58 protein-coding genes and 1 pseudogene (1 of these 59 only partly in view) are annotated in these 57,327 nt (G+C 42.9%); 11 read left to right on the top strand and 48 right to left on the bottom strand.

What is annotated here, in order from left to right:
* The 5 genes from HUS26_RS19290 to HUS26_RS19270 all read right to left on the bottom strand — a co-directional run.
* Nucleotides 1-1,417, bottom strand: partial view of a PTS mannitol transporter subunit IICB gene (locus HUS26_RS19290; RefSeq protein ID WP_173918654.1) — the 5' portion only. Its footprint begins 20 nt before the window's first position; only the first 1,417 of its 1,437 coding nucleotides appear in the window; it begins with the start codon at nucleotides 1,415-1,417; its stop codon lies beyond the left edge, outside the window.
* Nucleotides 1,418-1,517: 100 nt separating this feature from the next.
* Nucleotides 1,518-1,955, bottom strand: a complete 438-nt coding sequence (locus HUS26_RS19285) for a PTS sugar transporter subunit IIA (protein ID WP_173918653.1) — start codon at nucleotides 1,953-1,955, stop codon at nucleotides 1,518-1,520.
* An 18-nt stretch (nucleotides 1,956-1,973) separates the two neighbouring features.
* Nucleotides 1,974-3,137, bottom strand: coding sequence for a mannitol-1-phosphate 5-dehydrogenase (locus tag HUS26_RS19280; RefSeq protein WP_173918652.1), 1,164 nt, complete (start codon nucleotides 3,135-3,137; stop codon nucleotides 1,974-1,976).
* A gap of 45 nt (nucleotides 3,138-3,182) precedes the next feature.
* Nucleotides 3,183-3,743 carry a 6-phospho-3-hexuloisomerase gene (hxlB, locus tag HUS26_RS19275; RefSeq protein ID WP_173918651.1) on the bottom strand — a complete coding sequence of 187 codons (561 nt, stop codon included), beginning with the start codon at nucleotides 3,741-3,743 and terminating at the stop codon, nucleotides 3,183-3,185.
* A complete protein-coding gene (locus HUS26_RS19270) occupies nucleotides 3,730-4,446 on the bottom strand; it encodes a ribulose-phosphate 3-epimerase (RefSeq protein ID WP_173918650.1) in 717 nt (238 codons plus the stop codon). The genes hxlB and HUS26_RS19270 overlap by 14 nt, the downstream gene beginning before the upstream one ends.
* 170 nt (nucleotides 4,447-4,616) lie before the next feature.
* Between HUS26_RS19270 and HUS26_RS19265 the strand changes: the two genes are divergently transcribed.
* A complete protein-coding gene (locus HUS26_RS19265; RefSeq protein ID WP_173918649.1) occupies nucleotides 4,617-5,366 on the top strand; it encodes a DeoR/GlpR family DNA-binding transcription regulator in 750 nt (249 codons plus the stop codon).
* Nucleotides 5,367-5,619: 253 nt separating this feature from the next.
* Here the strand turns inward: HUS26_RS19265 and HUS26_RS19260 are convergent, their stop codons facing one another.
* A complete protein-coding gene (locus tag HUS26_RS19260) occupies nucleotides 5,620-5,997 on the bottom strand; it encodes a DUF2200 domain-containing protein (protein WP_173918648.1) in 378 nt (125 codons plus the stop codon).
* Between the two features lie 270 nt (nucleotides 5,998-6,267).
* Here HUS26_RS19260 and HUS26_RS19255 point away from each other — a divergent pair, with 270 nt between their 5' ends.
* A complete protein-coding gene (locus HUS26_RS19255) occupies nucleotides 6,268-6,636 on the top strand; it encodes a VOC family protein (RefSeq protein WP_173918647.1) in 369 nt (122 codons plus the stop codon).
* 360 nt (nucleotides 6,637-6,996) lie between these two features.
* Here HUS26_RS19255 and HUS26_RS20180 read toward each other — a convergent pair whose 3' ends face one another.
* From HUS26_RS20180 to HUS26_RS19210, 9 genes are all read right to left on the bottom strand, one after another.
* Nucleotides 6,997-7,743: a L,D-transpeptidase family protein gene (locus HUS26_RS20180; protein ID WP_173918646.1), complete on the bottom strand. Its 747-nt coding sequence runs from the start codon at nucleotides 7,741-7,743 to the stop codon at nucleotides 6,997-6,999.
* A gap of 492 nt (nucleotides 7,744-8,235) precedes the next feature.
* Nucleotides 8,236-8,580, bottom strand: coding sequence for a DUF1048 domain-containing protein (locus HUS26_RS19245; protein ID WP_173918645.1), 345 nt, complete (start codon nucleotides 8,578-8,580; stop codon nucleotides 8,236-8,238).
* Between the two features lies 1 nt (nucleotide 8,581).
* Nucleotides 8,582-8,911, bottom strand: a complete 330-nt coding sequence (locus HUS26_RS19240; protein WP_173918644.1) for a PadR family transcriptional regulator — start codon at nucleotides 8,909-8,911, stop codon at nucleotides 8,582-8,584.
* 348 nt (nucleotides 8,912-9,259) lie between these two features.
* Nucleotides 9,260-9,736 (bottom strand): AAA family ATPase, encoded by a 477-nt coding sequence (locus tag HUS26_RS19235; protein ID WP_217424739.1) that lies wholly within the window; start codon nucleotides 9,734-9,736, stop codon nucleotides 9,260-9,262.
* Nucleotides 9,737-10,009: 273 nt separating this feature from the next.
* A complete protein-coding gene (locus tag HUS26_RS19230; protein ID WP_173918643.1) occupies nucleotides 10,010-11,455 on the bottom strand; it encodes a sodium:solute symporter in 1,446 nt (481 codons plus the stop codon).
* A gap of 19 nt (nucleotides 11,456-11,474) precedes the next feature.
* The gene (locus HUS26_RS19225; protein WP_173918642.1) at nucleotides 11,475-13,082 is read right to left on the bottom strand and encodes an amidohydrolase; all 1,608 of its coding nucleotides are present in this window, start codon (nucleotides 13,080-13,082) and stop codon (nucleotides 11,475-11,477) included.
* Nucleotides 13,083-13,104: 22 nt separating this feature from the next.
* Nucleotides 13,105-14,451 (bottom strand): aspartate aminotransferase family protein, encoded by a 1,347-nt coding sequence (locus tag HUS26_RS19220; RefSeq protein ID WP_173918641.1) that lies wholly within the window; start codon nucleotides 14,449-14,451, stop codon nucleotides 13,105-13,107.
* A 724-nt stretch (nucleotides 14,452-15,175) separates the two neighbouring features.
* Nucleotides 15,176-15,967, bottom strand: coding sequence for a DUF2935 domain-containing protein (locus HUS26_RS19215; protein ID WP_173918640.1), 792 nt, complete (start codon nucleotides 15,965-15,967; stop codon nucleotides 15,176-15,178).
* 338 nt (nucleotides 15,968-16,305) lie between these two features.
* Complete coding sequence (locus HUS26_RS19210; RefSeq protein WP_173918639.1) at nucleotides 16,306-16,863, bottom strand: hypothetical protein; 558 nt, start codon at nucleotides 16,861-16,863, stop codon at nucleotides 16,306-16,308.
* Between the two features lie 351 nt (nucleotides 16,864-17,214).
* On the opposite strand from HUS26_RS19210, the gene HUS26_RS19205 reads away from it, so the two are divergent.
* Complete coding sequence (locus HUS26_RS19205) at nucleotides 17,215-18,639, top strand: sorbosone dehydrogenase family protein (protein WP_173918638.1); 1,425 nt, start codon at nucleotides 17,215-17,217, stop codon at nucleotides 18,637-18,639.
* A gap of 98 nt (nucleotides 18,640-18,737) precedes the next feature.
* Here the strand turns inward: HUS26_RS19205 and HUS26_RS19200 are convergent, their stop codons facing one another.
* Complete coding sequence (locus tag HUS26_RS19200; RefSeq protein ID WP_173918637.1) at nucleotides 18,738-19,397, bottom strand: peroxiredoxin; 660 nt, start codon at nucleotides 19,395-19,397, stop codon at nucleotides 18,738-18,740.
* 237 nt (nucleotides 19,398-19,634) lie between these two features.
* A complete protein-coding gene (locus HUS26_RS19195) occupies nucleotides 19,635-21,107 on the bottom strand; it encodes a flavin monoamine oxidase family protein (RefSeq protein WP_173918636.1) in 1,473 nt (490 codons plus the stop codon).
* A 424-nt stretch (nucleotides 21,108-21,531) separates the two neighbouring features.
* On the opposite strand from HUS26_RS19195, the gene HUS26_RS19190 reads away from it, so the two are divergent.
* Nucleotides 21,532-22,887 (top strand): D-serine ammonia-lyase, encoded by a 1,356-nt coding sequence (locus HUS26_RS19190; RefSeq protein ID WP_173918635.1) that lies wholly within the window; start codon nucleotides 21,532-21,534, stop codon nucleotides 22,885-22,887.
* A gap of 150 nt (nucleotides 22,888-23,037) precedes the next feature.
* On the opposite strand, the pseudogene HUS26_RS19185 reads toward HUS26_RS19190, so the two are convergent.
* From HUS26_RS19185 to HUS26_RS19135, 11 genes and pseudogenes are all read right to left on the bottom strand, one after another.
* A pseudogene (locus HUS26_RS19185) lies at nucleotides 23,038-23,651 on the bottom strand (FMN-binding negative transcriptional regulator).
* Between the two features lie 24 nt (nucleotides 23,652-23,675).
* Nucleotides 23,676-24,194, bottom strand: a complete 519-nt coding sequence (locus HUS26_RS19180; RefSeq protein WP_173918634.1) for a GNAT family N-acetyltransferase — start codon at nucleotides 24,192-24,194, stop codon at nucleotides 23,676-23,678.
* 19 nt (nucleotides 24,195-24,213) lie between these two features.
* Entirely contained in the window at nucleotides 24,214-24,666 is a 453-nt protein-coding gene (locus tag HUS26_RS19175; RefSeq protein ID WP_173918633.1) for a MarR family winged helix-turn-helix transcriptional regulator, read from the bottom strand.
* Between the two features lie 209 nt (nucleotides 24,667-24,875).
* Nucleotides 24,876-25,253, bottom strand: coding sequence for an enoyl-CoA hydratase (locus HUS26_RS19170; protein ID WP_173918632.1), 378 nt, complete (start codon nucleotides 25,251-25,253; stop codon nucleotides 24,876-24,878).
* 126 nt (nucleotides 25,254-25,379) lie between these two features.
* The gene (locus HUS26_RS19165; protein ID WP_173918631.1) at nucleotides 25,380-25,823 is read right to left on the bottom strand and encodes an N-acetyltransferase; all 444 of its coding nucleotides are present in this window, start codon (nucleotides 25,821-25,823) and stop codon (nucleotides 25,380-25,382) included.
* Between the two features lie 166 nt (nucleotides 25,824-25,989).
* Entirely contained in the window at nucleotides 25,990-26,637 is a 648-nt protein-coding gene (bluB, locus tag HUS26_RS19160; RefSeq protein WP_173918630.1) for a 5,6-dimethylbenzimidazole synthase, read from the bottom strand.
* A gap of 114 nt (nucleotides 26,638-26,751) precedes the next feature.
* Nucleotides 26,752-27,552: a DUF817 domain-containing protein gene (locus tag HUS26_RS19155; RefSeq protein WP_173918629.1), complete on the bottom strand. Its 801-nt coding sequence runs from the start codon at nucleotides 27,550-27,552 to the stop codon at nucleotides 26,752-26,754.
* 85 nt (nucleotides 27,553-27,637) lie between these two features.
* On the bottom strand, nucleotides 27,638-27,859 hold the full coding sequence (locus tag HUS26_RS19150; RefSeq protein ID WP_173918628.1) for a helix-turn-helix transcriptional regulator: 222 nt from the start codon (nucleotides 27,857-27,859) through the stop codon (nucleotides 27,638-27,640).
* Between the two features lie 10 nt (nucleotides 27,860-27,869).
* Nucleotides 27,870-28,349 carry a DUF2975 domain-containing protein gene (locus HUS26_RS19145; RefSeq protein ID WP_173918627.1) on the bottom strand — a complete coding sequence of 160 codons (480 nt, stop codon included), beginning with the start codon at nucleotides 28,347-28,349 and terminating at the stop codon, nucleotides 27,870-27,872.
* A 368-nt stretch (nucleotides 28,350-28,717) separates the two neighbouring features.
* On the bottom strand, nucleotides 28,718-29,758 hold the full coding sequence (locus HUS26_RS19140; protein ID WP_173918626.1) for a zinc-binding dehydrogenase: 1,041 nt from the start codon (nucleotides 29,756-29,758) through the stop codon (nucleotides 28,718-28,720).
* A 312-nt stretch (nucleotides 29,759-30,070) separates the two neighbouring features.
* A complete protein-coding gene (locus tag HUS26_RS19135) occupies nucleotides 30,071-30,514 on the bottom strand; it encodes a cell wall hydrolase (RefSeq protein ID WP_173918625.1) in 444 nt (147 codons plus the stop codon).
* 343 nt (nucleotides 30,515-30,857) lie between these two features.
* On the opposite strand from HUS26_RS19135, the gene HUS26_RS19130 reads away from it, so the two are divergent.
* The 3 genes from HUS26_RS19130 to HUS26_RS19120 all read left to right on the top strand — a co-directional run bounded on the left by HUS26_RS19130 (nucleotide 30,858) and on the right by HUS26_RS19120 (nucleotide 32,392).
* Nucleotides 30,858-31,319 (top strand): hypothetical protein, encoded by a 462-nt coding sequence (locus HUS26_RS19130; RefSeq protein WP_173918624.1) that lies wholly within the window; start codon nucleotides 30,858-30,860, stop codon nucleotides 31,317-31,319.
* Between the two features lie 378 nt (nucleotides 31,320-31,697).
* A complete protein-coding gene (locus HUS26_RS19125; RefSeq protein WP_173918623.1) occupies nucleotides 31,698-32,018 on the top strand; it encodes a multidrug efflux SMR transporter in 321 nt (106 codons plus the stop codon).
* Nucleotides 32,019-32,035: 17 nt separating this feature from the next.
* The gene (locus HUS26_RS19120) at nucleotides 32,036-32,392 is read left to right on the top strand and encodes a multidrug efflux SMR transporter (RefSeq protein ID WP_173918622.1); all 357 of its coding nucleotides are present in this window, start codon (nucleotides 32,036-32,038) and stop codon (nucleotides 32,390-32,392) included.
* 102 nt (nucleotides 32,393-32,494) lie between these two features.
* On the opposite strand, the gene HUS26_RS19115 is transcribed toward HUS26_RS19120, so the two are convergent.
* The 4 genes from HUS26_RS19115 to HUS26_RS19100 all read right to left on the bottom strand — a co-directional run bounded on the left by HUS26_RS19115 (nucleotide 32,495) and on the right by HUS26_RS19100 (nucleotide 35,221).
* Nucleotides 32,495-32,929: a hypothetical protein gene (locus tag HUS26_RS19115; RefSeq protein ID WP_173918621.1), complete on the bottom strand. Its 435-nt coding sequence runs from the start codon at nucleotides 32,927-32,929 to the stop codon at nucleotides 32,495-32,497.
* Between the two features lie 116 nt (nucleotides 32,930-33,045).
* Entirely contained in the window at nucleotides 33,046-33,516 is a 471-nt protein-coding gene (locus tag HUS26_RS19110) for a thioesterase family protein (protein WP_173918620.1), read from the bottom strand.
* Nucleotides 33,517-33,554: 38 nt separating this feature from the next.
* A complete protein-coding gene (locus HUS26_RS19105; protein ID WP_173918619.1) occupies nucleotides 33,555-34,109 on the bottom strand; it encodes a GNAT family N-acetyltransferase in 555 nt (184 codons plus the stop codon).
* 14 nt (nucleotides 34,110-34,123) lie between these two features.
* On the bottom strand, nucleotides 34,124-35,221 hold the full coding sequence (locus tag HUS26_RS19100; RefSeq protein ID WP_173918618.1) for a threonine synthase: 1,098 nt from the start codon (nucleotides 35,219-35,221) through the stop codon (nucleotides 34,124-34,126).
* Nucleotides 35,222-35,544: 323 nt separating this feature from the next.
* Here HUS26_RS19100 and HUS26_RS19095 point away from each other — a divergent pair, with 323 nt between their 5' ends.
* Both HUS26_RS19095 and HUS26_RS19090 read left to right on the top strand, forming a co-directional pair.
* Nucleotides 35,545-36,309, top strand: a complete 765-nt coding sequence (locus tag HUS26_RS19095; protein ID WP_254434250.1) for a CBS domain-containing protein — start codon at nucleotides 35,545-35,547, stop codon at nucleotides 36,307-36,309.
* Nucleotides 36,299-38,023 (top strand): ABC transporter ATP-binding protein, encoded by a 1,725-nt coding sequence (locus tag HUS26_RS19090; RefSeq protein ID WP_173918617.1) that lies wholly within the window; start codon nucleotides 36,299-36,301, stop codon nucleotides 38,021-38,023. The genes HUS26_RS19095 and HUS26_RS19090 overlap by 11 nt, the downstream gene beginning before the upstream one ends.
* Nucleotides 38,024-38,118: 95 nt before the next feature.
* Here HUS26_RS19090 and HUS26_RS19085 read toward each other — a convergent pair whose 3' ends face one another.
* The 7 genes from HUS26_RS19085 to pgsB (HUS26_RS19055) all read right to left on the bottom strand — a co-directional run bounded on the left by HUS26_RS19085 (nucleotide 38,119) and on the right by pgsB (HUS26_RS19055) (nucleotide 45,452).
* Entirely contained in the window at nucleotides 38,119-39,093 is a 975-nt protein-coding gene (locus tag HUS26_RS19085; RefSeq protein ID WP_173918616.1) for a class F sortase, read from the bottom strand.
* Nucleotides 39,094-39,107: 14 nt separating this feature from the next.
* Entirely contained in the window at nucleotides 39,108-40,439 is a 1,332-nt protein-coding gene (locus tag HUS26_RS19080) for a copper amine oxidase (RefSeq protein ID WP_173918615.1), read from the bottom strand.
* Nucleotides 40,440-40,770: 331 nt separating this feature from the next.
* Complete coding sequence (locus HUS26_RS19075) at nucleotides 40,771-40,950, bottom strand: hypothetical protein (RefSeq protein ID WP_173918614.1); 180 nt, start codon at nucleotides 40,948-40,950, stop codon at nucleotides 40,771-40,773.
* A 17-nt stretch (nucleotides 40,951-40,967) separates the two neighbouring features.
* Entirely contained in the window at nucleotides 40,968-42,638 is a 1,671-nt protein-coding gene (locus HUS26_RS19070; protein ID WP_173918613.1) for a gamma-glutamyltransferase family protein, read from the bottom strand.
* Nucleotides 42,628-43,788 (bottom strand): CapA family protein, encoded by a 1,161-nt coding sequence (locus tag HUS26_RS19065; RefSeq protein ID WP_173918612.1) that lies wholly within the window; start codon nucleotides 43,786-43,788, stop codon nucleotides 42,628-42,630. Before HUS26_RS19065 ends, HUS26_RS19070 begins: the two co-directional genes overlap by 11 nt.
* Nucleotides 43,789-43,798: 10 nt before the next feature.
* Entirely contained in the window at nucleotides 43,799-44,248 is a 450-nt protein-coding gene (gene pgsC, locus HUS26_RS19060) for a poly-gamma-glutamate biosynthesis protein PgsC (protein ID WP_173918611.1), read from the bottom strand.
* A gap of 13 nt (nucleotides 44,249-44,261) precedes the next feature.
* Complete coding sequence (gene pgsB, locus HUS26_RS19055) at nucleotides 44,262-45,452, bottom strand: poly-gamma-glutamate synthase PgsB (protein ID WP_173918610.1); 1,191 nt, start codon at nucleotides 45,450-45,452, stop codon at nucleotides 44,262-44,264.
* 291 nt (nucleotides 45,453-45,743) lie between these two features.
* On the opposite strand from pgsB (HUS26_RS19055), the gene HUS26_RS19050 reads away from it, so the two are divergent.
* A complete protein-coding gene (locus HUS26_RS19050; RefSeq protein ID WP_173918609.1) occupies nucleotides 45,744-46,352 on the top strand; it encodes a poly-gamma-glutamate hydrolase family protein in 609 nt (202 codons plus the stop codon).
* 116 nt (nucleotides 46,353-46,468) lie between these two features.
* Here HUS26_RS19050 and ggt read toward each other — a convergent pair whose 3' ends face one another.
* From ggt to HUS26_RS19010, 8 genes are all read right to left on the bottom strand, one after another.
* Nucleotides 46,469-48,112 carry a gamma-glutamyltransferase gene (gene ggt / locus HUS26_RS19045; RefSeq protein ID WP_254434249.1) on the bottom strand — a complete coding sequence of 548 codons (1,644 nt, stop codon included), beginning with the start codon at nucleotides 48,110-48,112 and terminating at the stop codon, nucleotides 46,469-46,471.
* Between the two features lie 4 nt (nucleotides 48,113-48,116).
* Nucleotides 48,117-48,281, bottom strand: a complete 165-nt coding sequence (locus HUS26_RS19040; RefSeq protein ID WP_173918608.1) for a hypothetical protein — start codon at nucleotides 48,279-48,281, stop codon at nucleotides 48,117-48,119.
* The gene (gene pgsC / locus HUS26_RS19035) at nucleotides 48,282-48,758 is read right to left on the bottom strand and encodes a poly-gamma-glutamate biosynthesis protein PgsC (RefSeq protein ID WP_173918607.1); all 477 of its coding nucleotides are present in this window, start codon (nucleotides 48,756-48,758) and stop codon (nucleotides 48,282-48,284) included. It lies immediately after the preceding gene.
* 14 nt (nucleotides 48,759-48,772) lie between these two features.
* Entirely contained in the window at nucleotides 48,773-49,951 is a 1,179-nt protein-coding gene (pgsB, locus tag HUS26_RS19030) for a poly-gamma-glutamate synthase PgsB (RefSeq protein ID WP_254434313.1), read from the bottom strand.
* A gap of 571 nt (nucleotides 49,952-50,522) precedes the next feature.
* Nucleotides 50,523-53,600, bottom strand: coding sequence for an efflux RND transporter permease subunit (locus HUS26_RS19025; RefSeq protein WP_173918605.1), 3,078 nt, complete (start codon nucleotides 53,598-53,600; stop codon nucleotides 50,523-50,525).
* The gene (locus HUS26_RS19020) at nucleotides 53,601-54,944 is read right to left on the bottom strand and encodes an efflux RND transporter periplasmic adaptor subunit (RefSeq protein WP_173918604.1); all 1,344 of its coding nucleotides are present in this window, start codon (nucleotides 54,942-54,944) and stop codon (nucleotides 53,601-53,603) included.
* A 311-nt stretch (nucleotides 54,945-55,255) separates the two neighbouring features.
* Entirely contained in the window at nucleotides 55,256-55,798 is a 543-nt protein-coding gene (locus HUS26_RS19015) for a transposase (RefSeq protein WP_173918603.1), read from the bottom strand.
* Nucleotides 55,799-56,015: 217 nt separating this feature from the next.
* Nucleotides 56,016-56,639, bottom strand: coding sequence for a hypothetical protein (locus HUS26_RS19010; RefSeq protein WP_173918602.1), 624 nt, complete (start codon nucleotides 56,637-56,639; stop codon nucleotides 56,016-56,018).
* A 209-nt stretch (nucleotides 56,640-56,848) separates the two neighbouring features.
* Here HUS26_RS19010 and HUS26_RS19005 point away from each other — a divergent pair, with 209 nt between their 5' ends.
* On the top strand, nucleotides 56,849-57,022 hold the full coding sequence (locus HUS26_RS19005; RefSeq protein ID WP_173918601.1) for a hypothetical protein: 174 nt from the start codon (nucleotides 56,849-56,851) through the stop codon (nucleotides 57,020-57,022).
* A gap of 25 nt (nucleotides 57,023-57,047) precedes the next feature.
* On the opposite strand, the gene HUS26_RS19000 is transcribed toward HUS26_RS19005, so the two are convergent.
* Nucleotides 57,048-57,320, bottom strand: coding sequence for a hypothetical protein (locus HUS26_RS19000; RefSeq protein WP_173918600.1), 273 nt, complete (start codon nucleotides 57,318-57,320; stop codon nucleotides 57,048-57,050).
* Nucleotides 57,321-57,327: the final 7 nt, after the last annotated feature.

The following is a 57,327-nucleotide window of genomic DNA, read 5'->3' as shown; positions in this document are numbered from 1 at the left end:
CCATTAACTGTGCAAGAGCGGGATCATTTAAATAGTTCTCTATCGTGATAATTTCCTTATCAGGATGAGCTCTTCTCGCTCTTTCCTGTAAATCTTCATGGACTACAATGATGTCCGAATGTTGTGGAACATCTTCTATTCTGTAATGTTTGACTTCGATGCCTTCGATATTATTCTTTTGCAATTTCTTTCTGAAGGTGGTTGCGCCCATTGCGCTGCTTCCCGCCCCCGCATTACATGCAAAAGAAATTTTATTGATTTCTTCTTGATTTTCTTGACTATTTGCAGAAACCATTTTCCCTTCTTGCTTCATAGCTTTCGACTTCTCTACAGAAGCAGAAATATCTTCATCTTCGGAACTTCTGTCAAGTTTCAGAATGAAAGCTGTCACCAGGAATGTGACAACGGCAGCTACCAGTACACCAGCGATGATTCCGATAAAGTTTCCTTTAGGGGTTAATCCAAGGTAGGCGAATATAGAGCCAGGGCTTGGGCCGGCAACAAGGCCCGCGTCAAACAAACTGAAAACAGCGATACCTGACATACCCCCGGCGATCATCCCAATTATTGTAAGGGGTTTCATCAATACGTAAGGGAAATAGAGTTCATGAATTCCGCCTAAGAAGTGGATGACTATTGCACCCGGGGCGGTTCGTCTAGCCGTCTTTTTGCCGAATAAAGTGAATGCCAGCAACAATCCAAGACCTGGACCGGGGTTAGAAGCTACTGTGAAGTAAATGGACTTCCCTGTTTCGGCAGCAGCTTGCATTCCCAAGGGATAATAGATGCCTTGGTCAATGACGTTGTTTAAGAATAATACCTTAGCCGGCTCATTAATGAGAGAAAGCAAAGGCAGTAAACCAGTGGCGACTAACGCCTCAATAGCTGCTGTTACAAGGTTATTCGCTGATTCTATTGTAGGTCCTATAAAGAAAAAGGATAGAATCATCAATAAGAATCCTAAAATCCCCAGCGAGAAATTGTTAACAATCATTTCAAATCCTGCAGGAATTTTATTTTCAATGAGGCTGTCAAATTTTTTGATGATCCAGCCCCCTAAAGGACCGATAACCATTGCACCCAGGAACATCGGAATATCTGATCCAACGATTAATCCAATCGCCCCGATAGCCCCCATTACAGCTCCTCTTTGTCCTCCAACCATTCGTCCACCCGTAATGGCTAAAAGTAAAGGAAGCAGGTATTTAATAGCTGGATCGACAATCTGGGCAAGCTCTTCATTCGGAATCCAACCAGTTGGTATAAACAAAGCAGTCAATAGTCCCCAGGCAATAAATGCTCCAATATTCGGTAGAACCATATTTGTTAAAAAGCCGCCAAATGCTTGAACCCTCGCGCGCGTAGAAGGAGTGTTTGTCTCTACAACATTATCCGTTGGATGTACTGCATCAGCCATATTTGTCATTCCTTTCTGATAATTCAGTAATTTTAAAAGCTACGTCAAGAAGTAAAGGAAAAGAAAAGGTGCTGCCTTTCACCGTTTAACAAGGACAGATCTATTCAACCATTTTTAACACTTCTAATATTTCCTGCTCACTTTTGGATTCTTCGAGTTTATTCTTAATCTCGTCCTCCATCAGAACAGAAGACAAGTCAGATATTAGATCCAGGTGTCCAGTGCTATCCTCAGCAGCTAAAACGAAAAAGGTATTTACTTCTTTATTTTTTGGAAACTGTACAGGTTCTTCCAGCTTTAAATAGGATACACTTGTTTTGACTACGCTGTCATCATTTTTGGCATGTGGCATCGCAATTCCTGGGACAATGACAATATAAGGACCATTCGTATTTACATTTTGGATCATATCGTCAATATACTTAGGAGTGATCGACCCATTATCTAATAATGGAGCCGCAGCTTCTTGTATTCCAGCTTCCCAAGAATCAACGGATGGTAAGAAACGGATATTTCCTTCTAAATACTCGGCTAACATATCAACATCACCTTTCGTTTATGATTTTAATGAGTACTTTTCTTTTAAGCTGATATAGTTATCTTTGATCTTACTCTTTAAGGTCGTATCCTCGATTTCCGTGAAATGGGTAATAGATTGTTCGATTCCATGTTCACGAATATAGGATTGGATAGTGACGGACTCTTCATCGTGAGGGTTATGAAATAAGAAGGCTGCGGCCACGGCAGTTGTGAGTCTCTCGATCGGTAAGCCTGTTTCGAAAAGGACTCTGGTTGGTTTGACCAATCTCTCCTCAAAGCCCAGCTTTCTGATTGGCGCCCTGCCGACTCGTACTATATCATCACTTATATTATCATTTTTAAAACGCTTAACCGTCTTATCAATAAACCCGCTCATTTCCCCAGCCTCAAAATCATAGGTTTGAATAAAGTAACGAGCCGATTCCTGAAGTGCTTCCCTTAAGAATTTTTCAATTTCCGGGTTCTTCAAGGCGCTCTGAATCGTGGTATAACCCTCTAGAAACGCGGTATAAGCTGTGGCCGCATGGCCCATATTGACGATATACAGCTTTCGTTCAATATAGGGCTTTAACTCGTCTACATAAGTGGCGTTATTTATGGGTGGTAAATCTGAATGGAGCATTCCCGGCTTTTCGATCATCCATTCGTAGTAAGGTTCCACAAGGGTAACTTCACCTTCACTCCTCTTCTCGGACAGTGAAAGTCGATCGATAGCTGAATTCGGAAATCCAACATGGGAACGGATAGCTTCCCTATCACTCTCAGAGGTATTTCTATGGACCTCATCTTTCAATTTAGAGGAAGCATTTATCATGTTCTCATTTGCAATGATGTCAATGCTGCCTTTATCCAACTGAATTCTTTTTAACAGACCTTTGGATATCACAGGAGCAATTTTCGATAAATTACCTGCTCCTACAGATGTGGTGATAAGGTCAGCTTCAACTATTGCATCGATCACCTCTTCTTGTGAACTACTATGCAATGCACGTACAGGGGAAATGCTTTCTCCTGTACGATCTTCATCTAATATTTCCAAAAAATATTGGTTGCTTCGATTCATACTATTGACCGTAGATTCGTTAACATCAACAAAGCATAAGTCGAATCCGCTTTTGTTCAACAAATATCCGATTAAACCCTTACCGATATTTCCTGCACCAAAATGCAGCGCTTTCATAATTAACCCTCCTTTACAGGCCAAGGGGCCTCATTTGTGAACACTTTATTCTAAATTCGCGTGGTATTCCCAAAGTGATTGCAGCTCAATATTTTTTTCATTCACCATCATCAATGCAATAGTGTCTCCCAATAACAGTAAACTTTGCTCAAATAAGCTTTTCATCGGCTGCTCAGATTGGACTTCTTCAGGAGTATCAGCATTTGAGCTTATTGGAATTCTGATAAATAGATCTGAATATTGGCTCATGGAGCTGTTCGGATTTGCACCGATATGGGCAACTCTGGCATTAAACTGTTTAGCTTTGTTTGCGATAATCAAAGGGAATTGTGTTTCTCCGCTCCCAGATCCCACAATAAGTAAATCCTTATCCGTAATGGCTGGTTCAGTGATTTGCCCGACCACGTACGTGTTAATGCCGATATGAGCTAATCTTTTGGCTATGGCTTTTAAGGATAAGAGAACCCTGCCCACACCTACGAAAAATACTTTTTCTGCTTTATTTATCTCATTTATTAATTGATCTACATCATCGCTTTTGATATTGGTTAAACTCGCTGTAATTTCATCTGTTATTTTTTTAGTTGCATTATTATAATTGCTCATATTGTTCAGCCTCCTCATGTAATCCTTCAACAATAAGTTCTTCTATCAACTTTTTATTGTCTGCCAGGCTATTTTCAGAATGGAATAAACTTGTGCTGCCAGCCACTAATGTATCTGCACCAGCGTTTACCAACCCTGCTATAGTATTTAAGGAGACTCGTCCATCCACTTCAATTTTGGTATCTAGCCCTTTAGATTTTATCAAGTCAGATAAATTTTCCACTTTCTTTTTAGCATAGGAGACTTGCTCTTCGTTCTTATCCGTTGCAAAGCCTGGATTGATCAACATCAGTAAAACTGTGTCACATTGCGGTAACACATAATCCAGAACAGATAGTGGAGTTGCCGGGTTAAGCGCAATGCCGACCTTGGTGTCATGCTTTTTAATTAAATTGATATAACGATCGATATGTGTACTGGTTTCAATATGGAAGGTTATTTGATCGACACCTATTTTGAGCATCTCCTGAATAAAGAACTCATTGTCATTTGACATAATGTGGACGTCAAATTTCATATCCGTTATTTTTCTTAATTGTTCAATGGTTGAGATACCGAGCGGCATGCTTGGGCTGAACGATCCATCGATGACATCAATGTGTAACGTATCCAGTCCCTCTCTCTCAATTTCTTTCACGCTTTTTTCTAAATTACAGAGATCCGCACACATTATGGATGGAGCTATAGTAATCTTTTTTTGCATGTTTGTGCCTCCTTGTATTTTTCTTTATGCCTTTTTATTCATGTTAATGCATGTTTCTTAAAATGTAAAGCATGTTTTTGCGATTTTCTGCATCTTTTTGCATGTTTACCTTTTTTTCAAAGGATAAGATGTGATATAATTTAAGAAATGATAAGAGGAGTCATACGTTTATGCTTAAACAAGAACGCCAGGAAAGAATTGTTGATATTCTAAATGAGGAACACAAAGTGATTGCAAGCGATTTAAGCAAACGACTATCCGTTTCAGAAGATACGATTAGAAGAGACTTAAAAGAGTTAGATAACCAAGGTGTTATTAAAAGAGTACATAGCGGGGCGCTGCGAAAAGGACCTCCAGTCGAAGACTTTTCAACGAGGCAGGGAATTTATAATGAAACTAAATTGAATCTGGCTACCAAGGCCTTAGATCTTATTAAAGACGATATGGTCCTATTAATCGATGGGGGGACGACTAACTTACAATTGGTACATCAGCTGCCCTTGTCTCTAAAGGGCACTGTGATAACGAACAGTCCTCCTATTGCGATGGCACTTACTAATCATAAAGATGTTGAAGTCATTATGATTGGAGGAACCTTATTTAAGCAGTCCATGGTGAATTTGGGGATTGATACCTTTGAAGCATTAACTACAATGAGGGCAGATTTATATATAATGGGTATTTATAAAATTGATCCTCAAATAGGAATAAGTGTTCCGAGTTTGTCGGAAGCCTTAGTAAAACGAAAAATGGCATCTATTTCTACTGAAATTCTGGGAATGGTAACTAAAGATAAGTTAGATACGATTTCTAACCATATCGTTTGTCCAACAGATCATTTGACTTACTTAATAACAGAACAACTAAAACCGGATATTAAAGAGTTGTACGAGAAACAAAGAATCCATATTATCGATTAACATAATCCCGAGGTTTTTCCAACTTTGGCATGGGTATACGGAAAAGCTTAAACCGTTATATGGATGTAGATCAATAGAAAGAACAAAGGCTTAAAGCGCCCTGGTTGACACGAAGCGCATAAGGAAGGCGCGGCCTTTTTCGCAGGGCGGATTGCTTATGACGGGAGTGTCTGGGAGCTGGATGCTGCTCTTTTAATCATATCTATCCACAGCTTGAAATTTTATAATTTCCTAGACAATCAAAAAAAGAAGCTTATCCTTTATTCGGATAAGCTTCTTGGTTTTTCCGCAAAATCTTCTCCATTGCTTTTCCCTTTGCTAACTCATCAATCAGCTTGTCCAAATAGCGAATTTCCTGCATAGTTGGTTCTTCAATGTCTTCCACTCGGACACCACAGATGACACCTTTGATCAAATTCCGTGAAGGGTTCAGCTGGGGAGCTTCCGCAAAGAAGGTCTCAAAGTCTGTCTGCTTTTCCAATTGTGTTTCTAACTCTACCTGGCTATACCCTGTCAACCAGCGGATAATTTCATCGACTTCTGTTTTCGTACGCCCTTTTTTCTCCGCCTTCGCAACATAATGGGGATAGACCTTTGATACACTCATTGTATAGATCTTATGTTTGGTCATGTTACATCCTCCCTTTCATGTGTATTTGATTAATTGTTCTCCTATTATATCATTCAAAAATTATTTTGATTCCTCTTCTATGGTCAAAGCAGGAGTTAATAGACTTCTTGAATAATCGCCCCCTATAGTTGAAGACTCAGTTTCGAGAGATGTAACAAATTATTTTAAAAATTTACAATAAAGCTAGCTTCTAAATATTTAATAAAATAAAGGATTTCAAGAAAAATGAACGAAATATATTATGGTGATATTTACTAAAGGAGGAAGAACATGAGTGATTCTTTATTCAATGGTATCCATTATTTCAGAATACCAGTCGTCGGCCTTAGTGAATCAGTTTCATGGTATTCAGAATGTTTAAAGTTGAAATTAAGATTTAACAGAGGTGACTTAGCTGTTTACGAACTTGAATCAGGCCCACTATTAGTATTAGTAGAAGCCGACAAGGACTCCCGAGGGCATTTTCTCAAAGATGGTCAACCTGAGTTTTCTGTCGGTTTCACCACTTCAAGTATTAAGGAGCTCTACGAATATTTAGTTAGTCAAGATGTAAAAGTAGAATCCATAGAGGAAGATGAAGGGCATCAGTTTTTTTACTTTTATGACCCGAATGGAAACAAACTTCAAGTACATAACTAAATTATTTCCATATAGAATCTTCTGTCTTGCATATTTAGCTGCTCACATTTGGGCAGCTTTTTATAATGGAACCTATTTTATTACAGATCATGAGTCTTAGCTGCATTATAGCCCTCTTTATCTTTGCAGCTTTGATTATTTCAGTTTAGCAAGGATTGGTAAGTAAAGCTCGAATAAAAGCGACTACCCTTTATTGGATATTCGCCCCGATTCATGGACTAGATTTCAAGATTATAAAGGGATATTCGAGTTCTTGAACACACATAACCCCGAATATAGACATTTTTTTTAAATATGTCCTTCATTCGGGGTATCGTTCAGGGAGAGCTTTCCCAGGTTCTATTTTTTGGATTCCTTTGATTATTTACTGAATAATGCTTTCCTTGTTTTAGGCCCTACAATACCATCAGCCACTAACCCTTTTGACTTTTGAAACTTCTTTACAGCGCTTAAGGTCTGCGGCCCAAAGGACCCATCAGCCGTAATGCTGAGTTTTCTCTGTAGAATTTTCACTGCATCTCCTTTACTGCCATACCTTAAGTTGACGTTAAAGGTTTCATATCCTGCGACTGCTTTTTGGGCTTTGGCAACCCCAAATTTTTGTGCTAACGCCGGGAATGATGAGGAAGCGCTTGTAATATAGACCGGAATGTTATGATCCGCCCGGTCATACAGCCAGATGACATCTTTATTATACATTCGAATACAGCCGTTGGACGCGTAAGTTCCAATCGAGGACGGGTTATTGGTTCCATGTACTCCATAAATATTTCCTGAAGTATGTCCCCAGTCTCCCGGTACTTTGAGCCCGAGCCATCTTGCACCTAATGGATTCCGTGGATCACCACCTGAGATATTTCCTTTATACCATGGCCTGTTTTTAACCTTATTCACTAGAGAAAATTTCCCTTCCGGCGTTAAACTTTTCGTTCTTCCCGTGGCTACAGGTAATACTTTCACAAGTGTACCTTTTTCATAAAAAGCCAGTTGGTTGTTACTTTTGTTAATAATAATTGCTTCGTTCTGTGCGGCCTCCGCCGGCTTTACCATAAAACATAAACTCAATCCCAAAATCCCCAATACAAACGCGATTTTTCTTAGCTGCATTCTCTTTCCTCCATTACTTCCCTTAGTTGGCATGGAAATATTATACTCCCGGAAAAGAGGAAATAAGTGTCGAAAGCGGCTGTCGAAATATAGAAATTTTCAAGTAGATATGAGCCATCAAATGGTTGGTTAGCACAGCTATGCCTCAATTGATGCGGATGAATGATTTTATTGATACTTGCTCGTCTAAGCGGAGTAATCATCCGGTCGAGTGCCTTGCGGAGCTAGATTTCCAATAGCTCTCTACTTAGCATTACTGATATTCTGTATAACTTACTACCGAATTAAAAATAAAACTGAATAGTAATGGCGGCCATTCTCTTTCATAACCCGCTATTCAGTCTATATCAATTATCAAATTTTCGTTTTTTCCAACGCTTCATGATATTATCTTTCAAATCTTCACAATCGAAATCGGTAATGGTACTAGTATAAAGCAACTCGAACGATATTTTTAAGGCAGTGAAAGCTGCCATACAAAACCCCAGGGATTTAGCTTAGCTCCCGACGAATCGAATCGTTCAATTTCTCGCGATACTTGTCTTTCCAGGTTTTCTCGTCTTTCAATAGATCGTCGCAAAAAGCGGCCACATCCTCACCTGTGAGGTCAGTAACTTTCTTACCTTCCGCTGCACCTTCCTCGAAGAGATCGAGAATGCCGCCAAAGATACGGCTTATGTCCTTCCAGTCAGAAGGACCACCAGTGGTCCACATATACTTTTGGATCGCTTTGTAAGCATTGTAATAATCACTTGGAAGTGCCTTCGCACGCGCCTCCATCGCTTTCCATTCCCGCTTGTCATTCAGACTACCGATAATTTTCTCAAAAATACTCATATCATTTCTCCTTTTCCTTTTTTAGTTCGTTAATTTTACTTGAGACAAATTCCCATTTCCCCCAAAATATTTCAAGGTGCTCTTGGCCTGCTGCGTTGAGTGTGTAAAATTTTCTCGGTGGTCCCATAGTGGATGGCTTTTTCTCGATATCCACCAGATTGTTTTTCTCAAGCCGCATGGTAATCGTATAAACTGTGCCTTCAACCACATCCGTGAAGCCAAGTTCTCGCAGCTGTTGAGTGATTTCATAACCGTAAGTTTCGCCACGGCTGATGATCTCAAGCACACACCCCTCCAGCACCCCTTTCATCATTTCTCTAAAATTGCTCATTTTTACCTCCATTTGTATTTTGCTTTTTTCAGTACTCTGTATTACAGGTATTGTGTGTTACTGATATTAAGTAATACTTATTACTGGTATATAGTAATACATAATAGCGTGAATTGTCAAGGATAAAACTTTTCGTCAAAAAGCCCATCATTACAAGTTTCATAGGTGTTTAACTAAGATCAAACTTAACAAAGATAATCCTATTCCTTTATTCAGTAACAAAACAGTATTACCTTTTGAGGCTAAGGTATCATTTGAAGCCATTCTATCTTAATCTAAAAAGCTACGTTAGTGAAAAAGCGATCGTCCATATAGAACAATCGCCCCCATATACTATATTTTCAATTATTACTCAAGCTCCTCTGGCGAAGGGGGCTCAAAGATTTGTATCCACTCTTTAAGTTTAGCTTCGGGAATAACAATAGTCGAATCTGGTTTCTTAGCATTTCTAATTCGTAAACGTTCCAATAACTCCTCTTCTGATAGATCATTAAAATGGATTTTAAAGTCAGCTCCCAGTTCCTTTGCACGAGAACGAAACTCGTCCCGCTCACTTTTAGCCCAGAATCCAAAATCAAGAATAACATCTACACCAAGAACTAAAACTCTATCTGCAACATCCCACATCAAAGATTCCACTGCTTCGTGTCTAGCACTGTGTACGGCCTCATCCGAATCCGTCATATTACACCCGAAATCATGACCTAATCGCGTATGCCATTCATCGGGAGTAAGTCGAAGTGCGGAATATTTTTTTTCAAGTTCCCTTGCAAGGGTAGTCTTACCACTACAGGGGAGACCGACCATTAAATGGAGGGTTGCCATGTAAATACCATCTCCTTTTCTATAATAAATACACAATAGTCTTGAAGGAACCTAACCTGTTCACTTAAGTACATTACTCACAATTTAACAATATGAACTTAAATATTCGTGGCCGAATGCCATAGATTTGTTCCTAGCTTAAGAACTACCCGTCATTGTGGTTGATGAAAAAACTGGTATGGTCAGTAACGCAGGAAGGGTGGATACCTTTTCTTTTTAGATAACCAAGATCACTACATGAGACGCCATTTATCCATTGGTTCAGCGAAGAGATTAACCAGACTTCTTTAACTCTTCATACATCGCATTTTCATTTTCACGCTTAGATAATAAAGTTACTCCAACAAGGATGATAATGGATAAAGGTAATCCGATGAAAACCGGATGTAAACCGTAGGGATGTCCTGCAGCCTGCCAAAATACTGCAACAATCAGTCCTGCCCACATGGCAGAGAGCCCCGCCATTTTAGTTGTCCGCTTCCAGAATAACCCGAATAATACCGGAGCCAGCAGACCAGAAACGAGCATGGCCGTTCCAGTGATCCACAGCGTGACAAGTTGAGGGATATAGAGAGCCAGCAGTAAGGATATGATCGACACAATGACTACGGACATCCTGCTGTAGGTTAACATCTTTTGATCCCTAATGTTCCCTATTCTCGGTTTGATAATATCATTTACAATGGAGGAAGACGCGGCAAGGAAAAATGAATCGGCACAAGAAATAACGGTAGCTAATAAGGCAATCAGCATGATAATAACTAATGGAAATGGCAAAACCAGCCCTATAATTTCATAATAAATTAACGTTGGATCAATATTAGTCATATTCAACCCATATCGACCTAGAAATCCAATCACGATCGTTATAGAGGCTGTCAAAAAACCGAGGACAATGGCCGCCCAAAAACCAGTACTGGCCGTTTTGATGTCCTTTGCTGCCCAAAAACGCTGCCACAAATCCTGCCTTACGAATTGATAAGCCCCTATCGTAAGCATATAAACCCAAAATTCCGAAGGGCTGATGTTGAAGATGCTCAGCATATTTCCGCCTTCTGCCCCTCTAGCATTTTCTGCAAGTGAACCCCAATCTCCGACCAAAAACAGTACAACAATGAACAAAAAGAAAATACCAACCGTTTGTATAGTGCCATGAATAGCATCCTGCACCATAACCGATTTGAGTCCGCCAAAGTACGTCTTCAATGTTAACAGCACCCAGCTGATGACTATTCCTGTGGTCATTCCTAATCCTATGGTCAGCTTTAAAATGGTAGCTATGGCGACAAACTGCATGCCTGTTATGGCAGAATAAGCACAAAGAATACTAATCACTGTCGGCACCCTGGCCCCTTCTCCATAGCGCAAAGCGGTAAAGTCGCCTAATGTGACCATGTTATATTTCTCGCCAAGTAAACGAATGCGCTTTAATAAAAAAGCTGCAATCACGATCGAAGTTAAGGTAAACCCAATAGCGAGCCACTGCTGCCCCATTCCATCGGTATACCCATTTGTCATGTAACCGAGCAAGATCGACCCGCCTATAGCCGTGCCTACAAATGTCAAGATAAGAGGCATAAGTTTAGTCGAACGGCCGGCAACATTATAATCGTCATATGTTTTAATGTTCCTGTTAATAACTAGTGATAGTGCGAATAAGAAAACAAAATAAATCCCTATGATCGAAATTAAAATCAACTCTTGTTGGTTACTAAACATACATTCACCCTTCCCCTTTTTATGATTTGCTGTAAATTAACTTTCCCGCCACATACGTTCTTTCCGTTTGAATCCTCAGCAGTTCTTCTTCCTTCATTTCCATGGGATGATCCGAAACCACCATCAGGTCGGCATAAGCTTGAGGTTTGATCACCCCCAATATGTTTTCTTCAAAAGAACTATAAGCTGCATATGTGGTGTAGGCTTTTAATGCCTCCCATACACTTATGCTTTCTTCTTCATCAATAAGTTGTCCACTATGAGTCTTTCTTGTAACGGCACTGTAAATTCCAAACCACGGGTTTCCATCCGTAATAGGCAAATCAGAATTACCGGGAGCTGGAATCCCAAACTCTTTAAACGACTTATGAGGAAATGATTGTTTCATACGCTCTTCCCCTAATTTTTTTACATAGTTGTCTCCAATGTGATACATAAAACCTATCGATGAGGCAGCCATCAATCCCAGTTCTTTCATTTTTTCCATATGAGTTTTCGAAGGGAAAATACAATGCTCGATCCGATTACGCATATCCGCTATATTTTCAGTTTTACTAGTTTCCAAAAAAGAATGAATCGCCACATCAATGGCACGATCGCCAATGGCATGGATCGCAATCCGCATCCCTGATTCAATCCCTCTTTTCATAAGAGGGGCCATCTCCTCGACTGTGTTATAAAGAATACCTGTTTCTTCGGTTCCTAGATAAGGATCGGAAACAGCCGCGGTTTTGCCCCCAATACTGCCATCGAGCATAAATTTTAATCCTTGGATTTTTAATTGATCGTTTCCAAAGCCGCTTCTTACTCCAACTTTTAAAACCTCTTCCATAGAACCGTTGAAACCATTTTGATCAATCGCCCACATCCACGGCCGCACTCGAACGCTCAATTCATCCTGCTCTAATAAATATTGATAGAGTTGAAGATCCTCTGTTTGGGTCGACATATCATGGACCGTCGTAATTCCCCAGGATGCCAGCTTTGTTTGGGCCAGTTTCATTCCCTTGACCATATCTTCCCGGCTGTATGGAGGGGTTTTTAGAAGGCCTTGCGCTTTCTCTTGTAATAATCCTGTCAAAGAGCCGGCTTGGTCCCGCTCCAAATGCCCTCCTTGAGGGTTTGCCGTTGCTTCTGTGATCCCACTTAACTCAAAAGCTTTTGAATTGGCAACGGCCATATGAGCACAAGTTCGTTTCAGCACGACAGGATGATCGGGGGCCGCCTCATCTAAATCAAAGCGGGTGGGGTTACGTCTTTCTTCCAGTTTGCTATCATCAAAGCCCCAGCCTACGATCCAATGATTTTCTGGGGTAACCGCTGCTTTTTCCTTAACCTTATCCAACAAGTCCTGTATCGATGGAGCAGCCTCTGGCTTACAATCGACTTCTAATAAAGAAGCCGCATAAACAGCAGGATGGATATGGCTCTCTATAAAACCAGGCATCAGGGTTTTGCCCTGCAAATCAACGATCTCCGTGTTCTCACCCTTCCAATTGAATACATTGTCTCGATCACCTACATACACAATCCTTCCATTATTCACAGCGACAGCGCTTGCTGAAGGTAAATCATCATCCATCGTAAGTACATGTCCATTTAAAAAAATTAAATCTGCTCCATTCATTACGACGACCTCCTGCTCCCTTCTATCGGGCCTGACTCTGCAATTCTTTTTGTACAGTCAAAATAGAATCATATAATCGATCTAGAATTTCGCTTATTTGATCTTCCTTAATGATTAACGGCGGGGCGAAACAAATAATGTCACTTTGTTCATAAGTAACCGCCCTGCAAATGACCCCTCGTTTGTGCAGTTCTTCAATAACTCTAGGAGCCACGTGCAGATGTTTTGCAAAGCTTTCATTCGTTTCAGGGTTCTTTACGAGCTCCACAGCTCCCAGCAAACCAAGAGCCCTTACATCACCGACGATTTCGAGCCGTTTCCTCATTTCCTTAAAGCCTTCTAATAATTTCACGCCCATTTTCCTTGAATTCTCAATAAGCCTTTCTTCTTCTATTAATTCAATATTTTTAAGACCAACAGCTGCGGCCGTTGGATGACCGCTATATGTAAACCCATGGAATAAGGTTCCTTTTGAATGAGCGATTAGCACTTCATGAATCTTATCGGAAATGACTACTCCGCCAAGCGGCATATAGCCGCTTGTTACTCCCTTTGCAAACGTCATGACATCTGGAATCACTCCCCAGTTATCCAAACCAAACATTTCTCCCGTTCGGCCAAATCCAGTGATCACCTCATCAGCTATAAATAAGATCCCATATTCATCACACAGCTTTCGAACCTCCCTGAAGTAACCTTCTGATGGCATCAACACCCCGCCAGCCCCTTGAACCGGTTCCGCTATAAAAGCTGCGATTGTTTCCGGTCCCTCTTCTTCAATTTTTTGCCGAAGGGAGGCAGCCGCTTCCTTTGTTGTCCTTTGATAAGAAGTTTCGGCATGAACAAAGTCGTTCATGATGTGACCCGCCATATCCCAAAACTCCTGAATACCTGTAGCACTGGTAGAAGCAGCAGCTACTCCATGATACGCCCGTTTTAAAGCAATGATTTTCCTGCGGCCCGGCTGCCCTTGTATTTTCCAATAATGACGTACCAGCTTAATAGCTGTGTCATTAGACTCAGAGCCGCCTGAAGTGAAGAACACCGTGTTCATACGATCAGGAGAAATCGAGGCAATCTTCTCAGCTAAGCGAATCCCCGGCTCATGACTGAATGTAGAAAACGCTGAGCTAAACGCTAATTTCTTCATTTGGTCAGCTGCTGCTTCTGCCAGTTCCTCTCTTCCATGTCCGATATGTACATTCCATAGAGAAGACATCGCATCGATGAATGTGTTTCCATGAATATCTGTTAAATATATCCCCTCCCCCTTATCTACGATTAATTTTGCCCCCTGCTTTTGCTGCTGCTGGATAGAAGAGGTAGGGTGCAGAAAATGCTTTCGATCCAAATCAATAAGATGTTCCAAGTTACGACCTCCATTTTCTTATTAAAAAACCAGTATTGTGCACAAGAAATAAGAGTATAAACCTTTATACTTTTCTCTCGAGCAAATACTGGTTTTATTTCTAATGGGATGCGCTGCATTAGATTAGCAGAGTCAATTAGAATATACAGTTATGTCACAATAATATTTGAATTTTTTTAATTTTAACAATATTACACTTTTAAATCAATGCATGTTTTGCAGACATCTCATTAAGTCCCTAAAGTTTTGAATTCGTTTAGCACGTGTCCTGTATTCGAGTAGAAAGGTAATGGAAACCTATACCTTGTTAAGATTCTAGGAAAAAAGCTTTATGTAGAAAGATATGGAGCTGAAGATGTGATCCCCTTCCATTCATCTACCTCATTTCTTATTATTTATCAATAAATAGCAACCCTCTGACTTTGTTCAAAGTTATTTCAAAACAAAAATAATTGCTCAACCTTTCCTAACATAAAAAGACGCAATGCCAATTATTTAGCTGCGCCTTTAAGGTTATAAATTGAAATCAATGTTTCTAAGGTATTTTTTTAATGGTTGGATTACTTTATATTATTCTTGGTTTTAGGTGTGAACCAGATTTACAGCTTTGAGTTGATCGGTAGACTTCCTTATGGGCTAAGTGTTGAAAACAAACTAACACTCTATTGATTGTAGCGGTCCTCGTCATCTTTATTTTGCAATCCTTGGCATTTTATTAAATTGTTTATTTATTGGCAGTAAGGCTGGCCTCAAACATATCTATAATATGAAGGAACCTTTCTGCTTCACGGAAAACGTGGTCAGCTAAAAGAGGATGGATATTGCTTTTGACCCTACATTCTTCAATCAATTCTTTTGCTGCTTTCTTAAAGTCTCGAAGAGCAACTACTGAAACCCGATTTTCATCAAGGAAATGATTTAAAATTGGTTGAGTTTCTGACTGAGGACGCATTGAATCTAAGTCGGTTGCCTGAAAAACTAGTTGATCAAAATCGTGACTAAATTCTCTCGCTTGGTCAACCAATTTTCTTTCAGATGGATCGAGTAGATGACCTATAAATTTAGAATGATCCGCCATTATTCTTAAGAAGAACACGTTCTCTTTTATAATTCTAGCAGGAGTTGGTTCCAATTTCCCTTCATTTAATTCTTTCAACCGTTCAGCAAAATAAGCGGCCTCCCGACTCGTATGGTCTAGTAATAGAGGATAATTGTTGGACCTTATTTCACATCGCAGCGTCAATCCAAGGACTTTTCGCTTATAGGCCCAAATAGAATAAGCGGCTTGATATACTTGATTATTAAAAGCTGCGATTTGTTGAGGGTCAGAGTTTACATTGAATTGACTTAATTGTTGTTCAACTCGTTCAAACAAATCAATAAACTGCTGTGCCTCTTGGATTAATTTCGTATCGCCAAAGTTAAATCCGAGACTTAGAAATAAGGCGTGCTCTTTCATAATCCTAGACCAGAAACGGATTTCATCCAATGAACGAGCTACAAATGGACTAGCCATATAATTCCCCCCCAGAAAGTTTTCACCGAAGAGATTATATGCGCTAATTATATTTGAAAGAACCTGGCATTATTTCACTAATTCCACAACAGATCTTTAAAATGCGGTTCACTAATCCGAGTCTGGATTATGTAAGGAAACGACGCTTATTACATAATCACCCCCTTATGTGGAAGACTTGAAATTGAAATACCTACAACGAAATTCTTTTCCTTTAGCACCCTTTCATTAAATAAGAAATCAATTTCATTAAAGATTAAATTATATGAATAAAGAAGAAGCAGTTATCTCTAACTGCTTCTTTCAAAGGTAAACCTTATTTCCAATAAGACAATCGTCTAGAATAAAACCTTGTTTAGGACTTTGAAAGCAGAGATACTTAATTTTTTCCAAATCCAGCTATACACTAAGGAAAAAGCAAATGTCCCTAAAATAACCATACTATTAAAGTGAGAGGTTACCGACGGTCCCAGTATAGAAAATTTAAATCCATATAATAAAATACTTATACCTAATGTTAAACATGAAGCTGCAAATGGAAGAATAAAAATACCTCTCTTTAAATACTTAAGACCAATACCTAAACTGATTCCTAATAATCCTGTGGTAAAGAGGAACACCAATAGCTCACTTGGCTGGAACATTGCCAATAAAAATAGGGTGACGAAATAAGTCATTATCCCTATTCTGAGTGCCAATAAGCTAGCCAGCACAAGAGGACCAGTGCTCATCATGCTCAGTATATAACCCATACCAGAGAAAATCCCCGCAGATTGAAAAATAAAGGCGATTGAACCTAATAGGGCACCAACTACAAGCCGCATTGTCTTAGAATAACTGTCAATAGCCGGAGTTAACTCCTCTTCCCATAATACTTTTTTGAAAAATGACCGCATCTGACACCCCCATAATAGGTAAATGCAGTGAGAAAGGAGTTTATGCTGGAAATTATTGAAGATTAAGTTGTCCCTTTTCTAAACATTTTCCTAATACTGTACCGAGATAGTGGCATCTCACGGATATGTTTACATACGTGTAGTTGATACATTTTATTTTCATGAACAACCAAGGAAGTCATTATGCGGGTCCTTTGCAGTATGGGGGCCGCTGGAATGAATGAAAATGGCTTTACTCTGGTACGGATAATGGTGCAAGCCTTGAAGCTTCTGCAGCCCTCATTGGTACTATTAGAACTGTTCTCATCATATTCTTATAAAAGAAAACCATTAGAAGGAGTGTAAAGTTAGTTGAGAAAAGTTAAGGTTCGATTACGTCCTATTGTAAATAGGATAAATTTACCTACTGTCTTGAAAACAGCTATACTTCCGGGTGACTCCATGGAAAGGTTATTTATTGCAACTCAGGTAGGAGAAATCTTTTACATAGGGAACGGGGAGATTAGGACGTTTTTAGATATTCGCCCTCGAATCATAAAACTAGGTGTTTCTGGTGGTGGATATGATGAGCGAGGATTGCTGGGGCTAGCGTTTCATCCAGAATTTTATAATAACGGTTTGTTTTATCTTCATTATTCAGCAGCTGGAACACAAGGTCCAGGTGCTCTTTCTGAATCTTTTAATCCTGACCCGTGTGATCCCAAAACTTTAAACCTAAGGTGGACAAATAGGGATACTCAATATGATCATATGGACACCGTTGAAGAATGGATTTTACCATCGAATGGCCAACCTCAAATAAGACGCACATTACTTAACTTAAGAAGACCATTTTTCAATCATAATGGTTTTAACAGCTTAAACTTCTCACCTGAAACAGGAAAACTTGTTTTATCAACCGGAGATGGTGGATCAGGCTATGATCCTTTTAATTTAAGCCAGGACGAAATGGAAATCGCGGGTAAAATCATTGAAATTGATGTAGTTAAACATACATCTATCTATCATCCACCCGTAGTCACACGTTTTAATGAACTACCCGTACCTATTCAGGAAACACTTACGGTCATTGCCAAAGGGGTTCGCAATATCCCGGGGATTTCATTTCAAAGGTATTATAATCAGTATATAAAATATGCGGGAAATGTTGGGCAGCATTTGGTAGAATCGATTTTTTCATTCGTTCATTATAAGCCAATACCTGTTACTCAGCTTGTTCAAGCTTCTTTAACGGAATCTGAACCTGACCAGGAAGGATTTATTAACTTTGGTTGGCGAGGATGGGAAGGTCCTTTTCCTTCTTCGATTATAAGGGACTGCCCTGCAAATCCGAATTTGGATGAGAAAACGATGGCTTATTACAATGAAGCCATTGAAACTTCAGTGAGGCGGATTCAGCCTTTAACTAGTTATTTCCATAAAGATCCCCGCCCCGATAAGTTTGGGGGAACTGCACTGACAGGAGTCCAGCCATATATGGGAAAAGGCATCCCCGCTTTAACGGGAAGCGTTGTGTTTACCGACCTTGCCCGGAAGGAAGAATCTGAAACTCCGGCTAAAGGGGTTTTAGCTTATACCAGGGTAAGATTAGATGGTAAACTAAATGATTTTAGTATTATTGAAACCGATTATAATTTTGGGTCTCAATCTGCTTATTACGTTAATCTGGGAACGAACCTAGACCAAACCCGACTATATTTAGGGGTATATGGCTCTATGAAAGTGACTGATTTTAACCAAGGTACTATTTTTGAAATTGAATCTTCATACGTTTAATGATGATCAAGGTGGCGCTTCAAAACTCCCGACTCCTCCATTTGTTCTCCATCGAACATAAAACAAGACTATCCTATTAAAGATAGTCTTGCTCATCTTTAAATATCTTTTTTTGAAATGTACCAGTCAATGTACTCGATGCCTTCTTCCTGTGCCCTCTGTGCCGCTTCCTCCTGTGACTTCGGCGGGGAAAGAACAGCTTGATCTCCTTCCTGCCAGTTTGCAGGAGTTGCGACTCCATGTTCATCTGTTGTTTGCAGTGCTTTCACCAGTCTTAAGATTTCATCCATATTTCTTCCGGTTGTCAGTGGATAATAGATGATGGACCGGATTTTTTTCTTGTCATCGATCACAAAAACCGCGCGGCTTGTCTCCACCTGACTTTCGCCTGGCATGATCATTCCATATTTCATGGCGACCGCTTTATCCAGATCAGCAATAACTGGGAATTCAATCGATGTATTGAAGTTCTCTTCAATGCTGCGGATCCAGGCGATGTGAGAAGGTACGCTGTCTACACTTAATCCGAGGAGTTCTGTGTTCAGCTTTTTCAATTCCGGATAGATTTCTTGAAACCCGACAAACTCTGTCGTACAAACGGGTGTAAAATCCGATGGATGCGAAAATAAGACGATCCATTTCCCTTGATAATCACGCAGCCTGATATTCCCTTGGCTGGTGGGTGCTTCAAAGTCCGGTGCTTGATCCCCAATTCGAGGCATTGTGCTTTTTGGCTCTTCGACTTTTGCTTCGTCCATCTTCACTACCTCCTTTGGAAATATATCTTACATAATTATACATACCACAATCGATGAAACATAAATCCGCCATATCAAGGGAATGAAACTAAAGTCCCTCATCAAAAGAGAGGAAGCCAAATAAGGGGCAGAAACGAACAGAGAGTTTCTGTCTCATTCTTACAACAAGATAGAACCCTTATAAATTGCCAGTTCTCCTTCGCTCATAGTTATATTTCTAATACGCTCTTCTCCTCCTTATGAATCCCGGGAGTTGACCTCATAAGCAGTGCGTATTCCTGATTCAATTGCTCCTTCAATCCAGCCATGAAAGGAAGAGGTATGCTCTCCGGCAAAATGGAGTCTCCCTTCAGGACGCCGTATGATTTCAGAAAACTCCTTGCCCTGGCCAGGTGTAAAGAGAGTAAAGCACCCGGCTGAAAAAGGGTTGAGAGTCCAATTAAAGGCCACAGTCTGTATATATTCCTTATACACGATATCTCCATAAATTTTCGACAAGTCTTTTAATACTTCTCGAATCATGACTTCAGGAGGTGCGCTCGCCCATAAAAGAGCATCCTCCCCCCAGCCATAGCTGGCCAGCATAACCGCAGGTCCTTTAGCACCGATTCCATGACTAGGCACGTATGAAAATTGGGTGGTCCGATCAGATACCGCATTTCCTACTTGGTTTCTTTCCCAGAACCGGCTTTTGAATTCAATGCCAATTTTAGCAGCGGGCACATTGGTTAATTCGCGGATGATCTGCCATTTCTTAAAGGGAATTGAATCATAGGGCACGACATCGATGAATTGAAAGACGGAGAATGGAACTGTTACAATCGCATAATCCCCATAAAAATAATTCACTTTCTTATTTTGAGGATTTCTCGTCTGGATTCGCACCCCTTCCTGTGTCTGGTAAATCCGTTCCACCTTCTGATTTAAATAAATATTTGCATAAAGCTGCTGCAAGAAAGCCCTCGGCAGGTAATCATTCCCACCCTCTATCTCTAAAAATTTCACTGTTTTACTAAAGATCGGATAAATAATATCCGTTAAGATATCGACAAAAGAAAAGTTCGGGAATCCTTCCAGGCCTAACATCACGCCAATGCTTCTGATCGCACTAAGGGAAAGGGGCTTCCCAAGAGGGTTATAATGCAGAAAATCTCCAATCGAGTATTTGCCGTATTCATCTTCTAATTGCTCCCGTTCTTCAGGCGAACTTTTTTCGTAGAGATCGAGAAAAGGCTGAGTGGCTTCTATAAGCAGTTCAAGGGCCGTCTTCCCTTTCTCATCCTCATCTACCGGAAAATTTAAGATATCAGGATTTTCTTCATATTCCTTTCTTGTCGTTAAAACGTTATTAACGAAAATCAAATCCTCAGGAGAAGAATTATTAAACGTGTGGACCGGAAGCTGAAACCTATTGATATATTCCATCACTAACGAGTGATTATCCGGAATTCTCATAGCCCCCATATCTAAATAATTTCCTGGACTGAATGGCTCTCTAATTGTATAAACTCTTCCGCCAATCCGATTGTTTCCTTCCAAAATAATAACCTGGTGACCGGCTTGTTTAAGAAGGGAGGCAGCTGTAAGGCCGGCCATCCCCCCTCCAATAATGATTACCCGTTTAGGAGAGGACGTCTCATCCAGCCCATACCGTATGATCGAGAGCATATCATCTGGATATTGCAAAGAAAATTCCTCTTGTTCCCTCATTATCAACACCCGCCTTCTCTTTTACAATATGTGGATATCAAAAGGGAAATGATTAATGGTGCCCATTGTTTTAACAGATTCTGATCAGAAAAGCAGAAAGAAGAGGAGCGTGGCATAGCTGATCATTTTTAGAAGTTAATATTATGGTAGGATTATATATAAGGAATTTATCGCAAACACTATGAGTCCCAGCGTAACCTTAATGTTGGACTTTTAATATAAATATCGGAATTCCATCCTATATTTTTAAACAGAGACGATTTTGAAAGGGATAGGCAAGGGTTTCTCTTCCTTAGATGAACAAGGAAATATGAAAAGGTAAACACGCTCCTCTAAGGTTTTTTTATTTTTCTATTTCCGCCAAATAGTTGAACAATCTGCCAGAAGCTAATAGCTTCTTCAGCGCTTTAGGAGGCTCAGATAAATGAAGGAGATGGAGAGCAAAGATATACAAACATGGAAAGACCAGTATCCTTTACTAAACAAGCTCATTTCGATGGAGGAAGTATTTTGGATCAATCCTCATATCGAAAGGTTTCAAACGGGAATTACCAAATCTCCCCTTACTCAAGAGGATGTAAGGGATGCAGAAGAAAGATTGAAACGGTTTGCTCCATATATCGCCAAGGTTTTCCCTGAAACAAAAGAAATGAATGGTATCATAGAATCTCCTTTGGTGAGGGTTCCTTCCATGAAGCAGTCCTTAGAACTGAATGATCAACAACCTATATCAGGGGAATTATTACTAAAATGTGATAGTCACCTTCCTATTTCAGGATCTATTAAAGCAAGAGGCGGGATTTATGAAATTCTCAAACATGCAGAAGAATTAGCTTTTCACCATCAATTGTTAACAGTTCAAGATGATTATTCAATTTTAGATAGTGATAGGTTTCGAACTTTCTTTTCACAATATTCAATCGCAGTAGGCTCGACTGGGAATTTAGGACTTAGTATTGGCATTATCAGTGCAAGGTTAGGTTTTCAGGTGTCTGTTCATATGTCAGCTGATGCAAAGCAGTGGAAAAAAGACTTGCTTAGAAGCAAAAATGTCAAAGTTATTGAATATGAGGATGATTATAGTAAAGCAGTAGAGGAAGGCCGAATTCAAGCCGCTAGTGACCCGACATGTTATTTTATAGATGATGAGAATTCTCACGACCTATTTTTAGGATATGCCGTGGCTGCCTCTCGATTGAAGAAACAATTAGAAGAGTTGGAGATAACAATCGATGAAGACCATCCTTTGTTTGTTTATCTTCCATGTGGAGTAGGCGGTGGTCCTGGAGGCGTAGCTTTTGGTTTGAAATTATTGTATCAAGACCATGTTCATTGTTTCTTTGCAGAGCCTACCCACTCACCATGTATGTTACTCGGTTTAATGACCGGACTTCATGATAAGGTTTCTGTACAAGATGTTGGTATCGATAATAGAACAGAGGCGGATGGACTTGCTGTAGGAAGGCCATCCGGCTTTGTAGGTAAAATTATCGAACCTTTTTTAAGCGGTAATTATACAGTCAGCGATGAACAGTTGTATAAGTTGCTAAAAGAACTAGTGGATACAGAGGGGATCCATTTAGAACCTTCTGCACTAGCAGGCATGATCGGACCAAGTAAATTATGTAATGAGGGCACCGATTATTTACAGAAGCATCGTTTAACGGAAAAGATGAGCAAGGGTACACATATTGTTTGGGGTACTGGAGGAAGCATGGTTCCTGAAGAAATCATGACACAATATTACCAAAAAGGGTTGAAATTAGCGTTAGAGAAATAGAAGATTTGTAACACGGGGGGATTAAGTGGACCCCCGTGTTTTTTATTTGATATTAATCCCCCTTCTGATAGATCATCCTGTCCATTTTTATGTAATAAGGGCGACCCTTTATGCTGCAATCGCCCCAGTTAGTTTAATCAGGAATGACTTTTATTTGCGTTTTTGCAGGTTTTTCTTCATAAGAGAGGCTATTTGTATATTATCCTGTTGTGAAGTGTTTTCCAGATTCTTAATAATTAAATCTTGTCGTTCCACAGGATGATTTTACTTAATTTAGCTTTTGCTTCAATTTTTGTGATTTTTATTCTGAACGCTACAATTCCTTTACTCATTCCTTCCATAAAGCTGGGTTCAACATCATTTAAATTGTATGTACTATCAGAGCTTTCATATTTAGTTACCAAGTCATGTAAAGAATCGAATATTACTTTTCTATCTTCGACAATCTCCATCTTTCCATATAAATGAACAGACACATAATTCCAAGTAGGTACGGCTTTAGTAGTTTCATACCAAGAAGGTGAAATATAACAGTGGGGACCTTGAAAAACTGCAAGCACCTGCCCGTTTTCAGCATCCTTCCATTGTTCGTTAGGACGCGCAAAATGACCATATAAAGCATTTTCAGGTTTGTTTACCATCAGGGGAAGATGTGTCGCGCACGGTTCTCCATTATGCTGTGAGAATAAAGTCGCAAATCCATAGGTTTCGATAAAATCATAGACTTCTTCCTCATTCATTTTAAAATACTTCGGGATATACATCACTCATCCACCTTTTTTGAGAAATTATATAAGTGTTTTGGTCATTATTAAGTCCGTTTGTTCTTCGTCCCCCATATAAAAAGAGTGCTTTCCTGTTTGAACAAACCCCATTTTCTTGTAAAAAGCAATAGCATTCTCATTTTCTTCCCATACGCCCAGCCAGACTTTCTTTTTATTACGTTCCGCCGCAATTTCCATAGCTTTATTCAGCAGATATTTACCCAGTCCATGTTTTTGAAATTTGTTTATTATATAAATCCTCTCGATCTCGAGTGCTTCATCACCCATTTTTTCAGTCTGGGCATCATCAGTATTAACCTTTAAATATCCAGCGGCTTCATGATTAAAATAAACAAAAAAGAATTGCGATGAATGGGTGGATAATTCTTTTTCTACTTGATGTAAGTTAAATGACTTTTCCAGATAGGCGATCATATTTTCTGCTGTATTCTGATGCTTAAATGTCTCTTTAAATGTTTCATAACTCATTTCTTGAAGAGTGTGTAAATCTTCAAGAGTACACTTTTTTATATGTATAGTCATTTAAATAGGCCGCTCCTTCTCAATAAATTCTCTTGTTTCCTTTTTTCACAAATTCCCAGTCTTTTTCTATATTATTTCTGACTTTTTGAAGAAGATCGAAAATAGTTTCTATTTCTCCTTCGGATAAACCCTCTAAGGCAACAGCATTGGAATGATCATTTTCTCTTTTAATAAAAGGAAAAACCTTTTTCCCTTTCTCTGTTGGAAAGAGCCTTTTTATTTTTTTGTTATGTTCGTCCTCTTTCTTCTCAATAAAGCCATTCATTTCAAGTTTTTTTATAGCGCGAGCTGCTGTTGTTCGATCTACTTTTATCATCTCAGCTACCTTTTCTTGAATGATTCCTGGTTTTTCACAAATTCGTACAAGATACAAATACTGACCGCGGGTAAGGTCATATTCTTTGAACTCTAGATTACTAATAGAATCTAATGCCCTGGCTATCATTCCAATTTCACGAAGTATTTCCTTCATAATGAACTCCTTAGTCTGTATTTTTATTGCAAATGCAACAAAAAGTAGCGCATATTCATTTTAACTTAATTTTTGTTGTACTTGCAATAAAAAAACATCAATGGTAATTTTTGTGGCCAGGGCGTGATATTAATATAATTACAGAGGGCAGTGGATCTTAAAAAAGATGATCCCTGAATGACAGAGATCATCTTCAAGCGGAAATCATTTTATAATATGACTCCCGCAAAGCTTCCTTTCAATACTGGTTTTCCCTCTTGATTAGCGCAAAGGAATGAAGCTCCAAAAGATATTCTATTATTCTCCAGCTTTTCATACGTCTCTACCGTTACATCACATTTGATGGTATCTTCTGTAAAAACGGGTCTCAAAAACTCAAAATTCATCGTGCGAGCCAGGACATTATTCTCTCCGCCAATTTTTGTTGGCAGCGTAGCCGTCAGCAGCCCTTGAATGACAAGCCTCCCCTGTTCATCAGGGGTCATATGGTGATCTCCCTCATCCAAGGATACTTTTGTAAACATTTCAACATCTTCTTTTGTGAATGTGCGTTCAAAACTAATGATATCCCCAGCTTTTAAACTCAAGCTAATCTCTCCCTTTGAATTTCTAACCTGCCCGATTCCTTAATTCCAATTATTTCAAAACGATAGTAAATCCTCAACCTATCTCCTTACAGAAAAGGTGTGAATCCCCGTTTGGAATTGCGCCTTTTAAGTCAAACTTAATTCATAATAATAAAATTGTGAATCACGTATGTATCCATTTTTTTCATAAAGTCTTTGAGCCGAATCATTATCCGGCGATGTACTCAGACTAATACTGTTTGCTCCTGTTTCAATTGCGTAATCTTTTGCTTTATGTAGGAGCAGTTCTCCTATTCCTTGTTTTCTGGCTTCTGAATCTACATACAAGTCATTTAATATCCATGCTCTTTTCATAGATATTGATGAAAATACAGGATATAGTTGAGTAAATCCCAGGTACTTATTTTTTTCTTTAACAACAAAAATTACAGAATCCTTGTTATCCATACGATTTTTTATGTAAGTCTTAGCACCTTCTATATCTGATGGTTGCTGATAAAAGACACGATACAAATTAAATAAATTTGATACTCCTTCTAAATCTTCAATCGCAGCTTGATATACTTCCATTCAAGCTCTCTCCCCTTTAATATCAATTTATTCAACATTTTATTGAGGTGAAAATACTATCACCACTAACACTGTTCCATTAAATGCCTGATTAAGAGCACAATTCTTATTCCAGCATCGCGACTTACTCTTGAACATTCGCTGCCAAGATCTTGTAAATTTTCTATTAGTGATTATTCTTTCCCCATTTATTTTCGAAGATAAGGTTTTCTAAAGATCGCCTTTTTTCCCAATTGGCTGATTCTAAGATAGGCTTTTTAGGATAATCATCCGTGTATCCAATAGATATTAGAGCAATAGGGTCAATATGTGGCGGGATTTCGAGAATATCTCGAACATCATTCTTTTTATAAAAGCTCACCCATCCCATTGCAAGTCCTTCAGCACAAGCGGCTAACCACATATTTTGGATAGCACAGGCTGTCGATAACATATCTGTTTCAGGTATGGAATTTCGTCCTAATACATGGGAACCTCCTCGTGTGGGATCACATGTAACACAAATAGTTATCGGCGCTTCCTTGAGTCCTTCAACTTTTAGACTGAGGAATTTTGTTTCTTTTTCATCTTCATAATGAATAGCCAATGCCCGCCTTTCTTTTTCTGCTGCCCAAGCTAATTTTTCTTTCATTTCGCCAGATGAAATTAAAATAAAATTCCAAGGCTGCATAAATCCTACGGAGGGGGCATGATGAGCTGCATTTAGTATTTTTTTAATGGTGGTTTCAGGAATAGGAGTTGGTAAAAAACTTCGTATATCTCTCCTATTATAAATAACTTTGTACATCGCATCTCTTTCTTCATTAGAAAACATAAAATTTCTCTCCCTCTAACCCTTAATAAGACTTTAAACTGCCCCAATTATTTCAAAAAGGGGGGAAAAGCACAATCTTCAAAAACAAAAAGCACGTTCGTTTTTGAACGTGCTTTAACCGTTATAATATTTGACGGCCACACTTCCCCTGGTTGAACGTTCTCCCTTAACCTGCTTTAGCGTCGCCACTATAAGAAAGCTGACAATCACTAATAAGAGCCATGAACTCACTTTTCCTAGATGAACAAGACTCCAGGCATCGGCTTGGTTTGGATATTCCCAGGCTCCAAAGAAGGTGGCGATATTTTCAGCAATCCATATAAAAAATCCGATGAGGACAAAAGAAAGCGCGAGTGGCATACGGTAATGGGTGCCTTTCACCTCGTACTTAACCCATGATGGCCAAAACACAATAATGACAAGTCCAGATAACCACCATCGCACATCCACCCAAAAATGGTGGGTGAAAAAGTTCAGATAAATGGCGGCTGCAAGCGGCACCACTACCCAAAATGGCGGCCACTTCATCAGTTCAACCTTCAATCTCCTCCACGCCTGGCAAAGATAACTCGCTACACTTGCGTACATGAATCCACTATATAAAGGGACTCCGAAAATTTTTGAATATCCTTCTTCCGGATACGACCAGGAGCCCATATGCACCTTGTAAATCTCAAGAGCAAGTCCAATCAAGTGAAACAATGTAATCACCTTCAGTTCATCCAGGGTTTCAAGTCCCGCACGTACCATCCACCACTGCATCAGAAGGAAAATGATGAGCAGCCAGTCATACCGTGGCAGGATGGGAAGAGGTATGATTTGTGTCAACGCCAGGGAGGCAAAAATAACGACAGGAAACAAACAGGATAAGGCCTGCTCCCAGCCAAAATGAACGAGTTGTTTTAGTGCATTCATGATTGGTGCCTCCAAAGTTTTTATCAGAATATATGGAAGTCGTGCTGTTATGTAAAGAAGGCATTCGAACACCTCCTATTTAGGATTATTCACGAGAGTCTTCCTCGTGTTTGTACTCCAAAATATCCCCAGGCTGGCATTCTAATGCCTTGCAAATCGCTTCTAAGGTTGAAAAACGAATCGCTTTCGCCTTTCCATTTTTCAGTATAGAAAGATTAGCCATCGTTATTCCGACCCTCTCCGAAAGCTCTGTCACGCTCATTTTCCTTTTAGCCAGCATTACATCAATATTGATTATAATCGCCATGTTATTCACCTCAGACCGTTAAATCATTTTCCGATTTTATATCTATGGCACTCTTTAACAGCTTTTGAAGAACCGCCGCAAAGACTGTAACCACCAGACAGCCAAAAATAATGACCATTCCGATTAAGATAATACCTGGGGCATCGTCTACCTCTGCCATGAGATATAAGAGGGGCATAAATACAACATATAAGGCACTAATGATGATGGCACAGTATTTGATATTCTTCAAAGCTCTTACCGATAATTCCGAGAAAGCTTCATTCTTGTCAATATAGCTTAAAAGTTTAAAGGTCTGGTTCAAGGCAGCGAAAAATACGATCGCTGTTACATACAACCCGATTAAAAAGGGATATTGCAAAAAATCTAAACTTGGATTTAATTCTGCAAAAAATTCAGCGATCCCAGGTAACAAAAATATACACAAAGCAAGAACGGGGATTGCCATAAGAAACACTACGATCTTTAAGAAGAGAGTTTCCCGTTTCATAAAAAAGCACCTCACTTAGTTATTGTTCATTATGATTATATGACATTATTTATCGCTTAACAATAAATAATTGTTGTTTTAATAAATATATTTATTGATAAAGAATTAATTCGTTGAAGAGAAAAATAAAAAGCATTCCTCATTTTTGAGAAATGCTCAGCTTGTTTTTCTCTCTTGTTCTATTGGCTTCTTCCCGGGGTTAAGCTCTTAAAAATGCAAGGAACCAAGTGAAAGGTCAACTGATGCTTGAAACACACCTTTAAAGGCATTCAATTTCTGAAACGAAACATTTATGTAGTTCGTTTTCTTTTTCAGAAATCCGAGCCACCTTTTGAGTGTCTGCCTCTTTTACCTTTAAACTTATTGAATCATTCTTCAGGAAGTAATAAAATTTTACCCAGCTTTCCTTTATTTTTAAAATAAACTTGAGCTTCTTTTGCTTTTTCTAAAGGAAAAGTCTTATCAATGACTGGCTTTATTTTCCCTTCAGAAATCGCTTTAAGCATATCTTTAAACTCTGCCCTCGTGCCTAACACAGATCCATACATGGTAATATGTTTTAAATACAACGTTCTAAAATCAAGATTTGTCTTCTGGCCGCCAGCAGATCCTGAAATACAGAACTTGCCGCCTTTCTTCAGAACCTGAAGAGATGTCGCGAACAAAGCATCTCCTACAACATCCAGCACAGAATCGACTGGTCCACCATTCATTTCTAAAATTTCTTCTGCAAGGCTGTCGGATTTATAGGATAGTACATGGGCAGCTCCTAATTCTTTCATTTTTTCCTCACCATTTAAGTCGCCGATAACCGCAATAACCTTAGCCCCAAAGACCTTAGAAGCAATTTGAACATTTAAAGATCCAACTCCCCCATTTGCTCCTGTTACTATAACCGTCTCTCCAGGCTGCACTTGAATTTGTTTGACCATATGCCAAGCCGTTAACCCGCTTACTGAGAAAACCGCACTTTCTGAATAACTGGCGAGGGGCATATCAAAACAAAGATCAGCAGGCCAGACCACATATTCAGCATAGCCCCCGTCGTATTCTGAGCCTATAAAAGACATATCCTCAGAAATATGTTCGAATCCTTCTTTTCCAATAGACGTAAAAGGGAATAAAACAACATCTTTCCCCATCATAGATTCCTCTACTTGATCTCCAACTTTTACTATTTCCCCTGTTATGTCCGACCCAGGTGTACGTGGAAACTGGACTCCTTCTGGCCGCCACCCTGATTTAGAGCCGGTACCGTAGGCCCCTTCTCTCATCCAGATTTCCGTATTATTAATTGCACAAGCCTTGACCTTTACGAGTACTTCCTTTTCTTTAGGTTCAGGTATTGGTGTTTCCACTAGTTCTAACTTATCAACATCCCCATATCCTGTTACTTGTACTGCTCTCATAAAGTCGTCCCCTTTCTTTTATTTATATCTTTTTTATTAATCTGTTCAGTGTTCAGAAAAGAGCCAAATTCCTTCTTTATTATGCCTCTTCTTTCTATTTTCATCATATACTGTTTTGCATCATAAGTTAAGATTCAAACTGCATAAATAAATCGTACGAACTTTAAGCCTATAAAATCCAGAAAGAGCTGGATTTAAGTCTTCCCCATTTCTTTATGGCCCATTTAAAAACAAAAAAGACAAACCCTTTATTACGGATTTGCCCTAAAAACCGCGATGTTGATTTAACGAAAAAAACGCCAAAGAGTAAGATTAACCTCCTATATAAACACTTGCACATGTTCCAGCTGCTGGTTCATAATAACAATGATTTTTAAACTGACCGGAAAAAGGCTGACCGTACCATGTTGGAGGACATGGAGCATATGGATTGAAATACCAAAGAGCATATTTCGCTGGGTGTTCTCTCCAATACTCCAAATTTTGTCTTGCTAATCTTTTCTCTACAGATCTCGCCCTGTTGTAAAAAACATTCCCCTTTTGAACAGCTTCAAAGGAATAATTGTTTCCCTGCACTTGAAAAATGACTTGTGGAATGGTTCTTACATCTCTAAAGTCTAAACAATCCGCTTTCGCCCGATTAACAATGACATTTCCGACATACAACATTCCTTGTTTTCCTTCACCTTCAGCTTCCGCTCTCATCATCCTGGCCATTAAGGCAACGTCTGAATCTGTATACTTTACTCTTGGCATATTTTCACCCCAAATATATTGTATGAAAAAAGCCTGCATTCATGTCATTAAATAATTAATGATCGGTTCCAAAGCTATCCTCCCCCATCAAGTAATGGAGCTGTATTTCCCCTGTTTATATCGCTGTCTCCTCACTCTTCAGCATGCTCTTGCTTTTATATTACTAACAATATATCATTTGGAAAAATTAATAACTCCTTAACTTAATGGACCTTAATTCCTTGCTCTGTTAAATCATGATCTATTTGTTTGTTCATTTAGTGATTAGTACCATTGACCTCGTTTTCATCTGGATGATAATGGGAATCATCACAGTGAATTCTAGTTTAAAGGAGGAATTTAAATGAAAAAATTTTATTCCCTCACCTTAATCTTAGTTCTTGGGCTGATATTAGGTTCCTGTGGGACTGACGAAACACCAGAAGAGTCAGCAGATGAACCTGCAGAGGAGAATGCTGGTGAGAATACGGAAGAAAATGCTGATGAAGGAGAAGGTAATGAACTAAGCGCCGGAGTGGATTCGGTCATTCAATCCGTTGAGGAATTGGGGACCAACTTAGAAGAGGACGCTGACGTCAACACAATCAATGAACAGGGAGAAGCCCTTGAGGAAGGTTGGGACCAAATTGAAAAAGATGTGGAAGAACAGTATCCTGATCGATATACGGAAACGGAGGAAAGCCTTTATCCCCTAATTGATGAAGCTAAAAAGGATGAACCTGATGTAGAGAAAATGAAGGAATGGGTGCAGTCGACTTCAGATAGTTTAAATCAACTGAAACAAGAAGTTGACTCAGAAGGATAAATATCGTGATCCAATTGCAGCCTGCAGCTGATGCGGTACAGTAACCTTATTTTGATATACTCACATCTCTATTGTTTAAATAATTAAGGCGTTGCCCTTTAGTTGAGGGCAACGCCTTTTTATTGCGGGTGAACCATGTTCACTGCTTTAATCACCCTGTCCATTACCTTTAGAAAAAGCGAGCTCAGCAGATGATCAGAGCTCGCTTTTTATTATTGAATTCTTTCCAAATCTATTTTTGCTGCTGTTTAACTTTTAAATTAAGCTAGTCCCTAAGTCCTCTTCTAAATTCTCCTGCATAAACAATATCTTTTCCGGGAAACAGCCCAATACAATTTTTTTGTATAACCAGCTTCTAACCACAAAGAGGTGAAAAATATGGCTTTTGTATTTCTTTTGTTTGCCGTTCTCGGCGAAGTTTTTGGCAGTACGATGTTAAAGCTGTCAGATGGTTTTCGTAAACTGCCGGCCACCCTTGGAGTAGTCGCCGGCTACGGGGCTGCGTTTTATTTATTATCGCTGTCTTTAAAGACCCTGGCGCTTGGAACAGTGTACGCGTTATGGGCCGGGCTTGGGACGGCACTGACGGCAGCTATTGGGATTTGGATATTTAAAGAAAAAATGAACGTTCAAAAAGCACTCGGTCTGGCTGTGATTATTATGGGCGTGATTTTGCTGAATGTATCCGGCGGCCATTAGATGGGAGGATGATTTTTATGAATCGATTTATGATATTAGCGATTGCCATTACGGCTGAAGTATTTGCCACGGCGATGCTGAAGGTGTCTGACGGCTTCAGTGTTTTGCTGCCGTCGATTGGAGTCGTGGCCGGTTATCTCTTCTCCTTTTATCTGCTGTCGCTGGCATTAAGGATAATCCCGTTAAGTCTGGCGTATGCGATTTGGTCTGGTGCTGGTGCAGCGCTTAGTGTTATGATTGGGATTTTCTTTTGGGGAGAAGCGATGGACCTGCTGAAATTCTCTGGGATCGCGTTGATCGTTGCCGGGATTGTGCTTCTGAATTCATCGAAGGCTCCAGTAACGGAAGAGAAAAGGGCAGTATCCAACAATTAAAAAAGTCCTGAATTTCTGCTGTTAAAGTTCAGGACGGTGACTCTTATTGATTTTTCGTTTTTCACCTATTCGGCTACCGTTACCTGCGCTGGATATTATCCCTTAACGAATCACTGTTCTCTTTTTCCGTCTCATTTTCAAACTATCTAGTAAAACATAGCCAAAAACAACACCTGCAACCGCTGCTATCGGTGTATCCGTATTCACCAGCGTCCCTCCAAATGGAAGGATGTGGCCAAAAGGAGTATAGAAATAAAGAATCAGCATCTGAGAGATGTAGAGTGCTGGTCCTCCAATAGCTAGAAGCTTGATCCAATCGAAGCCCAACCTCGTCGTTCCTCTTATTTCTATAATTAATTTCGGCAGACGCATCAGGACTCCAATAATTACAGGGAAAATTGCAGTTAAGATAGTAAAAACATGGATCGGAGCTTCAAAGCTCATGTTTTCTTTTATGTCCAGGGGGATTTTATATCCGTAGAAGACTAAAGCACTTATGAAAATAGTCATAAATAAATAACCTAAGAATCTTTTCATTTCCTTCACCACCGTTACTTAAATTGTTCCATTAGAATAAGGTATGACTGGTGCCGCGTAATTGTTTCCAATACAAAAAAAGGACAAGCAGCTAAAGCTGCTTGCCCTTTTCTTCGTTATTTCCTTCGTATTCCGATTGTCCGGCCTGCCTGGTCTGGTGCTTCGTAAGCGCTGTCGTTTTGATAGATTTCAGCAATGGCAGCGGCGACAAGTTCAGGAAATGGTGCACCGCGTCCCTCGTTTTGATCAATGCCCATCAGCATTTCTTCTAATGTAGCGACGACTTCACCTGCTTGATTTTTCATAGATAGAAAGAGATGCATGCGCTTCGCATCGTAATCAAGGATCTGCGGGACGATTTCGAACTGAGCTCCTTCTTTCATTTCCTGCAGGTAGCAAGTATGAGTCTCTAAAGTAAAGACTGTATACTTCCACGCAGTGCGCGCTTCTTCATGAAGTCCGATGTAATCAATAAAAGCATCGGTCGCCTGGCTAAAGGCACGGTTGTATTCGGCGTCATTCATGTGGCCGTTATAGTCTACCCACTCTGAAGGCACGGATTTAATAAATGGAAAGGGTGCGTTCATGTGAATCCTCCTTATACCTCATTAGAACAGCCTCTAAGCTAGTTGAATCCAGGGGTGAACCTGGCCATTAATATTGTATCGTAGTATTTTCCGTCAGACAGCTGTTTGTCCTTTTTTAACGTTCCTTCCACTTCAAACCCAAGACTTTTATAAAGCTGTACCGCTTTTTCATTCGTTTCAAGCACACTCAATGTTATCTTCTTTATATTAGCGGAGTCAGCCCAGCTGATCGCTTCTTTTAACAAGTTCTTTCCTATTCCGTATCCCCAGAAATCCTTCAACACGCCAACCCCAAACTCTACTTTATGTGCGGTTCTTCTCAAGTGATTACCTTCACACCTTGCAAAGCCAGCAATTCTTCCATCAACTTCTGCTGCTAAAAATAAATGGTTTATTGTCTCTGTATCACGTCTGATGATTTCTTTAAATCCTTGTTCGTCTATGTAAGCTTCTCCTTTTTCTCTGTCTAAATTTTCGGTTTCCCCGTCGATTAGCAGTCTTATCTCGGAAATGCTTTTTGCATCTGCTTCTTCTGCGGATCGGAGAATATAAGATAAGTGACGTACTTTATACTCTTTTGGCTTGATTTTCATATTGCTCTCTCCTCTTACACCTTTATCCCGGCTCCGCATAATGGAATCATCACTTTTTCCTCAGATGAGCGATTATATTTTAAATAGCCTGCATAGTTAGCCGCTGTTGTCGGCTCTACATAAAAGCCTTTGTCTGCTAATGCTGCACGCGCCTTGTCGATCTCCTGCTCATTTGCTGTAATGATCTCCCCGTTTGTCTCATGGATTACCTCTAAGATTTGAGCGCCTCTTGCCGGCTTGGCAATCGCTATTCCTTCCGCCAGTGTGCCCAGGTTTTGGACGGGTTCTGCCCGCTTCTTTTGGCTTTTGAAGGCCTGGGCCAGCGGTGCACAATTTTCTGCTTGGATCGCGACAAAGTTCGGCATTTTGTGGATCAGCCTGTTGTCCAGCAGCTCTTTAAATCCAAAGTAAGCGCCAAGCAGCAAAGTACCGTTTCCAACAGGAAGGATGAGGGTATCCGGTGCATCATTCAGCTGCTCCCAAATTTCGTAAGCGTATGTTTTTGTGCCTTCATAGAAAAAGGGATTATACACATGGCTGGCATAAAATTTCCCTTCCTCCAAAACTGCCCTTTGTGCCGCTTCTGCCACATCTTCTCGTGAGCCGTCCACTTCCCGGACATTCGCGCCATGAGCTTTCACCTGAGCGATTTTCTTAGGGGACGTCCCTTTTCCAAGAAAAATTTCGCAAGCTATATTCGCCCGCTTTGCATAAGCGGCAATGGATGTCCCGGCATTCCCGCTGCTGTCGGCGATAACATTTTTCACTCCCCACTCCTTGGCTTTGGCTATCAACACAGCTGCCCCGCGGTCTTTAAAGGATAAAGTGGGCATCATATAATCAACTTTCACCTGAACATTTGGGTTTTGAGGATCTAGAGGAATTAAAGGTGTGCCGCCTTCTCCCATCGTGATCTCTTTCAAGGTGTCCGATTGAACGGGCATGGCCTCCATATACCGGCACATAGAAGGCGTACTCTCGCGAATTTCAGTCCTAGCAAAAGAAACCTTTTCTTTTACAAGGTTTAGTACGCCGCCACACGTGCACTTCCAGATGTGTGCTGTGACATCATATGTTATTCCACAAAAATGACATTGGTACTGCTCGTTCATTTACAACACCTGCCCCGAGTATGATTATAAATAAAACTATCACTCCCTTATGGCAAGAGGCAACTACAATTTTCCTTTTTATCACCAATTGTTAGAATTATATAATGAAGGGCTCCTTAGTGTGCAGCCTTCTGGTGTGCTTTATCAGAATGGAGGTTAATAATTTGCTGATTAAACAATCACTAAACTCGGAATCCGGCTTCATTTTTTTGTTTTCTGCTTCAACAATTTTAAAATGTAAAAATTACCCTCTTACGCATAACATAAAGAGTACTCCTTAAGAGTTGCTTCAATGTGTGAAAACTGGCAGGATTCGGTATACTATGAAGTACATAGTGAAGGCGGTGAATGGGAAGATGAATGAGTTAGTGGAACGCTTTGAACTGGCTTTTAACCAGATTCATCAACACTTAAAGGAATTAAATAATTATCCAAAAAACGATAACTTCGTAGAGCTGTTAAACCGTTCGCAGGATCATAGTGTGATTAAGGAGCATATCGACCGGCTGAAGCAGTATGCGAAGCTGCGTAATGCGATCATTCATGAGAAGGTGCGTGAGGATTTCTACATCGCGTACCCGCATGAGGAGGTCGTTGAGGAGATTGAGCGTATTAAACAAACGTTTGACCAACCTCCCCTAGCCCTTGATATTGCTACAACTCCGGTGATGTTCTTCTATTATGACTCCGGGCTGCTTGAGGTGATGGCTGAGTTCCGTGAGCGTGGGGTTTCGCAGTTTCCTATTTATGATCGTACAAATGGGAAGTTTCTCGGACTGCTGACGGATACGGGGATTGTGCGGTATATCAGCTGCCGTCTGGATAATGCCGGCCAGGTATCTGTGGAAGGCGTGACGGTCGGTGATGTTTTAGAAGGTGAAGACGTATATGAGATCAAGTTCTTACCGGAGACGGCGACAGTGTTTGATGTCGAGAATCTGTTTGAGCGCAGCCACCAGGAAGGCCGCAAGCTTAAGTCGATTGTCGTCAATGAAGACGGACGTCCGCAAAGCCCTCCGATTGGAATCGTGACGGCGTGGGATTTAATAAAAGGCAATGAACAGGCGGCTTTAGGAAATGAAGGATAAGCAGCGCACGGTGAAAGATTTCTTTTCCTATATTCGAGCCGGGCTGCCGGCGAAATGGCTCGTTGCCGTTGCGCTTGTATTGAGCCTGCTTGAAACAGCAGCCAGCTTAGTTGTTCCATTGTTTACCCGCGATCTTGTCGATCAGCTGGCGGGCGGAGGAATCAGTACCGGGCTGATCGTCTTTTTGGCAGTTACATTTGTGATTCAGACCGTATCGGGCGGGTTTTCCTACTATATCCTGGCGTACATCGGCGAGCATATCGTATCCTATATCCGACGCAGCTTATGGGCCCATATCTTAAGACTGCCGGTTGGCTATTTTGACGACCATGAATCCGGGGAGACGATGAGCCGGATTACGCAGGATACGACCACTGTGAAAAACTTAATCACGAACCACCTCGTTTCATTTGTAACGGGTGTGATTACGATTATCGGGGCTGTTGTGATTCTACTGACGATTGACTGGCGGATGACACTGATTATGCTTTCTAGTGTGCCTGTCGCTCTGTTCGTTTTAATGCCTCTTGGGCGGATTATGTACCGCGTGTCGAAACGCCTGCAGGATGAGATGGCTGATTTCAGTGCGAATCTTGGCAGAGTGTTAAGCGAAATTCGACTAGTCAAATCTTCGAATGCGGAAGATGCCGAAACAACTAAGGGTGCGCGCGGAATCGGACAGCTTTTTACATATGGATTAAGAGAAGCACGTATTCAGGCGATCATCTCCCCTTTTGTGACGTCCATTATTATGGTCGTGCTCGTTGTTTTGATCGGCTACGGCGGGGTTCGCGTGGCATCTGGGGCGTTAAGTGCCGGCTCGCTCGTTGCCGTGATTATTTACGTTTTCCAAATCATCGTGCCGTTTAGCCAGATGGCAACGTTCTTCACCGCTTTTCAAAAAGCGATGGGAGCGACGGAACGGATCCAGTACATTCACAGCCTGTCTGTAGAACGATCGGCGGCTGGCGGAGATTTTGCCAATGAAGGGTTACGGTTTCATGACGTGTCGTTCAGCTATAAGGGATCAGAGCGCGTAATTTTAAAAGGGGTGAGCTTTACTGTGCTTCCGGGTGAGACGGTGGCGCTTGTTGGACCGAGCGGCGCTGGGAAAACGACGGTCTTCTCGCTGATTGAGCGGTTTTATCAGCCGACGGACGGTGAAATAACGATCGGCGGTGAGACGCTCGAGACGGTCGGCCTTCACAAATGGCGGCGGTCGATCGGCTATGTATCCCAGGACAGCCCCGTGATGTCAGGAACGATACGCGATAACATCTGCTACGGTTTGAATGAAGAAGTGGATGATCTGAGGGTAGAGGCGGCTCTTCGGCAGGCGAATGCTTATGATTTTGTCATGAAGCTTGAAGACGGACTCGATACTTGGGTCGGCGAGCGCGGCATTAAGCTCTCCGGCGGCCAGCGCCAGCGGATTGCGATTGCCCGCGCGCTGCTTCGCGATCCTGAGATTTTATTATTGGATGAAGCGACTTCGAACCTCGATTCAGAGTCAGAAGCTGCCGTGCAGGAAGCTTTGCGGGCATTGATGGAAGGACGGACAACGCTAGTAATCGCCCACCGCCTGTCGACCGTAGCGGATGCCGATCAGCTGCTGATGCTTGAGGATGGGATGATTACCGGGATAGGCAGCCATGAAAGGCTGTATGCCGAGAATTACCGTTATCGTGAGCTTGTCGATCAGCAGATGCTTTAAGGGGTTAATGAAAAGGAATCTGTTCAACTTCTGATAAATTTTATTAAAGACTCCTGCGTAAAAAAAGACCGCTCGTTTGTGAGCGGTCTTTTTGATTATTTTACTGTTTCAGAAGGTGCGGATTCGGTTCCATCAAAGTAGACAGTGGTCACATAATACGATTGTCCTTTTGCCTCATCAGCCGTGAAGGACTTCCGTTCATGGGCGGAAATGCTTGCTGCATGCTCGAAGTTCTCTCCATCACTCGATTGATAGACGCGGTATCCGGCAACTCCTTCCACTCTCACCGCATGCCACGTCAGGAATAAACCGTTGACTTCTACATTCGTCGGGGGCTTTATATCAAAGCCTTCTTTCACTTCTTCTTCAGGCTCTTCTTTAAGCTCTGTATAGACGACCAATCGTTCCTCGTGGGTTCCTTTTTCCCTGTTAAAGGTCCCTGTGCATGTAATCAGATTAAGGTTCTTCGAGTCGGTCCGTCCAAAAACTTCGTCAATCGGGGCATCGTTATACGAATAGCTTTCCATTCTCTTAACGGTATAGGTCAGCTCTGTTCCTTCCTCATCCGTTACGATGATTTCATCTCCTTTTTCCAGCTGATCGAGATAGAAGAAGACGGCTGGCCCTGTTTTACTGTCGACGTGGCCGGCGAAGACGGAATTCCCTGTTTGTCCCGGCTTCGTTCCTGGTTCAAACCAGCCGACCGACTCTGTTCCGTCAGGCACACCCATTTGTCCGTTTTCCAGGATGCCGACTTTTTCAATCGGGGCATCGACGTCAAGGGACGGGATTTTTACATTGGAGGGGATGATGCCTTCCTCTTTCTTTCTCTCATCCTGGAATTTTTCCAAGATTTCTTTATCACTGAGTACCGTAAATTCTTCGTCAAGCGGCAGATCTGATGGCTTGAGTTCAGATGGCGGGGTCAGCTCCTCGCTTGCTGTAGAAAGCTCGCCTCTCTGGCTTTCCCCGGTTTCGGGCTGTATCCAGCTTGCCCACACATCCGTGCTGTAAATGGCGAGCAGAAGGGCAACTAAGCCTACTGCTGTAAAATAGATTTTCCACTTCATTGCCCTTCTCTCCCTTACACCTGTTTTCTAAGCATGAAGCCGCCTGTCACTAAGGTTGCTGCTGCAAATGCTGCCCACATCCAGGCTGTACTACTGGCCTTATCAGCCATACCGCCTAACCCTGTCTTCGGCATCTCTTCAGGCATTGCTTCTTGGGCGAACTGATCTGGCATTTGCTTCACAATCGCGTCACTCAGCGTTTCACCAATTCCAAATACAAAGCCATATCCCGTACGGAATGTGTCATAAGCCAGATCATAATCACCCGCTGCATAATGGTCGAATCCATCGATCACTTGAGATTCATGCTTCCATATCGCTTCTTTAGCATCTTCTGCCAGAAGGTTTCCTTCTGTCACTGAATCAAGGAAAGCTCCGAAATCTTCGGCAAACTTTTGCAGTCTTTGTTCTGCATCTTTCCTCGCTTCTTCATTCTCTTCCAGTGCAGCCGTTACAATGTCAGATTGCGCATAAATATGATCCTCCTGCCACAATTTTTCAAACTGCTCGGCGCCTTCATCGCCATAAATAGAAGCGATCGCTGCTTTGAAATCTTTCGTATTCATGTCTTCCGCCCAAGTTACGAAATCATAATCCGCCGCCTGGTCATAGCCTTTTTGCATTTCAAGCGTTGCTAAAGCAAAGTGTTCCGCAGCCAGGCTGTTTAGATCTGAACGAAGATCCGCTGCTTGAGTATCTGCTTTTGTATTCTCAAACTTGTCCGGCATTTGAGTCGTAATCGCTGCCGCTAAGGCTTTACTTATATCAAACATACGGTGGAAACCTTCGCGGTAAGCGCCGTACGCTTCTTCGGATTCTTCATTTACATAGTGATCAAATACGTTAATAACGTCCTTTTCGTGAGCGGCTAGAACTTCCGCAGCTGCTTCCTGCGGCAGGTTGCCTTTTGTTGCTGCGGCTAAAAACTCACTGAATTCCGAAACAAACTCGTCAACTTCAGCTTCAGCCTGCTTTCGCATTTCTTCATCATCGTTTTTCACCGCTTCAACAAAATCTGGAGAATAATCGTTATGGTTGATGAAAATTTCTTCAAACTGGCCCGCGCCCTCTTCCCCATAGATGCTTTCGATCGCCGGTGTCATATCCTTGGCGTTCTGATCAAGAGCAGCATACGCCTGCTCAGCATCCTCTGCTTCGTTATAGTCTTTCATCATCGCTGTCACGGCCAGGTGAAAGTGCTCCGATAACAATTGATCCAGGCTTGCACGAAGATCAGCGCCTGGTGTGTTGACTTTCGGCTCCTCGTGGTCGTGCGCCAGCGCGAAGGATGGAATTAAGAGGAGGACCGCCATCAGCATAAGTATTGCTTTCTTTACAGTTTTCATCTTTCACTCTCCCTTTGTATTTTTTTGTTCTTGCCAAGCTAACGCAGGCAGAGCAGAATTGGATCACTATTTTATAAAATTTTTCGAGGAATTTGTGATTTCGCTAGAAATTGCTGTCGTGACGGGGTGGGATTTGGTAGAGCGGGAGCGGATTTCCGGGAAATTTCCCGCGCGGTCGGAACGATTATTTCCGAGGAAATAATCTATTTCTCGCAAAAAATAAAATCCCCGTCGAAACGGGGATTTTATAGGTAGTCATGAAAATCTCTGGCTGGTTTCCTTGGGCCATAAAAGGGGACTATTGAGTTCTCGTTCCCGGCACCCATACAACCTATGGAAGTTCGGCAGTCGTGTTATTTTCAGTTTCCGTCTGGTTGGTGTTGTTAAAATTGTCGATGTAGGTTTTCTCTTCATCGGACAACGTGTCGACTTGTTTGAAGGCAATCATTCCAGCAATAACGACGATCAGCAGCAAAATTGAACGGGTCTCAGCAAATACTTTTTTCAACATATCCTCTCTCCTCTCGTTTATTGTGCTTCTTTAACCTGCCAGGCGCCGCTTCTTCGGCTGTCCGCGCCGCCGTACATTCTATTATTCTCACGGTCGATCACCAGACTCTGCAGCGATCCATAGAATTGGTCGGAATCATAGACTTCCTGAAGGTAGCCTTTTTCCGTGAGCTGCTGTTTCACAGCGGGATCTAAGCTTTCGGCAAAAGACGGCTCCATTTGAATGAGTTCTTCTTCGATATAATATCTGGGTTTCTCGATAGCTTCCTCAAGCGGCTGTCCAAATAAGAGGTGGCGTGTTAAGACGTCGGTTATCATCATTGGGATCCGCTTACCGCCCGGCGTCCCGATTCCCATTACCGGCTGGCCGTCTTTTGCCAGAATTGTCGGCGATGTATAGCTGCGTGGGCTCTTACCGGGTGCCGGTGCATTGATTGAGTTTTTCGTTTCACTGAAATTAGACATTTGATTGTTTAAAAAGTAGCCGTCGACAAATTTTCCTGAACCGAAAAAGTTGCTGAGCGTGTTCGTTGTCGATACCATCGTGCCCTCTTTATCGACGATGACGAAGTGTGTGGTGTTATCGTGATCCGCTTCATCGGCCGGGCTGTCGTTAATCTCCATATCCTGCGTCACTTTATCGTGTGAAATATTGGCAGCCAGCTGATCGGAGTAGGCCTTGCTCGTCAGCTTCTCCCGTTCGACAGGATTAAACGCCGGGTCGCTGATCGTGTTTAAGCGGTCGTCATAGCTTTGCTTCACCACTTCCCCAAGCAGATGCATATATTGCGCTGGATCGTCTTTAGCGTTCTGGATGCCGATCGATTCCATCATTTGCAGCGACTGAATAAGTGTAATTCCACCAAACGGAGGCGGTGCGCTGATGACATCATAGCCGGCGAAGCTTCCGGTGACCGGCTGCTCTTTTTTTACCTGGTACTGCGCAAGGTCCTGCGTGGTATATTCCGGCGTGCTGGCGAGGAAGTTCTGGCCCAGTTCGTTTTGATAAAAACTGGCCGCTCCCCCGTCACGGATCTCCTTCATCGTCTTTGCAAGCTGTGTCTGCTTAATCTCTACGCCCGGATTGACGGCGGTTCCGCCCGGATAAAGATGCGGCAGCTCACCAATCGGCATGCGGTATTGAGCCGCTTTCAGCCGATTGTGCAGGCTGTTGTCGACTTGGAACCCTTTTTCAGCAATGTCGATCGCCGGCTGGATTAGTTCGCTCATCTCCATATTGCCGTGCTCTTGATTGATCGTTTCCATCCCTTTTACAAAACCGGGAAGCCCCACATAATCAGGAGGAAGATTACCGCTTAGCGGAGCGTTTTCGTTATAGACGTAAGTGGTCGGCTCGCCGCCGGCCGGGTAGATCAGCGTTTCGCCTCCCCCGCCGATGCCAGACCCATAAGGTTCTACAACGCCAAGCACGTACGAAACGGTAACTGCAGCATCTGCAGCTGTTCCTCCTTTTTCTAAAACTTCCATACCGGCTTTTACAGCGAGCGGGTGGGAGGCGCTCACGCCGTAGCCGTTGGCTGTTTCGATCGCCCCTTCCTGCTCGAGCCCATAGTCAGGCGATTGACTGAAGATCGAGTTCGCAGGCGATACTCCTTCGACCTGGTAGTACATAAACATGCCGCCGATCACGATGATTGAAAGGACAGTCATGATGATTTTATTCTGCATGGGCGAATTCCTCCTTTTTCACGACATCGGAATGGTCGACATCAATGACGATACGATTGCCTTCCTTCGACCAGTCGGACGGCTCGAGATTTTTCGTCAATTTTCGCCGGATGATCGAGCTGCGATATTTGTTCTTTTCTGTTAAAAGTGCAGGCTGCGTTTCTTCGATAAACGCCGGGTGAATTTCATACGATGCCCTCCCGTCTTCCTGAAGGTTATACTGCACGATCGCCGACTCTTTCGTACGCGACCAGCCCTGATCAAAGATAAAATTGCCAAGGCTGTAGAAAATCATCGTGTCTTTGTACTTTTCTACCGGTGATAAGACATGCGGGTGTGAACCGAAAATAGCGTCCGCTCCTGCATCCGCCATCGCATGCGCGTAGTCCCGCTGCTTCGGCTCGACCTGATGCTCATATTCCTTGCCCCAGTGGACATTAACAAAGACTAAGTCCGCGTTTTCGTCTGCTTCTTTAATCAGCGGCAGGAAGGTCTGCGGATCGGCTCCAAGCACTCCTCCGCCGGATTCGGTCGCCCTTGTACTGTCATTCAAAATATCATTAAAGCCTAACGTGGCGACAGTAATGCCGTTGTATTCGGCGTAGTGAATCTGCTCGGCTTCTGCCAGTGACTGCCCCGCTCCGACAAATCCGAGTTCCGCTTCGTTAAACGTCTGGATCGTCTCGGTCAGCCCCTGTACGCCATAGTCGAGCGTGTTGTTGTTGGCGAGATTTGCTACCGTGAAGTTGGCATTTTTTAAAGCGGTGACCGCTTCTGGTTCAGTTTTAAAATTGTACGGCTTTTCAATCGGGACGATATTTTCATTCGTGACCACCGGGTGCTCTAAGTTGCCGGAGACATAATCGGAATTCTCCAGCAGCGAGCGGACTTTGTCGAAGTGATGGTCATAGGAATGCTTGCTCGTCACCTCATTCACATAGCGGCCAAACATGATGTCTCCGACGATCGATGCGGTAAACATCGACTCTTTTTCCTCAACGGAGGCTGAGCTCGGTTTGAGCCATTCGTTTAATGGATAGATAATCGCTGCGACGCATAAGGTCGCAAGCAAAGTATGTAGCGCCGCCCGCTTTTTGTGCCATTTGACTTGTTTTAGGATCTTTTCTTTTACGTTTAGTTTTTTTGTCATAATGCCCACCCTAAATTAAGAAGTATGCAAACATGATCAGGAACGTCAGGCCGCTTAGTAAAAACGTGCTGATGACAGTTGGAAAAAGGCCCTGCTTTTGAATCGTATTCGCAATTAAGCCGGGTACGATGACGCCGATGCCGCGAAGCTCAAACACTTCGAAGGGCACGACTGGATATACGAGATCAAGCAGCAGCTTAATGACAATCCCGACCGTCAGCATGGCCGCGAATTTGCGCCGTCCGTACAGGATCGAGAACCGGGCGATGCCGTGCTGGACGATAAAATATGTGAGAAAGCTGATTAGAAACATTGTCAGCATATACACCGGCTGATCAAAGCTTAACGCTAAATAGCCCGGAACGATCAGTCCGGCGGGCAGGATACCGGTTTTTTCGGTATAAATTAAACTCAAAATGACGCCTACTACTAATGAAATATATAAATCGGACCCGAACATAGATGGTCTCCTCCTAGCTTACGACTAATTCTTTTTTGAGTGTTTTTTCGCTGCGGAACTTTTCAATTAACGGCTCGGCGGCTCCGTGAATGTTGCCGACCCCGTAAACGACTTTTTGTTGAAGGTGCGGCTGGAGCGTTTCCCAGATCTCTTCTGTTGAATGCCCCTCAAGGTTCATCAGCTGACTTGCGGGAATGTTCCCAGCGTTGTAAGCCGCTGTGATCGGCTCCGTGACTTCACCAATAAGGACGAGCCGCTCGGCTTGTATGTGAGGAAGCACGTCGCGGGCAAAAAGCTCCGTACGATCCACGCGGTCCTCGCGGCAGTTCATAATGATAATCGGATCGTGATGCGGATAGCTCGTTGTCTGAATCCGCCGCCAGATGTTTAATGTGGAGGCCGCATCATTGGCTGCAAACCCATTGACGAAAAAGCACGGTTCCCTTTTGTCCATAAAAGGAAGAACCCGCATGGCGCCAGGGTCAGGCTGCGCGTTTAACATGCCTCGCAAGGCTGTTTCTTTATCAATATTCAGCGCCTCAGCCACAGCAAGCGTGATCGACGCATTATCGGGGAACACCATATAATCGAATTTTTGCAGGTATTCATCGGTGATTTTTGTATTATCAGCCATGATCACCTTCGTATGGCGCTTTCTGGAAATTCTTTTAAAATACTTTGTGTACGGTGAATCGGTGAGAATCAGATGGCCATTGTACGGAATCGTTGCCGTGAACGCTTCGGCCACTTCAGCGGTCGTCGGCCCCATTACATCAAGGTGATCCTCAAGTACATTGACGATGACGCCAATGTTTGCCTGCAGCATATGATTCTGAAACGTGAGCTGATAGTCAGGATTTACGGCCATACATTCGCTGACGAGCGCGTCGGCATTAAGCTTCGCCGTTTCAGCTACCACCTTTTTCTGCTCACTGATATTCGGACCCTCAAGCCGGCGCTCGATCGGCTTTTCTTCCGCTGTATGCCAGTAAATCATGCGTGCGGACGTTCCGGTCGTCTTGCCGACCGTTTTCATCCCTGCTTCTTTGAGCACCCCGGTAATCAGCCGTGTAACCGTCGACTTGCCCCGAATGCCGTTTACGTTGATCCGGACAGGTATCGACTTCACTGCCCGCTGGTGCCTCCATTTCTCAAAGATGCCTAACAGTAACGCCATGGTGAGTACGATCGGTATGAGTAGCATCCTGAATTTGATCCCCTTTCTCTCCTATCTATCTTCAATGAAAAAACTACCATATGACTTTGTAAGTATCTTTATGATTCTGTAAATAATCTGTAAATAGTTTCAAAGTTTTGTAAAAATGTCCGGAGTTGGCTTTAGAAGTGGGCGGTGAGGACGAGGGGCTCGTATTTATTCTTATATAAAGGAAGGTTATACTGTAATAACTCCGCTGCCTTCTTAAATAAGAGTGAGGGATTCTATAATAACGCGGCGTCATTCTTTAATAACCGCTTTAAAAAGAAAGGATACGTTATGGGATCAAAATATAATAGCTTTTCAGAATTAAAGGAAGAGAATGAGTATGGGAAGGATTATGAGGTTAAAAGGACCGAGCGTAACTCCGATGTGGTGATCCTGGCCATTCATGGAGGCGGCATTGAACCGGGATGTTCAGAGCTTACGATTGGAACGTCCAAGGCGGGCTCCTTCTCCTGCTATTGCTTTGAGGGGGTAAAATCAAAAGGGAATCGCGCCCTTCACATTGATTCAACTTCTTTTAACGAGCCGGAAGCTTTACGCATGGCGGAGAGTCATTCCTACACCCTTGCCTATCACGGGTATGAGGATAGGAAGCGAAAAAATACGCTTATTGGCGGAAGGGATCGTCAGCTGCGAAAAAAAGTACTGAATGCTCTAAGAGCTGCTGGATTTCACGCGGGAATTCTGCTCGATGATAGTCCACTTGCCGGCATCGATCCTGACAATATCGTAAATAAAAATAAACGAGGTATGGGGGTTCAGCTTGAAATCAGCACGGCTCAGCGGGAAGCTTTTTTCGAAGAAAACACGAGAAGTAGGCGCAGGAACACACAAACAGAAGAATTCTACCAGTATGTTCGGGCAGTATGCGGGGTTTTTTAGCGTACCAGGTACCGATAGCAGCGACGGTGGTACCTGGTACCGGAATGCTCTCCATCGGTACCTGGTACCCAGAGAAAAAAGAAAAAAAGCGGAGTCTGAAAACTCCGCTTTTCCTATCACTCGGATTCCCAGCTGCCCTGTCTTCTCGGGTCGCTGGCTCCGTAGATTTTGTTGTTTTCATAGTCGATCACTAATCCCTGGACACTTCCAAAGTACGTCGTCCTGTCAGAATATTCAATATCAATTCCGTGTTTTTCGGGATCCTCTAAAAAGACATAGTCACTTTCGACTTGCAGTGTATCTTTATCGAATTCCAAAAATGACCGGGGTTCTTCGACCGATGACTGAACAGGTTCGTTAAATTTGATCATTTTTACGAGCTGCTGGGACACCATGGACGTAATTCTGCGTCCGCCGGAAGCTCCAATTCCTATTACGGGATTTCCATTTTTGGCTAAGATGGCTGGTGTTGTATAGCTGAATGGGCGTTTTCCTGGCTCTGGGCTGTTCGGTGAATCTTCGCTGTTGCTGAAGTTCTTCAGCTGGTTGTTTAGGAAAAAGCCATTCACATATTCGCCGGATCCAAAGAAATTGCTGAGTGTGTTTGTCACAGATACCATCATGCCATTTTTATCAACGACGACAAAATGAGTCGTGTTTTCGTGATCCTCAAGATCCGCATCTGAATCGAGCTTCGTCCGATATTTTTCAGACAAGCCGGATTCATCGATATCGGAAGCGAGATTTTTTAGATGATCTTTTGACAGCATCTCTTTGACCGGGACATCTTCATAGCTTGGATCTCCTACTTTATCTAAGCGGTCACTGTAGCTGACCCGGTTGATCATCCCCATCATCATCGCAAAATCGAGCGGTTTATCTTTCGTCTCTTCGATTTCAAGCAGCTCGGCCATTTCTAAGTTTTGAAGCAGCATGATACCGCCGGATGGCGGGGGCGGTGCTAATACGTCATAGCCGCTAAACTCGCCTTCGATCGGTTCTTTGACTTCGACTTCATATTCCTTCAAATCTTCTTTATCTATTTTTTCTTCTTCGTCCTTTATTTCATCCGCAGTGTCGCCCTTATAGAATGCATTCGGGCCTGCGTCTTTAATTGCTTTTAACGTGTCGGCCAGCTGCTGCTGAACCAGGATTTCACCTTCACCGATTGGTTCCCCCTCAGGATACATATGGTCTAACTCCGGCATACGGTGCTGTGCATCTTTTAACCGATTATGCAAGGTTTGTGAAACGGCCACTCCATTGCTGGCGAAGTTAATCGATGGTTCAATGAGCTGTCCCATATCCATGGTTCCGAAATCTTCATGTACTTCATCCATACCTTTTACAAAACCTGGCACCCCTATCCCGCTTTCTGGGATGGACTCTGGCGCCGTTTCACGGTAATCATAAATGGCGGGGGACTTTTCGCTGCCTTTTTCAGGGTGAATGAGCATCGTTCCGCCTCCACCGATTCCTGATCCATAGGGTTCGGCGACCCCTAACACATAGCTTACGGCGATAGCCGCATCGACGGCATTGCCGCCTTGTTCCAATACCTTCGTTCCTACTTCAGTCGCAATCTTACTATCTGAGGTGACTCCGTACGATTCCACGCCTTCTTCCTCAGGTGCTGTATCGTTAAGAGTGAAATCCTCCTGTTCCTGACGTTCATCGCCACGGCCTTGGATAATTAACAAAACAAAAATCACGACAAACAAGCTGATGATCAAGATGTTGAAACGGTTATTTTTTAACATTTCCCTATACCAAATTAATTAAAAAGAGGACAGCCGTAATGATGAATCCGATAGTGGCATCGGTCGTTGTCCTTTTCTTATGTTTTTTGATCGTTTTTAACATCCACTGGCTGAATGTAAGTTTCTCTTCAACCCTTTTCTTCTTTTTATATTGTAGAACTGCTTCCATTTAGATTCCTCCTCCAATAAAGCTGGATAATGTCACGATTCCAAAGGTTACCGCACTGAGCAATAATGTACTTGCTGTCGTCGGTAAAACCCCTTGCTTCTGGATAGTATTGGCAATAAGTCCTGGGATTATGACGCCAATTGCCATCATTCCCTCTACGATCGCCGGAGTGGAATACCCCGGGACGACTAAGTCGAACGTAATTTTCAAAATAATGCCGACGGTCAGCATCGCCGTGAATTTTCTTCTACCATAAAGAATGGTGAACTTGGCGATGACCTTCATAACGATTAAATAAGTTAAAAAGCTAATCATAAAAATAACTGCAATACTCACCGGGAACGTAAACAACATGGCAATATACCCTGGTACGACCAATCCTGCTGGAAGGACGCCCGTTTTTTCTGTATAAAATAAGCTGAGAACGATTCCGGCAACTAAAGCCAAATAAACATCTGCTGTATCAAATATAAACATATTGAATTTCCTCTCTATGCCGTAACTTTATCTATTTTTTTCTGTTCAAGCCGTTTTACGAGTTCCTCGGCACCGCCATGTATATTTCCGATGCCATAAATGGTTTTGCCAGACAGGTACGGGCCGAGGACCCGCACGATTTCTTCGGTTTCATAACTTTCCAGATCTAAAAGGTTTTTGACAGGCAGTGCACCGTTTTTATGCTCATCAACAATCGGCGCTGTTGTCTCTCCCATCAAAATTAACGTTTCTGCCGGTAAGTGCGGCAGTACCTGTTTCGCAAATTGTTCCGTCCGATCAACACGGTCCTCGCGGCAGTTCATAATCACTACAGGCTCTTCTGTCGGATAGCTCAACAGTTTCACCCGCTCCCAGATGTTGAGTGTCGATGTCGGGTCATTCGCTGAAAACCCGTTGACTAGAAAGCTTGGGTTATCTTCATCCCCGATCGGCAGGATCTGCATCGCCCCTGGGTCCGGCCAGGCTTCAAGCATTCCCTGCTTGGCTGTTTCATGGTCAATCCCTAAAATATCCGCCACAGCAAGAGCCAGTGCGGCATTTTCCGGGAAGACCATGTACTCGAATTTTTTCAAAAAGTCTTCGGATACAAGCGATGTATCACATACATGTACCTTCGTATTCCGCTCTGCTGCGATTTCTCTAAAATGAGGCACAAACGAGCTGTCATTGACGATTAAATCGCCATCATACGGGATCGCCTCCCCGAAGGAATCCGCGACCTCCTCCAGCGTCGGCCCTAACACGTCCATATGATCCTCGAGCACGTTTACGATTAGACCGATATTCGCCTGCAGAAGCTGTTCCTGGAAAATGACTTGATAATCCGGCTTAACCGCCATGCATTCACTGACAAGCGCATCCGCATTCAGCTTCACCGTCTGTTCCAGCACTTTCCGCTGCTCGCCGATGTTCGGGCCTTCCATTCTTCTCTTAATCGGCTCTTCCTGGCCATCAAACCAGTAAAGCATCCGCGCATCAGTTCCTGTCGTTTTCCCTACGGTTTTGTAACCGGCCTTCTGTAAAACCCCTGTGGTTAACCGCGTCACCGTCGATTTTCCTCGAATGCCATTCACATTGACCCGTACCGGGATACTTTCTATGTTTTTGTTGTTTCTCACTTTCTCCCTGGCCCCAAGTAAGAAAGCAGTCAAACTTAATATCAAAATAAAAATGAGTGCAACTATCATGGTTAACCTCCATATCCTTCGTAAACGACAGCCTGTCCCATAAGAAGTATTTATAAATAAACCGTTGATCAATATACTAAATAAAACCCGTGCATAGGTTACACACGGATAAAAAAACATTTACACGATTCTTTTGATTTTATAGACTCATTTATATTTATTTCTAAAGGATAATAACCCAAATTAAACCATTTAAACAATGCTATTATACTAGTTAATTATAAGTATTTATTCTAACCTGGGCTTTCTTCTTTATGGTTAAAACATGGAGATAATCGAAAGGTCCCGAACGCAAATATTTCATCAGCGCTTACATTTTGTCTTTGCTTTGAAAAAATTAAGGAAAAATTAAACTTTACATCAATTTAATATATTTAATGATAAATATTGGGAGTTCATTTTGGAGGTACCTGGTACTAAGAACGTCGGTACCTGGTACCGGTGACCACAGAAGGTGTACCTGGTACTGAATGAGAGAATTCTGGTACCAGGTACCCAGAGAAAAAAGAAAGAAAACCCCACGGCCTTGATGGCCGTGGGGTTTTCTTTCTATCTATTAAACTTCATCGCGTCTTTTGCGGAAGAAGCCTGTGATTTTTTGTGATAGGTCGTCGAAATACGTATAGACGACTGGAATTAAGATGAGTGTAAAGAAGCTTGATACGGTTAAGCCGAAGATAATCGTCACCGCGAGCGGCTGCTGGGCTTCGGATCCCTGTCCGATTCCGATCGCAAGCGGCACCATGCCCAAGACGGTCGTTAAGGTGGTCATCAAAATTGGTCTCAGACGGCTTGGGCCCGCATCCAAAATAGCCTCGGTCCGGTCGTAGCCGCGCCGCCTTAGAATATTGATATAGTCGACGAGCACTATGGCGTTGTTGACGACGATTCCGGCGAGCATGATAATCCCGACAAACGCCGGCAGACTGAACGACAGGCCGGTGATAAACAGACCACCGGTGATGCCGATGATCGTGGCCGGCAGTGAGAACATGATGATAAAAGGAAACAGGAAGTTCTCAAACTGCACGGCCATTACGGCGTAGACGAGAAAGATCGAGAACACAAGAGCAAGCGCGAGGTCACCGAAGGCTTCCTCCATGTCCTGGGCCTGACCACCGATTTCATACGTATATCCATCAGGAAAATTCAGGCGCTCAAGCTCAGCTCTCACGTCTTCTGTGACACTTCCGAGGTCGCGGTCGACAACTTCCGCTTCCACGTTGACTTGCGGCTGCTGGTCTTCCCTTTGTAAGGAGACGGGTCCTTGCACCTGCTCTAAGTCAGCGACCGTAGCCAGTGGAATGACGCTTCCTGTTGGTGTCTGCAGGGACATGCCTTCTAGGTCGGCAATCGTCTGACGCTGTTCCTCCGGTAAAATTAACGAAACGTTAATCTCTTCTCCAGCTTCGCGGTAGCGTGTCGCGATCTGTCCGGTAAAAGCGGTCTGCACCTGGCCGATCACCTGCTGCTCGGTTAAGCCGTACTGCGCAGCACGCTGATGATCGACGTTGATCTGCATCTCCGGGCGTCCCTCTTCTGTACTGGACGTCGGAGCGCTGACGCCTTCAATGTCTTCCATCATATAGACTATTTGCTGTGAAAGTTCATCGAGCACTTCGTATTCATTTCCGTTAATTTTTATCTCAAGCGGAGCTCCCGTACCAAGTCCGGCTTCGAGCTCGCTGACAGCAATATCAGCGCCAGGAATGTCCTGAAGTGACTCATCGATCTCTTTCATCACCTGCTGGGTCGTGCGCTCCCGCTCATCAGGGGCGACCAGCTGGAGGGTGTAATCCGCACTGTCATTTGCTCCGCCTCCCCCAGGTCCCCCAAACATTCCGCCGCCGATCGTCAGGTAGCTGACCTCAATTTCATCGCTGAAGTTTTCCAGCCGTTCATTGATAGTGTCGGTCGTCTCCTGTGTGCTTTCAAGCGACGTGGCGGCCGGCATGTCGACAGAGATCGTGATCTGTCCCTGGTCAGATGGCGGGATGAACTCCGTGCCGATCCACGGAACAAGTGCAATTGACCCTGCAATTAAGGCGAGCGTCGCGGCGACCGTTGTTTTGCGCCACTTCAGCACGCGCGACAGCAGCGTGCGATATTTGTTATTCACGTAATTTAAGAAGCGGTCGAACCAGTAGCGGCGTCCGCTTGTCTGCAATGGTTTTGTTAAAAGCTTTGAGGACAGCATCGGCACAAGTGTGACAGATACGGCGAGTGATGCGATCAGTGCAAAGGAAATCGTGAGCGCAAGCGGTGTGAACAGCTCGGACGCGATCCCTTCTACGAATATAATCGGCAAGAAGACAACGAGTGTCGTTGTGGCCGAGGCGATAACGGCGGGAGCGAGCTCAGAGGCTCCGAGTTTGGCCGACTCCACCATGTTGTGTCCTTTTTGCCGGTAGCTGACGATATTTTCTAAAATTACGATCGAACTGTCGACGATCATCCCGATTCCAAGCGCCATGCCGCCCATCGTCAGGACGTTGAGCGTTTCGCCGGTAAAATACATCATAATAAACGTGGAAATAATTGCGATCGGTATCGAAATCCCGATAACGAGCGTCGCCCGAACGCTTTTTAAAAACAGCATCAGAACAGCGACAGAGATAATCCCGCCGATGATGATGTTGATAACCACACTGTTGATGGAAATTTTAACGAATTCGCTTGTATCAAGGATGATTTCCGTATTCGCGTTCTCCGGAAGGTCTCCTTTGATTTCATCTAGAGCTTCACGCACGTTATCAGAAGTCTCTACCGTGTTGGCGTCGGTTTTTTTCAAAATCGAAAGCGCCACGGATTCCTCACCGTTCACCTGGGAGACGTTATCCGTTTCATAGGTTTCCTGAACTTTGGCGATTTGATCAATCGTCACCTGTGCGCCTGATGGCGATTGGACGATCGTTTCTTCGATATCTTCGATGGAGTCATATTCCCCTTCAACCCGAATTTGCAGGTCCTGATCCCCTTTTTGAATCGAGCCGGCGGAAGCCGACTGGTTCGACGCATTAAGGGCCTGCACAATCTGATCAGAGGTAAGTTCATAGTTCGCCATTAAGGATCGGTCGATGAAGATCTGAACTTCGCGTGTCTTGCCGCCTTCAATATCGATCGAAGCGACCCCTTCCTGACGTTCAAGCTGCGGGATGATCTGGTCTTCAGCGATCTGCTGAAGCTGCTCCGGCTCTGCTCCTGAGAGACCGACCGTCATAATCGGCAGCTGCTGGGGATCAAAGCGCAGCACGCTTGGTTCACCCGCTCCTTCAGGAAGAGCTTCTCTCACCTGGTCGACCCGCTCCCTTACTTCAAGCAAGGTGCTGTCGAGATCGGTTCCCGTGCTAAACTGCATAAAAATAAGCGAAGCGCCAGCTTGAGACTGGGACTGGAGCACTTCCATTCCTTCGATGGCGCTGACGGATGATTCAATCGGCTGGCTGACGAGCCGCTCGACTTCCTGCGGTGCCGCTCCTTCGTAAGTCGTAGAAACGACGGCAACCGGCAAATCAATGTCTGGATATAGATCGATCGTAAGTGATCGCAGCGACACGAACCCGAGGGCCAGGATCGCCGCTATGACCATAATGACGCCGACCGGGCGTTTAACTGAGAGATTGACGAGCTTCACTTATTCGTCCTCCTCTTTTTCCATAACTTCGATCTTTGCCCCGTCTTCTAATGTCAACTGTCCGCTCGTGACCACTTCCTCGTCTACAGATAGATCACCCTCAATGGCGCTTCGATCCGTCTGGGATTCAACGACTTCAATATCAACACGTTTAACGGTGTCACCATTTATACGATATACAAACGACTGCCCGCTTTGCTCGGTAATCGCATCGGTCGGTACGATCAGCGCACCTTCCACCGCGGTTTCCGGAAGGACGAAAGAAGCCATCATGCCTGGTTTAATATTCTCTTCATCATTGCTGATTGTCGCTTCAACAGGGTAAAGATTCGTGTCATCAGGAATGGAAGGAACATAATCAATCGTTGATGTAAAAGTTTCACCCTCGATTTCTACTTCGAGCTCTTCCCCTTTTTCAAAAAGAGACAGCTGATTACTCGTAACTGACGCTACAATCGTCATCGGGTTGAGGCTCGTAATCGTCGCAAACGGCTGCTGATTCGTCACGTCGTCCCCTTCGCTTGCTTCAAGAGTTGTTACTTCTCCCGTACGAGGTGCGATGATGGCTTCGTTTTCCGTTTGAGTGCGCGCAGCATCCAGCTGAATCTGTGCCTGTTCTAAACCAAGCTGCGCCTGTTCCACAGCCTGCTCGGCCTGTGTGACGGCCTGCTTGGCCTGCTTCAGCTGAGCCTCGGCCTGAGCTTCAGCTTGAGAAGCCTGTGCTGACGCGGTTGCGCCGGCTTGGTCAAGCGTTTGATTAAACTGCTTTTGCGCCTGATCCGCGCGGCTTTTCGCCTGTTCATAAATCGACTGAGGCACCGATCCTTTATCCGCCAGCTTCTTCGCTTCATCGGCAAGCTGCTGGGCAGAATTAACCTGTTCTTCTAGAGCCGTCTGTGTGCTTTGAGTACCTGCCGATTCTCTGATCAGCTCAAGCTGTTCTTCGGCCATATTTACGCCTTCTACGGCCTGGTCATACTGTGTCTGTGCATTCTCTAACTGGGCTTCTGCCTGGCGGACAGAGACCTCCTGTAGTTCGACCTGGTTCCCCTGATCCCCAGGGTTCACAACGCCGACCGTCTGGCCTTTCTCGATACGGTCTCCCTTGGCTACGTTCAACGTCACTAACTCACCAGGGATGCTCGGAAGCACGGGAGAACTCTCCCCTGGCGCAGCCCTCCCAGCTATTTTTCGATCAATGATAAAGTCTCCTTGTTCCACTCGGGCGGTTTCCACAGGTGTGATCCGTTCTTCGGTCGTTTCTTCGCCCTCGTTCTGATTGCACGCGGTAAGGGTGAAAAGTGCGGCTGCGAGCAAAAAGAGGCTGAGAATCGTACGTTTCATGAGTTGTCTTCCTCTCCTATGTATATGTGGCAAAATGGTGTGCGACTGATGGTGACTGGGTGGTCATAGATATGGATAATGTTACTAAAATTCGAGGGGGTATGCAAGGTTTCGACAGGGGCGGATGTGACAGTTGTATGGTGGGTGAAAATCGTTACACCGGTGCTGATGGTGGGTACCAGGTACCGGTTTTTCTTTTCGGCGTACCTGGTACCGACACCTCTCTACTGTGTACCTGGTACCAAGAGGGACACTTTCGGTACCTGGTACACAGAGAAAAAAGAAAAAAACAGAAAATGGAATATGAGGCTTCACTTTTTGTTTTCAAATTGCTGAAGTTTGTACCATTCGTCATAGGAGAGGGCGTCAATGTAGGCGAGAAGCAGTTCTTTTGTGATTAAGGGGTCGGATTCGTTGTTGGCATAGTAATAGTGGGAAGACCAGAGCGGACTGTTTTCTTCATCAAGAAGGTTTGCGGTTGAGGGGTTCAGATGGATGTAACTGCAGGCTTTCGTGAAGTAATAGCGATTCATGATTAGCTTATCCCAGTACCTGCCTTGGAATAAATGGCCGACATGATCGTATTTCTTATTGAAGTATTTAGAGTAGTTGAGGTGAAGCAGATGAAGGATTTTTCCTGGGGGAAACTGAGTGGTTTCAATCAATAAGTGGATGTGGTTGCTCATTAAACAGTAGGCGTGAAGATTAAAGCGAAACTTAGTTTTTACTTTTTGAATGGTAGCCAGATACTTCATTCGGTCATAGTCGCTTAAGAAGATATTTTCCTTTCGATTTCCTCTTGCGGTGATGTGGTACATCGCGCCCGGATACCAGATTCGTTTACCTCTTGGCATATAGCACCTCCAATAAGTTTTCCACCATTATACTATAAACCGATTATTGGTTGTACTTTTGGTGGTACCTGGTACCGATGGGGAGAGGTGTAGTACCTGGTACCGGTTCTCTTATTTCCGGTACCAGGTACACAGAGAAAAAAGAAAAAAACTCCTCTTCCCTTCCCTCTCATAAAAATAACCGCCGGAACCCCGGCGGTTATGTAGATTGAAATAGTTATTGAAGGTTCCTGCCCAGCTGGCCGACGATCAGCTCGATTTTTTTCACTTCCGGAAGTCCTCTATGGTCTGGGAATTTTTCGTTGAAGTGATTGGTCAGCGGTCCTACGGCTTCGTCTTCGATTAGCTCTCTGTAGGTTTTAAAGCTGTGCTGGTATTGTCCGATGTAGCGTTTCATCTTTTTATCAAATCCGGACAAATGATAGGTAGACGAGAAGTCAAAGGCTTTGGCGATGTCGCTGTCATAGGATGGGAATCCAGGGTTGATCGCGTGCAGCATCGCCGCTGCGAGTGGGAATTGCATCGTTGGGTTACCCTTATGGTTTTTAATTTCGTACAGGCGTTTCGTGATTTGTACGATGCTTGGCCGTTCCAGACCGCGCTGTTCTTCCATGATTTTAAAATATTCTTCTTCAAATTCGTTCGTCAGACTTGGGTTGTCCAGTTTGAAGAAGTAGCGAAAGATGAATTGATAAATGGTGTCCTCCGGGACGTAGGTGTTTTTAAAATTTTCGTGGAGATAGGAGTACACGTCCACTTTTTCCCGTGGGATTTGGTTGACGACTTTCTCTTCTTCATCAAACAGTAATTGTTTTAAGTCTGCAGCTGTTCTGTATTTCATCGGAAATCACCTCTCTTCCCCTATTCCACACTTTCTGATAGGGAAAACTATTTTTTAAATATAATGGCTGTTATTTATATTCTATCGGAATAAATAGGTTCATCACAAGGGTTCTGGCGGTTTTTTCCGTTGATTTCCAAATTTTCTTTTTATTTTTCTAACATTTTATTAAATACGGCCGATGGTATTAGGGATAGGGGGTGATTTGTATGGATATTGCAGGAGCTTCGATGATGCTGAAGCCAGGTGAATGTAAAGAAGAAGGATTGCACTTTTTGGCAGGCGGGCTGTGTTCCGCTTCTGATTATGGGAGGATTACCGCTTCTCGTGACTGCGGGATTTATCCAGATGTCAGCGAAAAAAGGAAAAAGCCGCTTCGGTAAGTGAAGGCGGCTTTTTTTATAACTTTTATTGCTCGTTATTTTCGTTTTCTCCGTCCATTGTATCTTCGTTCGTGTTATCATCCATGTTATCTTCGTCTGCTTCTTCTTGCTCATCTTCTCCCATATCTTCATCCATTTGATCTTTTTCCTCGTTGCCGTTACCTTCATCTTCCTGCTGCATTTGATCTTCTGTTTGGTTGTCTTCGCCTTCCTGCGCCGGCTCTTCTTCAGTTGCACAAGCTCCTAGAAGTGAGATGGCACACATAGCGATAAGTAGTTTAAGTAAAGCATTTTTCATTGCAGTC

Source organism: Halobacillus sp. Marseille-Q1614 (assembly GCF_902809865.1).
GTDB lineage: Bacteria > Bacillota > Bacilli > Bacillales > Halobacillaceae > Halobacillus_A.
This window is presented reverse-complemented; position numbering and strand designations above follow the sequence as displayed.

Excerpts from the sequence above, each read along its gene's own strand:
- HUS26_RS19115 (WP_173918621.1), bottom strand. The coding sequence starts at position 32,929 with ATGAAAAGATTCTTAGGTTATTTATTTATGACTATTTTCATAAGTGCT.
- pgsC (WP_173918607.1), bottom strand. The coding sequence starts at position 48,758 with ATGTTTATATTTGATACAGCAGATGTTTATTTGGCTTTAGTTGCCGGA.
- HUS26_RS19260 (WP_173918648.1), bottom strand. The coding sequence starts at position 5,997 with ATGACCAAACATAAGATCTATACAATGAGTGTATCAAAGGTCTATCCC.
- HUS26_RS19150 (WP_173918628.1), bottom strand. The coding sequence starts at position 27,859 with ATGGCGATTATAATCAATATTGATGTAATGCTGGCTAAAAGGAAAATG.
- HUS26_RS19180 (WP_173918634.1), bottom strand. The coding sequence starts at position 24,194 with ATGACTATACATATAAAAAAGTGTACTCTTGAAGATTTACACACTCTT.
- HUS26_RS19265 (WP_173918649.1), top strand. The coding sequence starts at position 4,617 with ATGCTTAAACAAGAACGCCAGGAAAGAATTGTTGATATTCTAAATGAG.
- bluB (WP_173918630.1), bottom strand. The coding sequence starts at position 26,637 with ATGTTTTCTAATGAAGAAAGAGATGCGATGTACAAAGTTATTTATAAT.
- HUS26_RS19105 (WP_173918619.1), bottom strand. The coding sequence starts at position 34,109 with ATGAAAATCAAGCCAAAAGAGTATAAAGTACGTCACTTATCTTATATT.
- HUS26_RS19255 (WP_173918647.1), top strand. The coding sequence starts at position 6,268 with ATGAGTGATTCTTTATTCAATGGTATCCATTATTTCAGAATACCAGTC.
- HUS26_RS19100 (WP_173918618.1), bottom strand. The coding sequence starts at position 35,221 with ATGAACGAGCAGTACCAATGTCATTTTTGTGGAATAACATATGATGTC.
- HUS26_RS19015 (WP_173918603.1), bottom strand. The coding sequence starts at position 55,798 with ATGCCAAGAGGTAAACGAATCTGGTATCCGGGCGCGATGTACCACATC.
- HUS26_RS19195 (WP_173918636.1), bottom strand. The coding sequence starts at position 21,107 with ATGAGGGAACAAGAGGAATTTTCTTTGCAATATCCAGATGATATGCTC.
- pgsB (WP_173918610.1), bottom strand. The coding sequence starts at position 45,452 with ATGCTACTCATACCGATCGTACTCACCATGGCGTTACTGTTAGGCATC.
- ggt (WP_254434249.1), bottom strand. The coding sequence starts at position 48,112 with ATGTTAAAAAATAACCGTTTCAACATCTTGATCATCAGCTTGTTTGTC.
- HUS26_RS19230 (WP_173918643.1), bottom strand. The coding sequence starts at position 11,455 with ATGTTTAGTAACCAACAAGAGTTGATTTTAATTTCGATCATAGGGATT.
- HUS26_RS19225 (WP_173918642.1), bottom strand. The coding sequence starts at position 13,082 with ATGAATGGAGCAGATTTAATTTTTTTAAATGGACATGTACTTACGATG.
- pgsC (WP_173918611.1), bottom strand. The coding sequence starts at position 44,248 with ATGTTCGGGTCCGATTTATATATTTCATTAGTAGTAGGCGTCATTTTG.
- HUS26_RS19200 (WP_173918637.1), bottom strand. The coding sequence starts at position 19,397 with ATGGACGAAGCAAAAGTCGAAGAGCCAAAAAGCACAATGCCTCGAATT.
- HUS26_RS19285 (WP_173918653.1), bottom strand. The coding sequence starts at position 1,955 with ATGTTAGCCGAGTATTTAGAAGGAAATATCCGTTTCTTACCATCCGTT.
- HUS26_RS19130 (WP_173918624.1), top strand. The coding sequence starts at position 30,858 with ATGAAAAAATTTTATTCCCTCACCTTAATCTTAGTTCTTGGGCTGATA.
- HUS26_RS19095 (WP_254434250.1), top strand. The coding sequence starts at position 35,545 with ATGAAGTACATAGTGAAGGCGGTGAATGGGAAGATGAATGAGTTAGTG.
- HUS26_RS19245 (WP_173918645.1), bottom strand. The coding sequence starts at position 8,580 with ATGAGTATTTTTGAGAAAATTATCGGTAGTCTGAATGACAAGCGGGAA.
- HUS26_RS19175 (WP_173918633.1), bottom strand. The coding sequence starts at position 24,666 with ATGAAGGAAATACTTCGTGAAATTGGAATGATAGCCAGGGCATTAGAT.
- HUS26_RS19085 (WP_173918616.1), bottom strand. The coding sequence starts at position 39,093 with ATGAAGTGGAAAATCTATTTTACAGCAGTAGGCTTAGTTGCCCTTCTG.
- HUS26_RS19120 (WP_173918622.1), top strand. The coding sequence starts at position 32,036 with ATGAATCGATTTATGATATTAGCGATTGCCATTACGGCTGAAGTATTT.
- HUS26_RS19135 (WP_173918625.1), bottom strand. The coding sequence starts at position 30,514 with ATGCCAAGAGTAAAGTATACAGATTCAGACGTTGCCTTAATGGCCAGG.
- HUS26_RS19280 (WP_173918652.1), bottom strand. The coding sequence starts at position 3,137 with ATGAAAGCGCTGCATTTTGGTGCAGGAAATATCGGTAAGGGTTTAATC.
- HUS26_RS19240 (WP_173918644.1), bottom strand. The coding sequence starts at position 8,911 with ATGAGCAATTTTAGAGAAATGATGAAAGGGGTGCTGGAGGGGTGTGTG.
- HUS26_RS19190 (WP_173918635.1), top strand. The coding sequence starts at position 21,532 with ATGAAGGAGATGGAGAGCAAAGATATACAAACATGGAAAGACCAGTAT.
- HUS26_RS19155 (WP_173918629.1), bottom strand. The coding sequence starts at position 27,552 with ATGAATGCACTAAAACAACTCGTTCATTTTGGCTGGGAGCAGGCCTTA.
- HUS26_RS19165 (WP_173918631.1), bottom strand. The coding sequence starts at position 25,823 with ATGGAAGTATATCAAGCTGCGATTGAAGATTTAGAAGGAGTATCAAAT.
- HUS26_RS19210 (WP_173918639.1), bottom strand. The coding sequence starts at position 16,863 with ATGCGGTCATTTTTCAAAAAAGTATTATGGGAAGAGGAGTTAACTCCG.
- HUS26_RS19070 (WP_173918613.1), bottom strand. The coding sequence starts at position 42,638 with ATGCAGAATAAAATCATCATGACTGTCCTTTCAATCATCGTGATCGGC.
- HUS26_RS19080 (WP_173918615.1), bottom strand. The coding sequence starts at position 40,439 with ATGAAAACTGTAAAGAAAGCAATACTTATGCTGATGGCGGTCCTCCTC.
- HUS26_RS19020 (WP_173918604.1), bottom strand. The coding sequence starts at position 54,944 with ATGAAACGTACGATTCTCAGCCTCTTTTTGCTCGCAGCCGCACTTTTC.
- hxlB (WP_173918651.1), bottom strand. The coding sequence starts at position 3,743 with ATGAGCAATTATAATAATGCAACTAAAAAAATAACAGATGAAATTACA.
- HUS26_RS19215 (WP_173918640.1), bottom strand. The coding sequence starts at position 15,967 with ATGGCTAGTCCATTTGTAGCTCGTTCATTGGATGAAATCCGTTTCTGG.
- HUS26_RS19050 (WP_173918609.1), top strand. The coding sequence starts at position 45,744 with ATGGGATCAAAATATAATAGCTTTTCAGAATTAAAGGAAGAGAATGAG.
- HUS26_RS19075 (WP_173918614.1), bottom strand. The coding sequence starts at position 40,950 with ATGTTGAAAAAAGTATTTGCTGAGACCCGTTCAATTTTGCTGCTGATC.
- HUS26_RS19125 (WP_173918623.1), top strand. The coding sequence starts at position 31,698 with ATGGCTTTTGTATTTCTTTTGTTTGCCGTTCTCGGCGAAGTTTTTGGC.
- HUS26_RS19065 (WP_173918612.1), bottom strand. The coding sequence starts at position 43,788 with ATGACAAAAAAACTAAACGTAAAAGAAAAGATCCTAAAACAAGTCAAA.
- HUS26_RS19090 (WP_173918617.1), top strand. The coding sequence starts at position 36,299 with ATGAAGGATAAGCAGCGCACGGTGAAAGATTTCTTTTCCTATATTCGA.
- HUS26_RS19140 (WP_173918626.1), bottom strand. The coding sequence starts at position 29,758 with ATGAGAGCAGTACAAGTAACAGGATATGGGGATGTTGATAAGTTAGAA.
- HUS26_RS19010 (WP_173918602.1), bottom strand. The coding sequence starts at position 56,639 with ATGAAATACAGAACAGCTGCAGACTTAAAACAATTACTGTTTGATGAA.
- HUS26_RS20180 (WP_173918646.1), bottom strand. The coding sequence starts at position 7,743 with ATGCAGCTAAGAAAAATCGCGTTTGTATTGGGGATTTTGGGATTGAGT.
- HUS26_RS19235 (WP_217424739.1), bottom strand. The coding sequence starts at position 9,736 with ATGGCAACCCTCCATTTAATGGTCGGTCTCCCCTGTAGTGGTAAGACT.
- HUS26_RS19040 (WP_173918608.1), bottom strand. The coding sequence starts at position 48,281 with ATGGAAGCAGTTCTACAATATAAAAAGAAGAAAAGGGTTGAAGAGAAA.
- HUS26_RS19145 (WP_173918627.1), bottom strand. The coding sequence starts at position 28,349 with ATGAAACGGGAAACTCTCTTCTTAAAGATCGTAGTGTTTCTTATGGCA.
- HUS26_RS19000 (WP_173918600.1), bottom strand. The coding sequence starts at position 57,320 with ATGAAAAATGCTTTACTTAAACTACTTATCGCTATGTGTGCCATCTCA.
- HUS26_RS19110 (WP_173918620.1), bottom strand. The coding sequence starts at position 33,516 with ATGAACGCACCCTTTCCATTTATTAAATCCGTGCCTTCAGAGTGGGTA.
- HUS26_RS19270 (WP_173918650.1), bottom strand. The coding sequence starts at position 4,446 with ATGCAAAAAAAGATTACTATAGCTCCATCCATAATGTGTGCGGATCTC.
- HUS26_RS19005 (WP_173918601.1), top strand. The coding sequence starts at position 56,849 with ATGGATATTGCAGGAGCTTCGATGATGCTGAAGCCAGGTGAATGTAAA.